At 65.1% G+C, this 56,579-nt stretch carries 53 protein-coding genes, 2 tRNA genes, 1 other RNA gene and 2 riboswitches (2 of these 58 running past the window's edge); of the genes, 15 read left to right on the top strand and 41 right to left on the bottom strand.

The features are described 5' to 3' along the window. The 4 genes in view from AC3QLZ_RS16760 to mltB are tightly spaced (at most 11 nt apart) and all read left to right on the top strand, a layout consistent with a single transcriptional unit that may run on beyond the window. A protein-coding gene (locus AC3QLZ_RS16760) for an AAA family ATPase (protein WP_014237045.1) crosses the window boundary here: on the top strand, positions 1-82 show its end. It extends 860 nt beyond the left edge of the window; only the last 82 of its 942 coding nucleotides appear in the window; the start codon falls outside the window, past its left edge; the stop codon is at positions 80-82. A gap of 11 nt (positions 83-93) precedes the next feature. Continuing rightward, the gene (locus AC3QLZ_RS16755; RefSeq protein WP_014237044.1) at positions 94-1,068 is read left to right on the top strand and encodes a DUF58 domain-containing protein; all 975 of its coding nucleotides are present in this window, start codon (positions 94-96) and stop codon (positions 1,066-1,068) included. Next, on the top strand, positions 1,065-3,071 hold the full coding sequence (locus tag AC3QLZ_RS16750; RefSeq protein WP_014237043.1) for a transglutaminase TgpA family protein: 2,007 nt from the start codon (positions 1,065-1,067) through the stop codon (positions 3,069-3,071). The genes AC3QLZ_RS16755 and AC3QLZ_RS16750 overlap by 4 nt, the downstream gene beginning before the upstream one ends. Next, positions 3,068-4,099: a lytic murein transglycosylase B gene (mltB, locus tag AC3QLZ_RS16745; RefSeq protein ID WP_014237042.1), complete on the top strand. Its 1,032-nt coding sequence runs from the start codon at positions 3,068-3,070 to the stop codon at positions 4,097-4,099. The genes AC3QLZ_RS16750 and mltB overlap by 4 nt, the downstream gene beginning before the upstream one ends. 52 nt (positions 4,100-4,151) lie before the next feature. Here the strand turns inward: mltB and rpoS are convergent, their stop codons facing one another. The 34 genes from rpoS to gyrA form a co-directional block, all read right to left on the bottom strand. Then, on the bottom strand, positions 4,152-5,054 hold the full coding sequence (gene rpoS / locus AC3QLZ_RS16740) for an RNA polymerase sigma factor RpoS (protein ID WP_492783640.1): 903 nt from the start codon (positions 5,052-5,054) through the stop codon (positions 4,152-4,154). Positions 5,055-5,148: 94 nt separating this feature from the next. Next, complete coding sequence (locus AC3QLZ_RS16735; RefSeq protein WP_014237040.1) at positions 5,149-6,057, bottom strand: peptidoglycan DD-metalloendopeptidase family protein; 909 nt, start codon at positions 6,055-6,057, stop codon at positions 5,149-5,151. Then, on the bottom strand, positions 6,054-6,728 hold the full coding sequence (locus tag AC3QLZ_RS16730; protein WP_014237039.1) for a protein-L-isoaspartate(D-aspartate) O-methyltransferase: 675 nt from the start codon (positions 6,726-6,728) through the stop codon (positions 6,054-6,056). Before AC3QLZ_RS16730 ends, AC3QLZ_RS16735 begins: the two co-directional genes overlap by 4 nt. After that, complete coding sequence (gene surE / locus AC3QLZ_RS16725; RefSeq protein ID WP_014237038.1) at positions 6,728-7,468, bottom strand: 5'/3'-nucleotidase SurE; 741 nt, start codon at positions 7,466-7,468, stop codon at positions 6,728-6,730. Before surE ends, AC3QLZ_RS16730 begins: the two co-directional genes overlap by 1 nt. A gap of 56 nt (positions 7,469-7,524) precedes the next feature. Further along, the gene (locus tag AC3QLZ_RS16720) at positions 7,525-7,842 is read right to left on the bottom strand and encodes an H-NS histone family protein (protein ID WP_014237037.1); all 318 of its coding nucleotides are present in this window, start codon (positions 7,840-7,842) and stop codon (positions 7,525-7,527) included. 211 nt (positions 7,843-8,053) lie between these two features. Further along, positions 8,054-8,130 (bottom strand) — tRNA-Pro (locus AC3QLZ_RS16715). A gap of 49 nt (positions 8,131-8,179) precedes the next feature. Then, positions 8,180-8,548 carry a MerR family transcriptional regulator gene (locus AC3QLZ_RS16710; protein WP_014237036.1) on the bottom strand — a complete coding sequence of 123 codons (369 nt, stop codon included), beginning with the start codon at positions 8,546-8,548 and terminating at the stop codon, positions 8,180-8,182. Next, a complete protein-coding gene (locus AC3QLZ_RS16705; RefSeq protein ID WP_014237035.1) occupies positions 8,532-8,834 on the bottom strand; it encodes an integration host factor subunit alpha in 303 nt (100 codons plus the stop codon). The genes AC3QLZ_RS16710 and AC3QLZ_RS16705 overlap by 17 nt, the downstream gene beginning before the upstream one ends. 12 nt (positions 8,835-8,846) lie before the next feature. Further along, positions 8,847-11,219: a phenylalanine--tRNA ligase subunit beta gene (pheT, locus tag AC3QLZ_RS16700; protein WP_014237034.1), complete on the bottom strand. Its 2,373-nt coding sequence runs from the start codon at positions 11,217-11,219 to the stop codon at positions 8,847-8,849. A 9-nt stretch (positions 11,220-11,228) separates the two neighbouring features. Continuing rightward, a complete protein-coding gene (gene pheS / locus AC3QLZ_RS16695) occupies positions 11,229-12,275 on the bottom strand; it encodes a phenylalanine--tRNA ligase subunit alpha (RefSeq protein ID WP_014237033.1) in 1,047 nt (348 codons plus the stop codon). A 135-nt stretch (positions 12,276-12,410) separates the two neighbouring features. After that, on the bottom strand, positions 12,411-12,770 hold the full coding sequence (gene rplT / locus AC3QLZ_RS16690; RefSeq protein WP_014237032.1) for a 50S ribosomal protein L20: 360 nt from the start codon (positions 12,768-12,770) through the stop codon (positions 12,411-12,413). 15 nt (positions 12,771-12,785) lie between these two features. Next, positions 12,786-12,983 (bottom strand): 50S ribosomal protein L35, encoded by a 198-nt coding sequence (gene rpmI, locus AC3QLZ_RS16685; RefSeq protein ID WP_014237031.1) that lies wholly within the window; start codon positions 12,981-12,983, stop codon positions 12,786-12,788. A gap of 109 nt (positions 12,984-13,092) precedes the next feature. Further along, on the bottom strand, positions 13,093-13,572 hold the full coding sequence (gene infC, locus AC3QLZ_RS16680; protein WP_014237030.1) for a translation initiation factor IF-3: 480 nt from the start codon (positions 13,570-13,572) through the stop codon (positions 13,093-13,095). 94 nt (positions 13,573-13,666) lie between these two features. Continuing rightward, positions 13,667-15,583, bottom strand: coding sequence for a threonine--tRNA ligase (thrS, locus tag AC3QLZ_RS16675; RefSeq protein ID WP_014237029.1), 1,917 nt, complete (start codon positions 15,581-15,583; stop codon positions 13,667-13,669). A 152-nt stretch (positions 15,584-15,735) separates the two neighbouring features. Further along, positions 15,736-15,812, bottom strand: a tRNA-Val gene (locus AC3QLZ_RS16670). 83 nt (positions 15,813-15,895) lie between these two features. Beyond that, the gene (locus tag AC3QLZ_RS16665; RefSeq protein WP_014237028.1) at positions 15,896-16,339 is read right to left on the bottom strand and encodes a rhodanese-like domain-containing protein; all 444 of its coding nucleotides are present in this window, start codon (positions 16,337-16,339) and stop codon (positions 15,896-15,898) included. Next, the gene (locus AC3QLZ_RS16660; protein WP_014237027.1) at positions 16,336-17,133 is read right to left on the bottom strand and encodes a 3'-5' exonuclease; all 798 of its coding nucleotides are present in this window, start codon (positions 17,131-17,133) and stop codon (positions 16,336-16,338) included. The genes AC3QLZ_RS16665 and AC3QLZ_RS16660 overlap by 4 nt, the downstream gene beginning before the upstream one ends. A gap of 5 nt (positions 17,134-17,138) precedes the next feature. Next, positions 17,139-18,038, bottom strand: a complete 900-nt coding sequence (gene cysM / locus AC3QLZ_RS16655) for a cysteine synthase CysM (RefSeq protein WP_014237026.1) — start codon at positions 18,036-18,038, stop codon at positions 17,139-17,141. A 3-nt stretch (positions 18,039-18,041) separates the two neighbouring features. Then, positions 18,042-19,034 (bottom strand): ADP-glyceromanno-heptose 6-epimerase, encoded by a 993-nt coding sequence (gene rfaD / locus AC3QLZ_RS16650; protein WP_014237025.1) that lies wholly within the window; start codon positions 19,032-19,034, stop codon positions 18,042-18,044. Positions 19,035-19,043: 9 nt separating this feature from the next. After that, positions 19,044-19,991 (bottom strand): D-glycero-beta-D-manno-heptose-7-phosphate kinase, encoded by a 948-nt coding sequence (gene rfaE1, locus AC3QLZ_RS16645; protein WP_014237024.1) that lies wholly within the window; start codon positions 19,989-19,991, stop codon positions 19,044-19,046. 13 nt (positions 19,992-20,004) lie between these two features. Continuing rightward, positions 20,005-20,553 carry a dTDP-4-dehydrorhamnose 3,5-epimerase gene (gene rfbC / locus AC3QLZ_RS16640; RefSeq protein ID WP_014237023.1) on the bottom strand — a complete coding sequence of 183 codons (549 nt, stop codon included), beginning with the start codon at positions 20,551-20,553 and terminating at the stop codon, positions 20,005-20,007. Next, positions 20,550-21,440, bottom strand: a complete 891-nt coding sequence (gene rfbA / locus AC3QLZ_RS16635) for a glucose-1-phosphate thymidylyltransferase RfbA (RefSeq protein ID WP_014237022.1) — start codon at positions 21,438-21,440, stop codon at positions 20,550-20,552. Before rfbA ends, rfbC begins: the two co-directional genes overlap by 4 nt. Then, positions 21,430-22,359, bottom strand: a complete 930-nt coding sequence (rfbD, locus tag AC3QLZ_RS16630) for a dTDP-4-dehydrorhamnose reductase (RefSeq protein WP_014237021.1) — start codon at positions 22,357-22,359, stop codon at positions 21,430-21,432. Before rfbD ends, rfbA begins: the two co-directional genes overlap by 11 nt. Beyond that, on the bottom strand, positions 22,346-23,407 hold the full coding sequence (gene rfbB / locus AC3QLZ_RS16625; RefSeq protein ID WP_014237020.1) for a dTDP-glucose 4,6-dehydratase: 1,062 nt from the start codon (positions 23,405-23,407) through the stop codon (positions 22,346-22,348). The genes rfbD and rfbB overlap by 14 nt, the downstream gene beginning before the upstream one ends. A gap of 10 nt (positions 23,408-23,417) precedes the next feature. After that, positions 23,418-24,743, bottom strand: coding sequence for a UDP-glucose dehydrogenase family protein (locus AC3QLZ_RS16620; protein WP_014237019.1), 1,326 nt, complete (start codon positions 24,741-24,743; stop codon positions 23,418-23,420). A gap of 52 nt (positions 24,744-24,795) precedes the next feature. Continuing rightward, the gene (gene lapB / locus AC3QLZ_RS16615) at positions 24,796-25,962 is read right to left on the bottom strand and encodes a lipopolysaccharide assembly protein LapB (RefSeq protein ID WP_043799116.1); all 1,167 of its coding nucleotides are present in this window, start codon (positions 25,960-25,962) and stop codon (positions 24,796-24,798) included. Beyond that, entirely contained in the window at positions 25,962-26,288 is a 327-nt protein-coding gene (locus tag AC3QLZ_RS16610; protein ID WP_014237017.1) for a LapA family protein, read from the bottom strand. Before AC3QLZ_RS16610 ends, lapB begins: the two co-directional genes overlap by 1 nt. Before the next feature lie 84 nt (positions 26,289-26,372). Next, complete coding sequence (locus AC3QLZ_RS16605) at positions 26,373-26,675, bottom strand: integration host factor subunit beta (RefSeq protein ID WP_014237016.1); 303 nt, start codon at positions 26,673-26,675, stop codon at positions 26,373-26,375. Positions 26,676-26,789: 114 nt separating this feature from the next. After that, on the bottom strand, positions 26,790-28,496 hold the full coding sequence (gene rpsA / locus AC3QLZ_RS16600; protein ID WP_014237015.1) for a 30S ribosomal protein S1: 1,707 nt from the start codon (positions 28,494-28,496) through the stop codon (positions 26,790-26,792). Between the two features lie 199 nt (positions 28,497-28,695). Continuing rightward, complete coding sequence (locus AC3QLZ_RS16595) at positions 28,696-30,630, bottom strand: bifunctional 3-phosphoshikimate 1-carboxyvinyltransferase/cytidylate kinase (protein ID WP_014237014.1); 1,935 nt, start codon at positions 30,628-30,630, stop codon at positions 28,696-28,698. Between the two features lie 48 nt (positions 30,631-30,678). Further along, a complete protein-coding gene (locus AC3QLZ_RS16590; protein ID WP_014237013.1) occupies positions 30,679-31,551 on the bottom strand; it encodes a prephenate dehydrogenase in 873 nt (290 codons plus the stop codon). A gap of 57 nt (positions 31,552-31,608) precedes the next feature. Further along, a complete protein-coding gene (pheA, locus tag AC3QLZ_RS16585) occupies positions 31,609-32,733 on the bottom strand; it encodes a prephenate dehydratase (RefSeq protein WP_014237012.1) in 1,125 nt (374 codons plus the stop codon). A 3-nt stretch (positions 32,734-32,736) separates the two neighbouring features. Next, entirely contained in the window at positions 32,737-33,867 is a 1,131-nt protein-coding gene (gene serC, locus AC3QLZ_RS16580; protein WP_014237011.1) for a 3-phosphoserine/phosphohydroxythreonine transaminase, read from the bottom strand. After that, positions 33,867-36,488 carry a DNA gyrase subunit A gene (gyrA, locus tag AC3QLZ_RS16575; protein WP_014237010.1) on the bottom strand — a complete coding sequence of 874 codons (2,622 nt, stop codon included), beginning with the start codon at positions 36,486-36,488 and terminating at the stop codon, positions 33,867-33,869. Before gyrA ends, serC begins: the two co-directional genes overlap by 1 nt. Positions 36,489-36,754: 266 nt before the next feature. Between gyrA and AC3QLZ_RS16570 the strand changes: the two genes are divergently transcribed. The 6 genes from AC3QLZ_RS16570 to ssrA all read left to right on the top strand — a co-directional run bounded on the left by AC3QLZ_RS16570 (position 36,755) and on the right by ssrA (position 41,314). Continuing rightward, positions 36,755-37,396, top strand: a complete 642-nt coding sequence (locus AC3QLZ_RS16570) for an OmpA family protein (protein WP_014237009.1) — start codon at positions 36,755-36,757, stop codon at positions 37,394-37,396. A 69-nt stretch (positions 37,397-37,465) separates the two neighbouring features. Beyond that, positions 37,466-38,800 carry a TRZ/ATZ family hydrolase gene (locus AC3QLZ_RS16565; RefSeq protein ID WP_014237008.1) on the top strand — a complete coding sequence of 445 codons (1,335 nt, stop codon included), beginning with the start codon at positions 37,466-37,468 and terminating at the stop codon, positions 38,798-38,800. A gap of 82 nt (positions 38,801-38,882) precedes the next feature. Then, positions 38,883-39,521, top strand: a complete 639-nt coding sequence (ompA, locus tag AC3QLZ_RS16560; protein ID WP_014237007.1) for an outer membrane protein OmpA — start codon at positions 38,883-38,885, stop codon at positions 39,519-39,521. Between the two features lie 79 nt (positions 39,522-39,600). Further along, a complete protein-coding gene (ubiG, locus tag AC3QLZ_RS16555) occupies positions 39,601-40,299 on the top strand; it encodes a bifunctional 2-polyprenyl-6-hydroxyphenol methylase/3-demethylubiquinol 3-O-methyltransferase UbiG (protein WP_014237006.1) in 699 nt (232 codons plus the stop codon). Next, positions 40,292-40,951: an HAD family hydrolase gene (locus AC3QLZ_RS16550; protein WP_014237005.1), complete on the top strand. Its 660-nt coding sequence runs from the start codon at positions 40,292-40,294 to the stop codon at positions 40,949-40,951. Before ubiG ends, AC3QLZ_RS16550 begins: the two co-directional genes overlap by 8 nt. A 39-nt stretch (positions 40,952-40,990) precedes the next feature. Beyond that, positions 40,991-41,314, top strand: a transfer-messenger RNA (tmRNA) gene (gene ssrA, locus AC3QLZ_RS16545). Positions 41,315-41,438: 124 nt separating this feature from the next. Here ssrA and ahbB (AC3QLZ_RS16540) read toward each other — a convergent pair. From ahbB (AC3QLZ_RS16540) to AC3QLZ_RS16520, 5 genes are all read right to left on the bottom strand, one after another. After that, complete coding sequence (gene ahbB / locus AC3QLZ_RS16540; RefSeq protein WP_014237004.1) at positions 41,439-41,942, bottom strand: siroheme decarboxylase subunit beta; 504 nt, start codon at positions 41,940-41,942, stop codon at positions 41,439-41,441. A gap of 166 nt (positions 41,943-42,108) precedes the next feature. Further along, the gene (locus AC3QLZ_RS16535) at positions 42,109-42,615 is read right to left on the bottom strand and encodes an Lrp/AsnC family transcriptional regulator (RefSeq protein ID WP_014237003.1); all 507 of its coding nucleotides are present in this window, start codon (positions 42,613-42,615) and stop codon (positions 42,109-42,111) included. After that, on the bottom strand, positions 42,608-43,636 hold the full coding sequence (gene ahbB / locus AC3QLZ_RS16530) for a siroheme decarboxylase subunit beta (RefSeq protein WP_014237002.1): 1,029 nt from the start codon (positions 43,634-43,636) through the stop codon (positions 42,608-42,610). The genes AC3QLZ_RS16535 and ahbB (AC3QLZ_RS16530) overlap by 8 nt, the downstream gene beginning before the upstream one ends. Positions 43,637-43,650: 14 nt before the next feature. Next, the gene (locus AC3QLZ_RS16525) at positions 43,651-44,844 is read right to left on the bottom strand and encodes a cytochrome D1 domain-containing protein (RefSeq protein ID WP_014237001.1); all 1,194 of its coding nucleotides are present in this window, start codon (positions 44,842-44,844) and stop codon (positions 43,651-43,653) included. Positions 44,845-44,869: 25 nt separating this feature from the next. Continuing rightward, the gene (locus AC3QLZ_RS16520) at positions 44,870-45,223 is read right to left on the bottom strand and encodes a c-type cytochrome (protein ID WP_014237000.1); all 354 of its coding nucleotides are present in this window, start codon (positions 45,221-45,223) and stop codon (positions 44,870-44,872) included. Between the two features lie 970 nt (positions 45,224-46,193). Between AC3QLZ_RS16520 and AC3QLZ_RS16515 the strand changes: the two genes are divergently transcribed. Further along, on the top strand, positions 46,194-46,664 hold the full coding sequence (locus AC3QLZ_RS16515; RefSeq protein ID WP_157870611.1) for a hypothetical protein: 471 nt from the start codon (positions 46,194-46,196) through the stop codon (positions 46,662-46,664). A 200-nt stretch (positions 46,665-46,864) separates the two neighbouring features. Here AC3QLZ_RS16515 and ilvN read toward each other — a convergent pair whose 3' ends face one another. Together ilvN and ilvB are read right to left on the bottom strand one after the other, a co-directional pair. Beyond that, positions 46,865-47,182 carry an acetolactate synthase small subunit gene (gene ilvN / locus AC3QLZ_RS16510; protein WP_014236998.1) on the bottom strand — a complete coding sequence of 106 codons (318 nt, stop codon included), beginning with the start codon at positions 47,180-47,182 and terminating at the stop codon, positions 46,865-46,867. Position 47,183: 1 nt separating this feature from the next. Further along, the gene (gene ilvB / locus AC3QLZ_RS16505; RefSeq protein WP_492783279.1) at positions 47,184-48,902 is read right to left on the bottom strand and encodes an acetolactate synthase large subunit; all 1,719 of its coding nucleotides are present in this window, start codon (positions 48,900-48,902) and stop codon (positions 47,184-47,186) included. Between the two features lie 105 nt (positions 48,903-49,007). Here ilvB and AC3QLZ_RS16500 point away from each other — a divergent pair, with 105 nt between their 5' ends. The 4 genes from AC3QLZ_RS16500 to AC3QLZ_RS16485 form a co-directional block, all read left to right on the top strand. Further along, positions 49,008-49,310: a hypothetical protein gene (locus AC3QLZ_RS16500; RefSeq protein ID WP_157870610.1), complete on the top strand. Its 303-nt coding sequence runs from the start codon at positions 49,008-49,010 to the stop codon at positions 49,308-49,310. Between the two features lie 196 nt (positions 49,311-49,506). Further along, a riboswitch (cobalamin riboswitch) is annotated at positions 49,507-49,757 on the top strand. 129 nt (positions 49,758-49,886) lie between these two features. Further along, a complete protein-coding gene (locus tag AC3QLZ_RS16495; RefSeq protein ID WP_014236996.1) occupies positions 49,887-52,733 on the top strand; it encodes a ribonucleoside-diphosphate reductase subunit alpha in 2,847 nt (948 codons plus the stop codon). Then, complete coding sequence (locus tag AC3QLZ_RS16490; protein WP_014236995.1) at positions 52,730-53,914, top strand: ribonucleotide-diphosphate reductase subunit beta; 1,185 nt, start codon at positions 52,730-52,732, stop codon at positions 53,912-53,914. The genes AC3QLZ_RS16495 and AC3QLZ_RS16490 overlap by 4 nt, the downstream gene beginning before the upstream one ends. Before the next feature lie 151 nt (positions 53,915-54,065). Further along, positions 54,066-54,319, top strand: a riboswitch (cobalamin riboswitch). Positions 54,320-54,523: 204 nt separating this feature from the next. After that, a protein-coding gene (locus AC3QLZ_RS16485) for a TonB-dependent receptor plug domain-containing protein (RefSeq protein ID WP_492783278.1) crosses the window boundary here: on the top strand, positions 54,524-56,579 show its 5' portion. Its footprint extends 224 nt past the window's final position; the window shows 2,056 of its 2,280 coding nt (coding positions 1-2,056); its start codon is at positions 54,524-54,526; its stop codon lies off the right edge, out of view.

Raw genomic sequence — 56,579 nt, 5'->3', positions numbered from 1 at the left:
CCGCCTGCCCCTGGCCCAGGGCAGCGGCCATGCCAGTCCCGAGGAAGCCCTGGCCCTGCTGCGGGGCGTGGCCCTGCCCTGAACCGGCAGACCATGGACCTGCGCGCCCAGGCCCAGCGCTGGCAACGCTGGCTATTCCGTCTCCAGCCCGAGGGCGGCGCAGTCCGCCTGGAGCGGCGGCGCATCTACATCCTGCCCACCCGCAGCGGCCTCCTCTACGCCCTGGCCCTGGTGGTGATGCTCCTGGGGGCCATTAATTACGACCTGGCCCTGGGCCACGCCCTGGTGTTCCTGCTGGCGGGACTGGGACTGGTGGCCATGGTGCATACCTTCCGCAACCTGCTCGGCCTGGGGCTCCAGGCCGGCGCCGTGGCTCCGGTCTTCGCCGGCGAGCAGGCCCGCCTGACCCTGCACCTGGACCGCCCCGACACCCGGCCGCGACGGGCCCTGGCCCTGGACGCCGGTGCCGGCCCCATCCTGGCGGAACTGGAGCTCCCGGACAGCAGCAGCGTCAGCCTGCCCCTGCCGCCCCAGCCCCGGGGCTACCGCCCCCTGCCGCGGCTGACCGTCGCCAGCGTCTATCCCCTGGGCCTCTTCCGCGCCTGGGCCTACTTTCTGCCCGCGGCCCGGCACCTGGTCTATCCCGCCCCCCTGTCCAGCCCCCTGCCCCGGGCCCGCAGCGTACCCCAGGCCGGCGACAGCCGGGGCGGCAACGGCCAGGAGGACTTCGCCGGACTGCGTCCGCGCCAGCCGGCCGACCCCCTGCGCCACATCGCCTGGAAGGCGGCAGCCCGGGAGCCGGCAGAACGGCCCCTGCCGGTGAAGCACTTTGCCGGCGGCGGCGCCGAGGAAATCCGCCTTGACTGGCAGGACCTGCCCCCGGGCTGCGACGTGGAACGGGGCCTCTCCCTCCTCACCGGCTGGGTCCTGGCGGCGGAAGCCGAGGGCCTGAGCTACGGCCTGCAGCTGCCCGGAGTGGACGTCCCCCGGGGCAGCGGCCCGGCCCACCGCCAGCGCTGCCTGGAAACCCTGGCCCTGTGGTCGCCTGCGGGAACCCGTCAGCCATGAACTGGCGCCTGCCCTGGCGCCGGCAGCGCCGTCCGCTGCCGGCGCCCCTGTCCCACAGCGTGCTGCCCTGGCTGCTGCTGTGCGCCCTCGCCACGGCCGGGCCCCACACCCTGCACCAGCCCCTCTGGCTCACTGCCATTGCCGGTCTGGTCCTGGCCTGGCGCGCCTGGCTGTGGCTGCGCCAGCTGCCCCTGCCGCCCCGCTGGCTGCTGTCCCTGGTGTCCCTCGGCAGCCTGGCCGCCATCGTCGTCGAATACCGCACCCTCCTCGGCCGGGATGCGGGTGTCAGCCTGCTGGTGCTGTTCCTGGCCCTCAAGCTGATGGAACTGAGGCAGCGCCGGGACGGGGTGGTGGTGCTGATGCTGGGCTACTTCCTCCTGCTCACCCACTACTTTCACTCCCAGAGCATTCCCACCGGCCTGTGGATGCTCCTGGCCCTGGTGCTGCTCACGGCGACCCTGCTGCGCCTGCACGGCGACGACCGGGCCCGGCCCCTGGCCAGCCTGCGCTACGCCGGTGTGCTGACCCTGCAGGCCCTGCCCTTCATGCTGGTGCTGTACCTGCTCTTTCCGCGCATATCCGGCCCCCTCTGGGGCCTGCCCCGGGACGCCCATGCCGGGCTCAGCGGCCTCTCGGAGACCATGGCCCCGGGCAGCCTGGCCAATCTCATCCAGAACGGCAGCATCGCCTTCCGCGTCCAGTTCCAGGGCGAGACGCCGCCCCGCTCCCAGCTCTACTGGCGCGGCCCGGTGCTGGACTATTTCGCCGACGGCGTCTGGCGCCCCCGCTTCCTGCCCCAGCGCAAGCCCCAGGTGGAAGCCCGGGGCCCGGAAGTGGCCTACGTCACCACCCTGGAACCCCACAACCAGCGCTGGCTGCTGGCCCTGGACAGCCCCACCGCCGTCCCCGCCGAAGCCGGCATCGGCTACGACCTGCAGGTGCTGGCGCCGGCGCCCCTGACCAGCCGCAGCCGGCAGGCCTTCCGCTCGGTGCTGGACTACCGCCACAACCGCCAGGAGCAGCCCCTGGTGTTGCAGCGGGCCCTGCAGTTGCCGGCAGAACGCAATCCGCGCACCCGGGAACTGGCGGAACAGTGGCGTCGCGCCGATCCCCGCCCGGCCAGCCTGGTGCAGCGGGCCCTGGCCCACTTCCGCCAGGAACCCTTCTTCTACACCCTGCGCGCGCCCCTGCTGGGACGGGACGGGGTGGACGAGTTCCTGTTCGCCACCCGCCGCGGCTTCTGCGAACACTACGCCTCGGCCTTCGTCGTCCTGATGCGGGCCGCCGGCGTGCCGGCCCGGGTGGTGACCGGCTACCAGGGCGGCGACATCAACCCGGTGGACGGCTACCTGACGGTGCGCCAGTCCGACGCCCACGCCTGGGCCGAAGTCTGGCTGGAAGACCAGGGCTGGCGGCGGGTGGACCCCACCGCGGCCATTTCCCCGGCGCGCATCGAGGCCGGCATCGCCGCCGCCCTGCCCGACGACGAAGCCCTGCCCCTGCTGGCCCGGGTGGACCTGGACTGGCTGGTGCGCCTGCGCCACCGCTGGGAAGCGGCCAACAACGCCTGGAACCAGTGGGTCCTCGGCTACACCCCGGAACGCCAGCGCCAGCTGCTCTCCCGCCTCGGCCTGCAGCAGCCGGACTGGCGCAATATGAGCGCCGCCCTGGCCGCCGCCTGCGGCCTGCTCTTGCTTCTGCTGACCCTGTGGAGCCTGGGCCGGCGCCCCCGCCTGGCCCCGGAAGAGCGCCTGTGGCAGCGCTTCTGCCGCCGCAGCGCCCGCCTCGCCCCGGACCTGGCGCGGGCCCCGTGGGAAGGCCCTCTGGCCTACGGCCGCCGGCTGGGAGAGCGCCTGCCCACCCTGGCGCCCCAGGCCGAAGCCATTGCGGGGCTTTACGCCACCCTGCGCTATGGGCCACCATTGGCGCCCCGTGACCGACAACAACTGCTAGAACGGCTAGCCGCCTGCATCCGCGAGCTACCATCCCGGAGACCCTCTTGAAACATGCCTTGCGGCGCAGTGCCGCCCGAATCGCCCTATTCATCCCGCTCCTGGCCGCCCCCGCTTTCGCCGCCGGCGCCCGCCCCCAGGAAACCTTCGCCAACGACGAGCAGGCCGCCGCCTTCGCCGCCGACATGGCCCAGCGCCACGGCTTCAGCGAGGCGGAACTGAAATCCCTGTTCGCCGCCACCGGCCCCAACGCCTCCGTGCTCAGCGCCATCCAGCCGGCCGCCAGCGTCGAGCGCCGCTCCTGGCAGCGCTACCGGGAACGTTTCGTGAACGACCGCCGCAGCCAGCAGGGCCTGCTTTTCTGGCAGCGCCACGCCGCCACCATCGCCAAGGCCAGCGCCGTCTATGGCGTGCCGGAGGAAATCATCGTCGCCATCATCGGCGTCGAAACCGAATACGGCCGCAACACCGGCCGCTATTCCGTGCTGCAGGCCCTGGCCACCCTGGCCTTCCGCTATCCGCCCCGGGCCGAGTTCTTCCGCGGCGAGCTGGAAAACTTCCTGCTGCTGGCCCGGGAGAATCGCCAGTCGCCCCTGGAGATCAAGGGTTCCTACGCCGGCGCCATCGGCATTCCCCAGTTCATGCCCAGCAGCCAGCGCCGCTTCGCCGTGGATTTCGACGGCGACGGCCTGATAGACCTGCGCAACAGCCCGGAGGACGCCATCGGCAGCGTCGCCAGCTTCCTTGCCCAACACGGCTGGCAGACCGGCGCCCCGGTGGCCCATCCCCTGCCCCTGGGCACGGAGCCGCCAACGGAACTGACCCAGACCGACCTCACCCTGCGGCAAAGCGCCGGCGCCCTGCGCCGGGCCGGCCTGGCCGCCCCGGGCCCGGACGGGGCCCGTTATGCCATGGTGGACCTGGTGACGCCGGATGCGCCGACGGAATACTGGCTGGGGGAACAGAATTTCTGGGTGATCAGCCGCTACAACCGCTCCAGCTTCTACGCCATGGCGGTGTTCCAGCTGGGAGAGAAACTGCGGGAAGAAAAACAGGCCCTGCTTGCGGCCGGCCAGTAGGCCGGCCCGGGGCCACTGAGCGTCGGGCCGGGAGGCCGGAGGGGACGGCCTGCTAGAGGATGCTGTCCCGGTCCACGCCGCCGCGCTTGATGATGCGCCGCAGCTGGCTCAGGGCCTCGCCCTGGATCTGCCGCACCCGCTCCCGGGTCAGCCCCAGGTCGGCGGCGATGGCTTCCAGGGTGGCGATCTCCGCCCCCTTCAGGCCGTAACGGCGCTCCACCACCTGGCGCTGCTTTTCCGGCAGCTGTTCCACCCACTGCAGCACCAGGTCGTTGAGTTCGTTTTCCTGCAGCACCCCCACCGGGTCGGCCCCGGCGGAATCGTCGGCCACCGAGTCCCCCACCGTGTGGTTGGGGTCGATGTCCAGGGGCGTATCGAGGGAGGCCACGTGCTCGTTGAGATGGAGGATGTGGCGGATGTCATCCACTGGCTTGCCCAGCAGATGGGCCACTTCCTCCACCCGGGTCTCCCGGGACGGCGTCAGGCCGCGGGCCCCGTCCAGATGGCGCATGGCCCGCAGCACCACGTTGATTTCCTTGACCACGTGCACCGGCAGACGGATGGTGCGTGACTGGTTCATGATGGCCCGCTCGATGCTCTGGCGGATCCACCAGGTGGCGTAGGTGGAAAAGCGGAAGCCCCGCTCCGGATCGAATTTCTCCAGGGCATGGATGAGCCCCAGGTTGCCCTCTTCCACCAGATCGAGCAGCGGAATGCCCCGGTTCAGGTAGTGCTTGGCGATATTCACCACCAGGCGCAGGTTGTGCTCGATCATCTTCTGCCGGGCGGCGAATTCCCCGGCCTTGGCCCGGCGGGACCATTCCAGCTCCTCCGCCGGCGTCAGCAGGGGCTTGGCACCGATCTCGTTGAGATAGAGCTGGGTGACGTCGTTGAGCAGTTCATAGGCCGGCGGCGCCCCGTCGTCGCCTTCTGCCGCCGTCGCAGCGGCAGCCAGGGACTCGTCCTGGGCCTCGTCCGCGGCGAACGCCTCCTCCGCATCCCCGTCGGGAAAATCAGCGGCGTCGGCGTCGTCGCGCACGGCAGACCTGTCAGCGCTTGGGCAGGTACTGGGTGGGATCCACCGGCTTGCCCTGCCGACGGATTTCGAAGTGCAGCTTCACCTGGTCCGTGTCCGAATTGCCCATCTCGGCGATCTTCTGCCCCCGGGTGACGGACTGGCCTTCCTTGACCAGGATGTTGTTGTTGTGGGCGTAGGCGGAGAGGAAGGTGGCGTCATGCTTGATGATCACCAGCTTGCCGTAGCCCCGCAGGCCGCTGCCGCTGTACACCACCTTGCCATCGGCCGCCGCCAGCACCGGTTCGCCCAGCTTGCCGGCGATGTCCACGCCCTTGTTGGTGGCCTCGTTGAAGCCGGCAATGGACTTGCCGCCGGCGGGCCAGGCCCAGGTCACATCGGCAGCAGCGGGGGCCGCAGCAGCAGCCGGCGCCTCGCTGCGGACGGGTTCTGCCGGCTTGGCGGCAGCGCCCTGGGCATTGTTCTGGTTCTGGGCCTTGGCCCAGGCCTGGTCGGAATAGGCTTCCTTGCCGGCCTTGGGCTCCCGCTTGAGCGTGTCGCTGGCCGCAGCCGGCACCGGGCCGCCATCCAGGGAACGGCTTTCCACCACCCCGCCACCGATGGGCTTGGCCACCGCCGTGCCGGCAGCACCACCGTCGGGCGGCGTCACGCGCAGCTGCTGCCCCACCAGGATGCGGTTGGGATTTTCCAGGTTGTTCCAGGCGGCCACGTCCTTGTAGTCCTGGCCGTTATCCAGGGCGATGCTGTAGAGGGTGTCGCCCTTCTTGACCGTGTAGAAGTCCTTGGAGGCGGCAGCCGGCTTGCTCGGCACCCCGCGCTCGACCACCGGCGCCGGCGCATGGCTGGCACAACCGGCCAGGAACAGCAGGGCCGCAATGCCGCTTAGGGTGGCGGCACGGAAGATAAAACCTGGCGTTTTCATTCGACTCCTGACAGCAGCGGCACGAAACGCACCGCGTCAAGCTTGGTCTCAAGGAACCCCTGGGGCGTGCGTTCGATCAGGTGCAGAGCTTGCTCGCCGGCCCCCACGGGCAGGACCATTCTGCCACCAACCGCCAGCTGCTGCAAAAGCGCGGGCGGCACCCGGTTGGCCGCGGCGGCGACGATGATGGTGTGATAGGGGGCCGCTTCCGGCAGCCCCAGTTGGCCGTCGGCATACTTGAGGCGCACGTTGAACTGCTGCATCTGCCGCAGGTTCTGCTTGGCCCGTTCGATCAGGGGCTCGATCCGTTCCACGGCATAGACGTCTGGCGCCAGCTGGGCCAGCACCGCTGCCTGGTAGCCGCAACCGGCGCCGATCTCCAGAGTCTTGCCGAGACCGCCGGGCAGGCTCTGTTCACGCCCGGCCCGCAACAGTTCGATCATGCGGGCCACGATATAGGGCTGGGAAATGGTCTGGGAATGCCCCAGAGGCAGGGCCGTGTCCTCATAGGCCCGGTGGGCCATGGCCTCTTCGACGAAGATGTGGCGGGGCACGGCAGCCATGGCGGCAAGCACCGTCTCGTCCACGATGCCCTTGTCCCGCAGACGCTCCACCATGCGCATGCGGGTGCGCAGGGAGGTCATGCCGATACCGGAAACGCCCGTTGCCATCAGCGCAACCAGTTCCGCAGCTCGGGCAGCTGCTGATTGTGGGTCAGGTCGATCTGCAACGGCGTGACAGAGGCCCAGCCCTGAGCCACGGCATGGAAATCGGTGCCTTCGCCGGCATCCTGGGCGGCACCCGCAGCACCAACCCAGTAAACCGTTTCATTGCGCGGCGTGCGCGCCTTGACCACCGGCTCGGCCTTGTGGCGCTTGCCCAACCGGGTCACGGCCACGCCCTTCAGTTCGGAGTAGGGCACATCCGGCACATTGACGTTGAGTAGGGCCGGCTGGCCAAGGGGCGCCTGCTGGAAGCGCAGCACCAGATCCCGGGCCACCCGGGCTGCCGTCTCGAACTGGCTCGCTTCCTTGCCCACCAGGGAAACGGCAATGGCCGGCACGCCCAGCAGATGGCCCTCCGTCGCCGCCGCCACGGTGCCGGAATAGACGGTGTCGTCCCCCATGTTGGCCCCATGGTTGATGCCCGAGACCACCATGTCCGGCAGTTCGTCCAGCATGCCGGTGACGGCGAGATGGACGCAATCCGTCGGCGTGCCATTGACGAAATAAAAGCCGTTGGGGGCTCGCCGCAGGGACAGGGGCCGGTCCAGGGTCAGGGAATTGCTCGCCCCGCTCCGGTCCCTTTCGGGGGCGACCACGGTGATGTCGGCGATATCGGCCAGGGTACGGGCCAGCACTTCAATGCCGGTGGCGAAATAACCGTCGTCGTTACTGAGGAGAATGCGCATGGAACGGAACAGGGCTTTTTATTGTTGGCAGAAAGAAACTACCGGGCCGGAGCTGATCAGACAGCCAGTTCCTCGATCTTGCGCCCGCCGTTCAGCCATTCCTGCACCCACTGGGGTTTGCGGCCGCGACCGGTCCAGGCCAGGTCGGCATTCTGGGGATGGCGGTATTTCACCTGAACGCTGCGGCCGGACTTGGCCTTGCCCTTTTCGCCGCCCTTGAGCAGCTGATCCAGGGAAAAGCCCCGGGATTCGGCAATCAGTTTCAATTCATTCAGGACTTTTTCCTTTTCCTGAACCTCGCGCTTTTTGATTTCCAGGGGAATTTGCTGTTGCAGAAGCTTCAGTTCGGCCAGGGACAGGGAAGAAATATCCATGTTTATTTCCTTTACGGAATAAGGGAATCGATTCGATGGCGACAATGCGGACAGCTCATTGTCGGGCAACCGATTTTATATGGATTATTTTCCCTGCCGCAATCGACAACAGGAATAATTCTCCGCTGAAATCGGAAAAATGGAGAAACAAGGAGAAAAAGGAAAGCTGGAAATGAAAAAACCGGCCTGGGGCCGGTTTTTTCGGAACTACTGGTCGGGGCGGCGGGATTCGAACTCGCGACCCCTTGCACCCCATGCAAGTGCGCTACCAGGCTGCGCTACGCCCCGACTCGAGAAACGAAACTATACAGAAACGAATTAAATTTGTAAATAGCTTTCAAACACGAAGTAATTCAATAATCCCCAAAAGCTCCTGGCGCAAGGCCTGGGCAGCGGGAACGGTGCTCTCCCCGGATTCCGTGGCGCCATGCCCCTCTTCCAGGCGATTACGCGCACCGCTAATGGTAAACCCCTGATTATAAAGAAGTTCGCGGATGCGACGCACCAGCAGCACTTCGTGATGCTGGTAATAGCGGCGGTTGCCCCGGCGTTTCACCGGCCGCAGCTGGGTGAACTCCTGCTCCCAGTAACGCAGCACGTGGGGTTTGACGCCGCAAAGCTCGCTCACTTCACCGATGGTGAAGTAACGCTTGGCGGGGATGGGCGGCAACTCTTCCTTGCCGCTTTCCTTAGGACTGCTTTCCATCGTAGGACTGCTCCACCTCGGCCTTCAGCTTCTGGCTGGCATGGAAGGTAACGACGCGGCGGGCGGTGATCGGAATCTCCTCGCCGGTCTTGGGGTTGCGCCCAGGACGCTGGGGCTTGTCGCGCAACTGGAAATTACCGAAGCCGGAAAGCTTGACGCCTTCGCCCCGTTCCAGCGCATTGCGGATTTCCTCAAAAAAGGCTTCCACCATGTCCTTGGCTTCGCGCTTGTTGAGTCCGACCTTTTCGAAAAGCAGGTCGGCAAGTTCTGCTTTGGTGAGAGTCATTGTTTTCCCTGATCAGACACGGAGTTTGGCGGCAAATTGATGCTCCAGGAGGGCCACCAGCTGCTGCAGGGCAACATCCACTTCCGCATCTTGCAAAGTTTTTTGAGTATCTTGCATAACTATGCGGAATGCAAGGCTTTTCTTCCCTTCATCGACCCCCTTGCCGGTGTAGACATCGAACAGCTGGATGTCCTGAACCAGGGGCGGCCGCTGGGCTTTCAGTCCGTCCAGCAGGGACTGCAGGGCCATGCCCTTATCCACCACCACCGCCAGGTCCCGCACCACGGCGGGGAAGCGGGAAAGCTCGGCATACTGGGGCAGACGTCCGGCCAGCAGGGGCTCCAGATCCAGTTCGAAGACCACCGGCGGCGACGGCAGGTCGTACTTCTGCACCCACTCGGGATGGAGTTCGCCAACCACCCCGATTTCCTTGCCATCCAGGAGCAGACGGGCAGCACGGCCGGGATGCAGGGCCGGATGGGCAGCCTTCTCGAAACGTGCGGCAAAGGGCTGCAGCAGCGCCTCCAGGTCACCCTTGACGTCGAAGAAGTCCACCTTGCGGGCGGCGCTGCCCCATTGTTCGGGCAGGGCATCGCCGGCGGCCAGGCCGGCCAGCTTCCAGGGCTGACGGTAGCCGGCTACGGGCTGGGCGGCGGCATCCTTGTGGAAGCTGCGACCGGTTTCGAAGATCCGTACCCGGCTCTGCTTGCGCTTCAGGTTGTTGGCCAGGGTGGCCACCAGACCACCGATCAGGGTGGAACGCATGACCCCCATCTGGCTGGCAATGGGATTGGCCAGGCGGATGGGATCGGCGTTGCCGCCGAAATCCTTTTCCCAACCTTCTTCGACGAAAGCGAAATTGACCACTTCCTGGTAACCGGCATCAGCCAGGATCTGGCGCAGGCGCTGGATCTGCCGCTTGCCTTCCGGCATGGGCAGCATGGCGGCCCGGGCCACCGGCGGCGGTGCCGGAATCTCGTCGTAGCCGTGAACCCGCACCACTTCCTCGATCAGATCTTCCTCGATCTCGATGTCGAAACGGAAGCTGGGAGGCGTCACCACGAAGTCGCCACCTTCCTGGACGAAGGGCAGACCCAGACGACCCAGCAGGGAGGCAATGGCCTCGGCACTGAAAGGCACACCCAGCACCTTGTTCACCCGGGCCGTGCGCAGACGCACCGGCTGACGCTGGGGCAGTGCGGCCACCGCTTCCGTCACGGGACCAGCCTGGCCGCCGCAGATATCGAGAATCAGGCGGGTAGCCCGCTCCAGGGCACGGACGGCACCGGCGAAATCGACGCCCCGCTCGAAGCGGTGGGAGGCATCGCTGGAGAAGCCGTAACGGCGGGCCTTCCCGGCAATGGCAAAGGGCGTGAAAAAGGCCGACTCCAGGAACAGGTCGGTGGTTTCCATGGTGACGCCGCTCTCTTCGCCACCCATGATGCCGGCCAGAGCCAGGGGCTTGGCATCGTCGGCAATCACCAGCACGTCGGCGTCGATATCGATGGTCTGCTCGTTGAGCAGCAGCAGCTTTTCCCCGGCCTTGGGCAGGCGGGCGTGGATGGCCCCCTGGAGCTTGGCGTCGTCGAAGGCATGGAGGGGCTGCCCCAGTTCCAGCATGACGTAGTTGGTGACATCCACCACGGCGGAGATGGAACGGATGCCGCTGCGCTCCAGGCGCTTCTGCATCCACTCAGGGGTGGGCGCCTTGGCATTGATGCCGCGCACCACCCGGCCGGCGTAACGGGGGCAAGCCTCCGGAGCGTCCAGCACCACTTCCCGGCGGGCATCGCAAGCAGGCGCCACGGGTTCCACTACCGGATAGACAGCGGCCACGCCGGTCAGGGCCGACACTTCGCGGGCCACACCGGTGAGGGAGAGGCAATCGGCCCGGTTGGGCGTGAGCTTCAGGGTGAACAGGGTGTCGTCCAGGTCCAGGTAGCGGCGGATGCTTTCCCCAACGGGGGCATCGGCCGGCAGCACCAGGAGACCGGAAGCATCTTCGGCGATGCCCAGTTCCCGGGCGGAACACAACATGCCGGAAGACTCGACGCCGCGCACCTTGGCCACCTTGATCTTGAAGTCGCCGGGCAGCACGGCACCGGGCAGGGCACAGGGCACCTTGAGCCCGGCGGCCACATTGGGGGCGCCGCAGACGATCTGCACCGGACCGTTACCGGCATCCACCTGGCAGACGTTGAGGCGATCGGCATCAGGGTGCTTCACCACTTCCAGGACATGGGCCACCACCACCTGGGTGAAGGCGGGCGCAACGGGGTCCTGCTCTTCCACTTCCAGGCCCGCCATGGTCAGCAGATGGGCCAGAGCGTCGGTGGACAGATCAGGATTGACGAAGGTACGGAGCCAGGATTCGGAGAATTTCACGATCAATCCTTAGACAAATTGCTTCAGGAAGCGCAGGTCGCCGTCGAAGAACAGGCGCAGGTCATTGACCCCGTAGCGCAGCATGGTGAGACGGTCCGGACCGAAGCCGAAGGCAAAGCCGGTGTACTTTTCCGGATCGATGCCGGCATGGCGCAGCACATTGGGGTGCACCATGCCGCAGCCGGCGATCTCCAGCCAGCGCCCTTCCAGGGCGCCGCTCATGAAGGCCACGTCGATCTCGGCAGAAGGCTCGGTAAAGGGGAAAAAGGAAGGACGGAACCGCACCTTCAGGTCGTCGCTCTCGAAGAAGCGGCGCAGAAAATCGGCGACCACGCCCTTGAGGTCGGCGAAGGAAACGTTCTCGCCGATCCACAGGCCTTCGACCTGGTGGAACATGGGGGAGTGGGTAGCATCGGAGTCGACGCGATAGACCCGACCCGGCGCAATGATGCGAATCTCGGGCATGGTCTCGAGGTGACCGTACTTGGCCACGTGGGCCTGCATGTAGCGGGCCTGGATGGGGCTGGTGTGGGTGCGCAGCAGCACCCCCTCGGCAACGCCTCCCTGCTCGTCCTGCAGATAAAAGGTATCGTGCATGGAGCGGGCCGGATGGTTTTCCGGCGTGTTGAGGGCGGTGAAATTGTGGAAGTCGGTTTCGATCTCGGGACCGTCGGCCACTTCAAAGCCGATGGAGCGGAACAGGGCCTCGATGCGCTCCAGGGTACGGGTGACGGGATGCAGGCCACCCCGGGTTTCACCCCGGCCGGGCAGGGTCACATCCAGGGATTCCTCGGCCAGACGGGCCTCCAGGGCCGCGCGGCGGATGGCTTCGCGGCGGGCGTTGAGGGCACCCTCAACCTGTTCCTTGGCCTGGTTGATGGTGGCACCAGCCGCCTTGCGCTCTTCCGGAGCCAGTTTGCCCAGCCCCTTCAGCAATTCGGTGATCTGACCACTCTTGCCCAGATAACGGGCCTTGATCTGTTCCAGGGCATCCGGGTCCTGGGTGGCAGCAAAAGCCGCAAGGGCTTCGCTGACGATCTGTTCGAGATTCTGCATGGGCTCGCGTCGTTCGAATTCTGTTATCGCCCCGGATTTAGGGTGCCCGGGCGAAAAAGACACCAGAGATGCCGATACTGCCGGCACCAAGAAAAAAAGGAGGCAGAAGCCTCCTTTTTTCCGCTTGCTTAACGCTTAGGCGCCGAGGCTCGCCTTGGCCTGGTTTGCCAGAGCGGCAAACGCAGCCTTGTCGAACACGGCCAGGTCGGCGAGAACCTTGCGGTCCACTTCGATCTGGGCCTTCTTCAGGCCATTCATGAAGGTGCTATACTTCAGGCCGACTTCACGGGCTGCCGCGTTGATACGGGCAATCCACAGGGCACGGAACTGACGCTTGCGCTGACGACGGTCGCGGTAGGCGTACTGACCAGCCTTCATCACCGCCTGCTTGGCGATGCGATATACGTTCTTGCGACGGCCGCGGTAACCCTTGGCCTGAACCAGAATCTTCTTGTGACGGGCGCGAGCCGTTACACCACGCTTAACTCGGGGCATCTTTAATCTCCTTGATTAGGCGTAGGGCAACATGGCACGGATGGAGGCCTTGTCACTGTCGTGAATGGCTTCGGTACCGCGCAGTTGGCGCTTGTTCTTGGTGGTCTTGGAGGTCAGGATGTGACGCTTGAACGCCTGACCGCGCTTGATGCTGCCGCCAGCGCGGATTTTGAACCGCTTGGCGGCACCGCTCTTGCTCTTCATCTTGGGCATTGAATGCTCCTTGGTTTTAACATGATCCCAGGTGGCTTCCGACGGAAACGCTTGACTACCCGGCACCACTTATATCGCCCCCGAACGAGTCCGGAGGCGGGTACTGCAATTACACCTTCTTCTTCGGCGCCAGCATCATCACCATCTGGCGGCCTTCCATCTTCGGCATCTGCTCGACCTGTGCCAGCTCGAGCAAATCGGCCTTGATGCGTTCCAGCTGACGCATACCGATTTCCTGGTGGGCCATTTCACGGCCGCGGAAGCGCAGGGTCACCTTGACCTTGTCTTCGTCTTCCAGGAAGCGGGTCATGTTCCGCAGCTTGATCTGGTAGTCGTTTTCGTCGGTACCGGGACGGAGCTTGATCTCCTTCACCTGTACCTGCTTCTGTTTCAGCTTGGCCTCGTGCTGCTTCTTGGCCTCGTGGTACTTGAACTTGCCGTAATCCATCACCCGGCATACCGGCGGCTTGGCCAGGGGAGCGATCTCCACCAGATCCACACCGGCCTCTTCGGCCATTTGCAGCGCCGCACGGATGGTTACGACACCAATCTGCTCGCCTTCTTCCCCGATAAGCCGGACTTCCGGCACCGTGATTTCTTCGTTGACGCGATGCGCCTTTTGCAGTGCGGCGATGGTTCAATCTCCACGAAAACAGGCCGCCCCATTCGGGGACGGACAAAAACTAAGCCGTGCTCTTACGCGCGGCGACTTCTTCCAGAAGCCGCTCGATCAGGCTTGCCACGGGCATTTGCCCCAGGTCCTGACCACCGCGGGTACGCACGGCCACCAAGCCGGCTTCCTTTTCCTTGTCGCCGATGACGAGCTGATAAGGCAACCGGTTCAAGCTATGTTCGCGTATTTTATAGGTAATTTTTTCATTGCGCAAATCCGCTTCGGCACGCAAACCTGCCTGACGCAGGGTTTTCACCACTTCGGCGGAAAAATCGGCCTGTTTTTCCGAAATATTCAGCACCACGGCCTGTACCGGCGCCAGCCACAGAGGCAAGGCACCCGCATAGTTTTCCACCAGGATGCCGATGAAACGCTCCAGGGAACCGAGGATGGCCCGATGCAGCATCACCGGTACATGGCGGGCATTGTCCTCGCCCACATACTCGGCACCCAGGCGACCCGGCATGGAGAAATCCACCTGCATGGTGCCGCACTGCCAGGAACGCCCGATGGCATCCTTGATGTGGAACTCGATCTTGGGGCCATAAAAGGCACCCTCGCCGGGCAACTCATCCCATTCCAGGCCGGAAGCCTTGAGGCCGGCCCGCAGGGCATTCTCCGCCTTGTCCCAGATGTCGTCGGAACCGACACGGCTTTCAGGGCGCAGGGCCAGCTTCACCGCCACCTGATCGAAACCGAAGTCGGCATAGACCTTCTTCACCAGGGCGTTGAAAGCCGTCACTTCCGCTTCGATCTGGTCTTCGGTACAGAAGATGTGGCCGTCGTCCTGGACGAAGCCGCGCACGCGCATCAGGCCGTGCAGGGCGCCGGAGGCCTCGTTGCGGTGACAGGAGCCGAACTCGCCGTAGCGCAGGGGCAGGTCGCGGTAGGAGCGCAGATCGGAATTGAACACCTGCACGTGCCCCGGGCAATTCATCGGCTTGATGGCGTAATCCCGCTTCTCCGACTCCGTGGTGAACATGTTGTTCTTGTAGTGCTCCCAGTGGCCGGACTTCTCCCACATGCTGCGGTCGAGAATCTGGGGGCAGCGGATTTCCTGGTAGCCGTTGTCGCGATAGACCTGGCGCATGTACTGCTCGATTTCCTGCCAGATGGCCCAGCCCTTGGGGTGCCAGAAAACCATGCCCGGCGCTTCATCCTGCATGTGGAACAGGTCCAGATGCTTGCCGATGCGGCGGTGATCCCGCTTCTCGGCCTCTTCCAGCATGTGCAGGTAGGCTTCCTGGTCTTCCTTCTTGGCCCAGGCGGTGCCGTAGATGCGCTGCAGCATCTCGTTCTTGGAATCGCCGCGCCAGTAGGCACCGGCCACCTTCATCAGCTTGAAAACCTTGAGCTTGCCGGTGGAGGGGACGTGGGGGCCGCGACAGAGGTCCACAAATTCGCCTTCCCGGTACAGGGAAACATCCTGGTCGGCCGGGATGGCGGCAATCAGCTCGGCCTTGTACTTCTCACCCTGCTCCAGGAAGAACTTGACCGCATCGTCCCGGGCCCAGACTTCGCGGCTTACCGGAATGTCGCGCTTGGCCAGCTCGGCCATTTTCTTCTCGATGGCCAGCAGGTCTTCAGGGGTAAAGGGGCGCTTGTAGGCGAAGTCGTAGTAGAAGCCGTTGTCGATGACCGGACCAATGGTCACCTGGGCTTCGGGAAACAGCTCCTTCACCGCATAGGCCAGCAGGTGGGCCGTGGAGTGGCGGATGATTTCCAGACCGTCCGCATCCTTGTCGGTGACGATGGCCAGCTGGGTATCACGCTCCATCAGGTGGGAAGTATCCACCAGCTTGCCGTCCACCTTGCCGGCCAGGGCGGCGCGGGCGAGGCCGGCACCGATGGAGGCGGCAACCTCGGCAACGGTCACCGGAGCATCGAAGGAGCGGATGGAACCGTCGGGCAGCGTGATATTGGGCATGATTTCTCCAGCCACATTAAATTCTGGACAAAAAAAAAGTGCGGACGGATCCGCACTTTTTTTCGACATAGGAACGAAGGCGAACCGCTTAGGCTTTCTGAACCAGGATAGTGCAAGTTCGGAAATTCACGGTACAGCTCCGTTCAAGGTGTTGGTAGGCGCGATTGGATTCGAACCAACGACCCCCACCATGTCAAGGTGGTGCTCTAACCAACTGAGCTACGCGCCTGCAAAGAAGGCCGAATTATAACGATCCCAGAGAATCGCGCAAGGGGCTGAGGAGACTTTTTTCGCTTCGCCCCACAAAAAAAATCAGCACAACCGTCCGGGCGAACATTTGGCCAGGGCGGGCGCCACTGCGGTGACGGGGCGCGACTCCTGGATCCAGGCGCGGATGCCCTGGCGCACGTTGTAGATCTTGCTGTAGCCGGCCTGCTGTTCGAGAAAGTCACTGACGACCCGGGTGCGGTTGCCGCTGCGGCAGATGAGGATCACCGGCTGTTCCGGACCTGCCACCGTCTTCAGCTGCTCCAGCCAGGCCGCCGGATTGGCGCGGCCGTTGGCATCGAAGAAGGTGAGCAGACGGCTGCCGGGAATGACGCCGGTTTCCCGCCATTCGGGCTCAGTACGGATATCCACCAGGACCACGCCACTGGCCACCAGCCGGGCCACTTCGGCGCTGTCCACATTCACTACCTCGGCCCTGGCCGCGAACGCCGCCAGCAGCCCCAGGAGGAGGAAGAAGGCGTGCTTCACGCCGCTACCTCCGGCCAGGCGGCCAGGAATTCCTGCCAGTGGGGCTTGTCCAGCTTGGCCAGTTCGGCCTTGATGAAGGCCAGTTCGGCCAGATGCTCCTCCCGGCTGACCTCGCCCCGCATCAGGCGGAAACGGGTGGACACCAGGTAGGTATTGACCACATCGGTCTCGCAGTAATCGCGGATCTCATCGGCCTTGCCCTCCTGCCAGGCCTGCCACACCTTGCCGCCGTCCATGCCCAGCTTGCCGGGGAAGCCCATGAGCTTGGCCAGGTCATCCAGGGGAGCGCTGGCCCGGGGCTGGTACATGGCCAGCAGGTCCATCAGGTCCAGGTGGCGGGTGTGGTAACGGCTGATGTAGTTGTTCCACTTGAAGTCCCGGGAATCGGCATAGTCGCCGTCGCCCAGGTCCCAGTAGCGGGGAGCCACGACGCCGTGGATCAGGCCCCGGTAGTGCAGCACCGGCAGGTCGAAGCCGCCGCCGTTCCAGGAAACGATCTGGGGCGTGAATTTCTCGATGCCGTCGAAGAAGCGCTGGATGATCTCCCCTTCGCCAATCTCGGGAGCCGCCAGGGACCACACCTTGAAGGCATCCCGGGCCCGCAGGGCGCAGGAGATGGTCACCACCCGCTGCAGGTGCAGGGGCAGGAAGTCGCTGCCGTTCTGGGCCCGGCGCTGCTGGAAGGCCAGTTCAGCCACCTCGTCGTCGGAGAGGTCGGCGGGAAGATCGTGCAGGCGGCGCAGCCCGGGCACATCCGGGATGGTTTCAATATCGAAGACGAGGACGGGAACCATGGGACTCAGGCGGGGAAAACGCCGGTGGACAGGTAACGGTCGCCCCGGTCGCAAACGATGGTGACGATGGTGGCGTTCTCCAGCTCCCGGGCCAGGCGCAGGGCCACGGCCAGGGCGCCGCCGGAGGAGATGCCGGCGAACAGGCCCTCTTCCCGGGCCAGGCGCCGGGTCATGTCCTCGGCCTCGGCCTGGGACACGTATTCAAGGCGGTCCACCCGGCTACGCTCGTAGATTTTCGGCAGATAGGCTTCGGGCCATTTGCGGATGCCGGGAATCTGGCTGCCCTCTTCCGGCTGGCAGCCGACGATCTGGATGCGCGGATTCTTTTTCTTGAGAAACTGGGAAGTACCGATGATGGTGCCGGTGGTGCCCATGCTGGAAACGAAATGGGTCACCTGGCCCTTGGTGTCGCGCCAGATTTCCGGCCCGGTGCCTTCGAAGTGGGCCAGGGGATTATCCGGATTGGCGAACTGGTCGAGGATGATGCCCTTGCCTTCGTCGCACATTTTTTCGGCCACGTCCCGGGCCAGTTCCATGCCACCGTCCCGGGGCGTCAGGATCAGTTCGGCGCCGTAGGCACGCATGGTCTGGCGCCGCTCCAGGCTCTGGTTTTCCGGCATCACCAGGATCATGCGGTAGCCACGCATGGCGGCGGCCATGGCCAGGGCGATGCCGGTGTTGCCGGAGGTGGCTTCGATCAGGGTGTCGCCGGGCCGGATCTCGCCCCGCTGCTCGGCGTGGGAAATCATGGAGAGGGCCGGGCGATCCTTCACTGAACCGGCCGGATTGTTGCCTTCCAGTTTGGCCAGGATGACGTTGCCGCGCTGGGCAATGGCCTCGCCGGGCAGGCGCTTCAGCTGCACCAGGGGCGTATTGCCGACGAAATCTTCCAGGGTCTTGTACATGGCTCAGCGTCCGTTGAGGAATTGCACGTAGTCGGCGACGCCTTCGGCCACGGTGGCGAACTCGTCGCCATAGCCGGCGCTGCGCAGCTTGCTGAGGTCGGCCTGGGTGAAGCTCTGGTACTTGCCTTTGAGGGCTTCGGGGAAGGCCACGTACTCCACCAGCCCCTGCTGCACCATCGCCTCCAGGGACAGGGCCGGCTTGCCCTCGGCGGCGCGGCAGCTGTTCACCGTGGCCACGGCCACGTCGTTGAAGCTCTGGGCCCGGCCGGTGCCCAGGTTGAAGATGCCCGACTTTTCCGGATGGTCGAGGAAGTACAGATTGACCTTGGCCACGTCCTTCACATAAACGAAGTCGCGCTGCTGCTCCCCGTTGGCGTAGCCGTCACAGCCCTCGAACAGCTTGACCTTGCCTTCGGCCCGGTACTGGTTGAAATGGTGGAAGGCGACGGAGGCCATGCGCCCCTTGTGGCTCTCCCGGGGGCCGTAGACATTGAAGTAACGGAAGCCCACCACCTGGGAACCGGCTTCGGGCAGGCGCTGGCGCACGATCTGGTCGAACAGGAACTTGGAGTAGCCGTACACGTTGAGGGGCGCCTCGTACTGCCGCTCTTCCTTGAAGACGCTGCTGCCGCCATAGGTGGCGGCGGAGGAGGCGTAGAGCAGCTGCACTTCCTGCTCCAGGCACCAGTCCAGCAGGGACAGGGAGTAGCGGTAGTTGTTCTCCATCATGTAGCGGCCGTCGGTCTCCATGGTGTCGGAGCAGGCGCCTTCGTGGAAGATGGCCTCCACGTCGCCGTCGAAGTGGCCGCAGAGCAGGCGCTCGAGGAACTCGCCCTTGTCCAGGTAGTCGGCGATTTCGCAGTCCACCAGATTCTTGAACTTGTCCGCCTTGGTCAGGTTGTCCACGGCGATGATGCGGGTGATGCCCCGCTCATTGAGGGCCTTGACCAGGTTGGCGCCGACGAAGCCGGCGGCGCCGGTGACGATGTAGTACATGTGAATTCCTTAATTGGCGTCGGCCGCCAGGGCGGCCGACAGTTCCTCGCGACTGACGGTAGCGGTACCGAGCTTGCCCACCACCACGCCGCCGGCCAGGTTGGCCAGGTGGATGGCGTCGCCCCAGGGGGCGCCCAGGGCCATCATGGCGGCCAGGGTGGCAATGACCGTGTCGCCAGCACCGGAGACGTCGAACACTTCCTGGGCCCGGGCCGGCTGGTGCAGCGCCTCGCCGTCGCGATAGAGGCTCATGCCCTCTTCGCTACGAGTCACCAGCAGGGCTTCCAGTTCCAGTTCGCTGCGCAATTGCTGGGCCTTGGCTGCCAGCTGGGCCTCGTCGCTCCAGCGCCCCACCACCTGGCGCAGCTCGGAGCGGTTGGGGGTGATGACGGTGGCGCCGCGGTACTTGGAATAATCCTCGCCCTTGGGATCCACCAGCACCTTTTTCCCGGCCGCCCGGGCCAGACGGATCATGTCGCCGATATGGGCCAGGCCGCCCTTGCCGTAGTCGGAAAGAATCACCACATCCACTCCGGCCAGGCGCTGCTCGAACTCGGCCAGCTTGGCCTGCAGCACCTCGTGGGACGGGGTGGTCTCGAAATCGATGCGCAGCAGCTGCTGCTGGCGGCCGATGACCCGCAGTTTGACCGTGGTGTCGATGGCTCCGTCGGGCAGCAGGGAGGCGGCAATGCCGCCCTCTTCCATCTGCCGCTGCAGGATGCGGCCGGCCTCGTCGTTGCCGACCACGGACAGCAGGCCGACCCGCGCCCCCAGGGAAGCGCAGTTGCGGGCCACGTTGGCGGCGCCGCCGGGACGCTCTTCGGAGCGCTCCACCTTGACCACCGGCACCGGTGCTTCGGGGGAAATGCGGGAGACATCGCCGAACCAGTAGCGGTCCAGCATGACATCGCCGACCACGAGAATGCGGGCGGCGGAAAAATCGGGAAGTTGGTGCATGTCGCTTGGCATATCAATCAAAAAGTTCGGCATCCGCCATGCTGGCGCCCTGGGCATCCTTGGCCGACAGGCGGGGCTCCAGCCCGTCCAGGGGCCAGTCCACGGCCAGCCCGGGGTCGTTCCAGGCAATGCAGCGCTCGAATTCTGGCGCGTAGTAATCGGTGGTCTTGTAGAGGAATTCGGCGGTCTCGCTGAGCACCAGGAAACCATGGGCAAAGCCGGCCGGCACCCACATCTGGCGCTGGTTTTCCGCCGACAGCACTTCGCCCACCCACTGGCCGCAGGTGGGGGAACTGCGGCGGATGTCCACCGCCACGTCGAACACGGCACCGCTCACCACCCGCACCAGTTTTCCCTGGGGCTGGCGGATCTGGTAATGCAGGCCGCGCAGCACGCCCCGGGCGGAGCGGGAATGGTTGTCCTGGACGAAATCCGGATCACAGCCGGTAAGCTCGGCGAAGGTGCGCCGGTTATAGCTTTCCATGAAGAAGCCCCGGGCATCGCCGAAAATCCTGGGTTCCAGGACTATCACCTCGGGAATGGCCGTCCTGATTGCCTTCACAGCCCCTGCTCCTTGAGCAGGGCCAGCAGGTATTGGCCGTAGCCGTTCTTGGCCAGGACCCGGGCCTGGGCATCCAGGGTGGCGTCGTCGATCCAGCGCTGGCGCCAGGCCACCTCTTCGGGGCAGGCCACCTTGAGGCCCTGGCGCTTCTCGATGGTCTCGATGAACTGGCCCGCCTCCAGCAGGGATTCGTGGGTGCCGGTATCGAGCCAGGCATAGCCCCGGCCCATGATTTCCACGTTGAGCTTGCCCGCTTCTAGGTAGTGCCGGTTCACGTCGGTGATTTCCAGTTCTCCCCGGGGCGACGGCTTGATGCCCTTGGCCACGGCGACGATATCGGTGTCGTAGAAGTAGAGGCCGGTGACGGCGTAGTGGGACTTGGGCTGCAGCGGCTTTTCCTCGATGGAGAGGGCCCGCTGCTGGGCATCGAACTCGACCACGCCATAGCGCTCCGGATCGTTCACCCGGTAGGCGAAGACCGAGGCACCGCTGTCCCGGCCGTTGGCCCGCTGCACCAGGGTGGCCAGGTCGTGGCCGTGGAAGATGTTGTCCCCCAGCACCAGGGCTGCCGGGGCGCCGTCGAGGAAGTCCTCGCCGATGAGAAAGGCCTGGGCCAGGCCGTCCGGCGAGGGCTGCACCGCGTATTGCAGGTTGATGCCCCACTGGGAGCCGTCTCCCAGCAACTGCTCGAAGCGGGGCGTGTCCTGGGGCGTGGAGATGATAAGGATGTCCCGCAGACCGGCCAGCATCAGGGTGGTCAGGGGGTAGTAGATCATCGGCTTGTCGTAGATCGGCAGCAGCTGCTTGGACACCGCCAGGGTGGCCGGATAGAGCCGGGTGCCGGAACCGCCGGCGAGAATGATGCCTTTACGGGGTTTAGTAGCCATTCTGGGCCTTCAGGGCGAGAAGCTGCATCATGCGGGAAAGATAGGGCTGCCAGTCGGGCATGGTCAGACCGAAACGGTCCTCCAGCTTGCGGCAGTCGAGACGGGAATTGAGGGGGCGCGGCGCCGGCAGCGGATATTCGCTGCTGGGAATGGGTGCGATGGCCGCCGGCCCCAGCTTGAGGGCGAAGCCGGGCGTCTGTTCGGCGGTGGCGACGATGGCCCGGGCAAAACCGTTCCAGCTCACCGGATTGGCCGCCGCCAGGTGGTACAGCTCGCAGCCCTGCTGGGCGCGCCCGCCGTCGAGCTGGGCCAGGACCATGCCGGTGACGGTGGCGATCATGGCCGCCGGCGTCGGGCTGCCGACCTGGTCGGCCACCACCTTGAGGCTGCCCCGCTCGCTCGCCAGGCGCAGGATGGTCTTGACGAAATTCTTGCCCCGGGCGCCGAAGACCCAGCTGGTGCGGAAGATGAGGCCGCGGCCGCCCACGGCCAGCATGGCTTCCTCCCCTTCCCGCTTGGTCCGGCCATAGACGCCGAGGGGCGCCGTGGCATCGGACTCCACATAGGGTGCCGCCTTGCTGCCGTCGAAGACATAGTCGGTGGAGTAATGCACCAGCAGGGCATCCAGGGCCTTGGCCTCCTCGGCCAGCAGGCCCACGGCCTCGGCATTGATGCGCCGGGCCAGTTCAGGCTCCTTTTCCGCCTGATCCACCGCCGTATAGGCGGCGGCATTGACGATCAGGCGGGGGCGCTGTTCCCGCACCACGGTCCGCAGCCGGTCCAGGTCGGCCAGGTCGCAAGTACGCCGGTCCAGGGCCAGCACCGGCCCCAGGGGCGCCAGGTCCCGCTGCAGTTGCCAGCCCAGCTGGCCCTGGCTGCCCAGGAGCAGGATGGGAGCCGACACCTCAGGCTTCCCCATACTGGCGGCCTACCCACTCCCGGTAGGCGCCGGAGGTGACGTTGTGCACCCACTGGGGATTGTCCAGGTACCAGCGTACGGTCTTGCGGATGCCGGTTTCGAAGGTCTCCGCCGGCTTCCAGCCCAGCTCCCGTTCCAGCTTGCTGGCGTCGATGGCATAGCGCCGGTCGTGGCCGGGCCGGTCGGCAACGAAAGTGATCTGGCTGGCGTAGGAGGCGCCGTCGGCCCGGGGCGACAGTTCGTCGAGCATGGCGCACAGGGTATGCACCACCTCCAGGTTGGGCTTTTCGTTCCAGCCGCCCACGTTGTAGGTCTCACCCAGACGGCCGGCTTCCAGGACGCGGCGGATGGCGCTGCAATGGTCCTTCACATAGAGCCAGTCGCGGATCTGCTGGCCGTCGCCGTAGATGGGCAGGGGCTTGCCGGCCAGGGCGTTGTGGATGATGAGGGGAATGAGCTTTTCCGGGAAATGGTAGGGCCCGTAATTGTTGGAGCAGTTGGTGGTCAGCACCGGCAGGCCGTAGGTATGGTGGTAGGCCCGCACCAGATGGTCGGAGGCCGCCTTGCTGGCCGAATAGGGACTGTTGGGCTCGTAGCGGTGCTGCTCGGTGAAGGCCGGGGCCTCCTTTTCCAGGGAACCGTAAACCTCGTCCGTGGACACGTGGAGAAAGCGGAAGGCCGCCTTGTCGTCGGCAGGCAGGCCGTTCCAGTAGGCCCGCACGGCCTCCAGCAGGCGGAAGGTGCCGACGATGTTGGTCTGAATGAAGTCCTCCGGCCCGTGGATGGAACGGTCCACATGGCTCTCGGCGGCGAAGTTCACCACCGCCCGCACCCGGTTCTGCTGCAGCAGTTCCAGAATCAGGTCGTAGTCGGCGATGTCGCCGCGCACGAAACGGTGCCGCGGGTCGCCGGCCAGTCCCTGGAGGTTCTCCAGATTGCCGGCGTAGGTCAGCTTGTCCAGGTTGATGACGGGTTCGTCCCCCGCCGCCAGCCAGTCGATGACGAAATTGCTGCCGATGAAGCCTGCACCGCCGGTCACCAGGATCATGGCGAACTCCTTATTGACGGCCGATGGCCTGGTAGTCGATGCCGAACTGGCGCACCTGCTTGGGTTCGTACAGGTTGCGGCCGTCGAAGATCACCGGCTGCTTCAGCTTGGCCTTGATGGCCTCGAAATCGGGACTGCGGAATTCCTTCCACTCGGTGACGATGAGCAGGGCATCCGCCCCGTCCAGGGCAGCCATGGGGCTCTCCGCATAGCTCAGGCGCGGCTCGTCGCCGAAAATGCGCCGGGCTTCATGCATGGCCACCGGATCGTAGGCCACCACGGTGGCGCCGGCGGCGAAGAGATCGGCCAGCAGGTAACGGCTGGGGGCCTCACGCATGTCGTCCGTATTTGGCTTGAATGCCAGGCCCCAGACGGCGAATTTGCGGCCGCTGAGGTCGTTGCCGAAACGCTTCACGGTCTTGGCGGTGAGCACGTGCTTCTGGGCATCGTTGGCGTCTTCCACCGCATTGAGGACCTTCATCTCCATGCCGGCATCGAGGCGGGCGGTGCGCTGCAGGGCCTGCACATCCTTGGGGAAGCAGGAACCGCCGTAGCCGCAGCCCGGATAGAGGAAGTGGTAGCCGATGCGCGGGTCGGAACCGATGCCCTGGCGCACCTGCTCGATGTCGGCACCCAGCTTCTCGGCCAGATTGGCCAGTTCGTTCATGAAGCTGATGCGGGTGGCCAGCATGGCGTTGGCGGCGTACTTGGTCAGTTCGGCGGAACGCACATCCATGACGATGAGACGCTCATGGTTGCGCTGGAAGGGCGCATAGAGGGCGCGCATCAACTCGATGGCGCGCTCGTCCTCGGCGCCGACGACGATGCGGTCCGGCCGCATGAAATCCTCCACGGCGGCGCCTTCCTTGAGGAATTCCGGATTGGAGACGACGCTGTAGGCGATATCCGCTCCCCGGGCCTTGAGCTCGTCGGCGATGGCGGCGCGCACCTTGTCGCCGGTGCCCACGGGCACGGTGGACTTGTCCACCACCACCTTGTAGTCGCCCATGTGGCGGCCGATGTTGCGGGCGGCGGCGAGCACGTACTGCAGATCGGCGGAACCGTCCTCGTCCGGCGGCGTGCCGACGGCAATGAACTGGATGGTGCCGTGGGCCACGGCCTGTTCCACATCGGTGGTAAAACGCAGGCGGCCGGCGGCCACGTTGCGCTTCACCATGTCCAGCAGGCCCGGTTCGAAAATGGGAATGCCGCCTTCGTTGAGAATCCGGATCTTTTCCGGATCCACATCCAGGCACAGCACATCGTTGCCCACCTCGGCCAGGCAGGTACCGCTCACCAGGCCCACATAGCCCGTACCGACAACCGTAACTTTCAAATTATTCTCCCTGAAGGGTCATTGATCCGCCCAAACCGACGCATTCATGGGCTCAGGGGATCAGATCGAATTCTTCCGTGCGCCGGGGCGGATAGGTTTCCCAGCCGCCGCAGGCAGGACAGCGCCAGTAGAAGTGGCGCGCCTTGAAGCCGCAATTATCGCACCGATAGCGGGCCAGCCGGCGGGTGTGGTTGTGCACCAGATTGCGCACCAGCTCCAGGTCCGCCCGCTTTTCCGGCGGCACGCCGAGCAGCTGGGCTTCCAGCAGGCGGTCCAGGCCCAGCAGGGTCGGATTGCGCCGCAGTTCATCCCGCACCAGGCGATAGGCTGCCTCCGGCCCCTCCGCATCCATCACCAGCTGGAATACGGTTTCCAGGAGATCGAGGGAGGGGTAGCTGGCCAGATAGCCGCGCAGCAGTTGCAGCCCCTCTTCCCGCTGGCCCTGGGCCAGGTAGGCATCCTGCAGCTTGCGGGCGACGATGGCCAGGTAGGCCGGATTCTGGCTCTCGATGCGTTTCCAGGCCTCGATGGCTGCTGCCAGATCGCCCCCCTGTTGCAACAGGTCGCCCTGCAGGACGCTGGCGCGCACGCAGTTGCGATGCAGGGAAAGGGCCGAGTCCAGGTACTGGCGGGCGGAATCGGGCCGGGAATTGATCATCTCCCCGGCCGCCAGCTCGCAGTAATAGTTGGCGATTTCCTTCTGGGTGGCGTAGTCAGGCATTTCCTTGGCGATGGCGATGGCCTTCTGCCAGTCCTTCTCCTGCTGGTAGATTTCCAGCAGGTTGCGCTTGGCCTCCTCGTCCCGGGAGGTGCCGCGCAAGCGGGAAAACACCTCTTCGGCCCGGTCCAGCAGGCCGGCCTTGAGGAAGTCCTGGCCAAGCTCGGAAAGGGCCTGCAGCTTCAGCTCCGGCGACAGGTCCACCCGCTCGATGAGGTTCTGGTGCATGCGGATGGCCCGCTCGGTCTCGCCGCGGCGGCGGAACAGGTTGCCCAGGGCGAAGTGCAGTTCCACCGTCTGGGGATCCACCTTCACCACTTCGATGAAGGCTTCGATGGCCTTGTCCGGCTGCTCGTTGAGCAGGAAATTCAAGCCCTGGAAGTAGGACCGGGGCAGGGCCCGGGATTCCCGCACCAGATGCTTGATGTCGATGCGGGCGGCGGCCCAGCCAAGGACGAAAAACAGGGGAAAGAGCAGTAACTGCCAGTACTCGAATTCGATCATTGGGCCACGGCCTCGCCGGCAGGAGGCGGTTGCACGGCAGCGTCGCTGGCAGCCGGCTTGAGCACGGCCTGGCGCTCCCGCTCCCGCGCCAGTTCACGGCGGGTGCGCGACAGTTCGCGGCGCAGCTGGAACAGGGTGCCGAACAGGGACAGAGCACCAAGGGCCGTCCCGGCGGCGAAGAAACCGAGCAGGATGATCACCAGGGGCGCCTGCCACTGAGTATCGAAGAAGAAGCGCAGACTCACCGGATCGCTGTTCATTGCCGCAAAACCCAGCAAGAAGAAGAAGATGATGAGCCGGATGATCAAGATCAGGGCGCGCATAGCCTTATCCGCAAGCAATAAAAAAGGCGGCAACCCTAGGGTTGCCGCCCGCAATCTACCACAGGACAGGGGGTAAGGTCAGCGTCAGGCGGAGAGAGAGGCCAGCAGCCCCAGGTCCACCCGTTCGCGCAGTTCCTTGCCTGCCTTGAAATGGGGTACGTATTTTTCCGGAACGCTGACTTTATCCCCGGACTTGGGGTTACGCCCCATTCGCGGCGGCCGGTAGTTCAGCGCGAAGCTGCCGAACCCCCGAATCTCGATACGGTCACCGTGGGCCAGAGCCTCGGTCATGGCATCGAGAATTTCCTTGACCGCGAAATCAGCGTCTTTCGCCACCAGTTGCGGAAACCGCATGGCCAGGCGGGCGATCAGCTCGGATTTGGTCATGCTTGAGCCTTAAAAAGCCATTGAGGGAAAGAAGCCCTCCAGCCCCACCCATCCCCGGTACCGATCCTGTCGGCGCAGCACCGGGAAGCCGGGAGGGGCATGGAAGGGGATTTCTTAGCCCTGGTTGGAGCCGTTCAGCTTGGCCTTCAGCAGCGCACCCAGGTTGGTGGTGCCGGAAGCGGCGGAGCTTTCGGAAGCGAACTTCTGCATGGCTTCGTGTTGCTCGGCCTGATCCTTGGCCTTGATGGACAGGTTCACGTTGCGGGACTTGCGATCCACGTTGATGATCATGGCTTCGAGTTCGTCGCCGACCTTGACCAGCTGGGACAGATCTTCCACGCGGTCACGGGAGTACTCGGAAGCACGCAGGTAGCCTTCAACGTCACCTTCCAGCTGCAGCACGGCACCCTTGGCATCAACGCTCTTCACCACGGCGCGCACGATGGTGTTCTTCTCGTGGGTGGCGATGTAGTTGGTGTAGGGGTCGCCTTCGAGCTGCTTGATACCCAGGGAGATGCGCTCCTTGTCGGTATCGATGGCCAGCACCACGGCCTGCACTTCGTCGCCCTTCTTGAAGTTGCGGATGGCTTCTTCGCCGGTGGTGCTCCAGGACAGGTCGGAAAGGTGCACCAGGCCGTCGATGTTGCCGGGCAGGCCGATGAACACGCCGAAGTCGGTGATGGACTTGATCTGGCCGGAGACCTTGTCGCCCTTCTTGTGGTTCTGGGCGAACTCTTCCCACGGATTGGCCAGGCACTGCTTCATGCCCAGGGAGATACGACGACGGTCTTCGTCGATTTCCAGAATCATGACTTCCACTTCGTCGCCCAGCTGGACAACCTTGGTGGGGTGCACGTTCTTGTTGGTCCAGTCCATTTCGGAGACGTGGACCAGACCTTCGATACCCTGTTCGATTTCAACGAAGGCGCCGTAGTCGGTCAGGTTGGTGACCTTGCCGAACAGGCGGGTACCGGAGGGGTAACGACGGGAGATGCCCACCCACGGATCTTCGCCCAGCTGCTTCAGGCCCAGGGACACGCGGTTCTTTTCGGTGTCGAACTTCAGCACCTTGGCGGTGACTTCGTCGCCCACGGCCAGCACTTCGCTGGGGTGACGCACACGACGCCAGGCCAGGTCGGTGATGTGCAGCAGGCCGTCGATGCCGCCCAGGTCCACGAAGGCGCCGTAGTCGGTGATGTTCTTGACGATACCCTTGACGGTAGCGCCTTCCTGCAGGGTGGACAGCAGCTTCTCGCGCTCTTCGCCCATGGTTTCTTCCAGGACGGCACGGCGGGAAACGACCACGTTGTTACGCTTGCGATCCAGCTTGATGACCTTGAATTCCATGGTCTTGCCTTCGTAAGGAGTGGTGTCCTTGACGGGGCGGATGTCGACCAGGGAGCCGGGCAGGAAGGAGCGGACGCTGTTGGTCATGACGGTCAGACCGCCCTTGACCTTGCCGGTGATGACGCCGGTCACCAGGGTACCTTCGTTCAGGGCCTTTTCCAGATCGTTCCAGGCGGCGATGCGCTTGGCCTTGTCGCGGGAGAGGCGGGTTTCACCGAAGCCGTCTTCCAGCTGTTCGATGGCGACCTGCACGAAGTCGCCGATCTTGGCTTCGACTTCGCCGGCGTCGCTCAGGAATTCTTCGACCGGGATATAGGATTCGGACTTCAGGCCGGCGTTGACGACGACAAAGTTCTGGTCGACGCGAACGACTTCGGCGGTAATCACTTCACCGGAGCGCATCTCCTGGCGGGCCAGGCTCTCTTCGAATAGCGCAGCGAAGGATTCTTGGGAAATGGGGGAAGCAGTAGTCATGGAAAAGGTACCCTAACCGCCTGTACAAGCTGGCGGGAAAAGGTTGAACACCGCCACCGTTCCCCCTTCCTTCCGGCACCCTGCCCGACAGCGGGCGAAAAAATGCGGGGAAAAGGTTCCCGCTTCTTCCAGGAAGTCCGAACGCGAAAGGAATTTCCGATCAGGCTGACGAGGCAGAGGCGTGGAACGGTGACACCAGTCAGGATGCCGAACCGTACCAGTCGAGGACCTGGTCGACCGCCTGGTCGATGGTAAGCCCCGAGGTGTCCAGCAGGACGGCATCCTCATTCTGCTGCAAGGGCGCCACGCTCCGCTCACTATCGCGGCGGTCGCGCTCACGCAAATCCAGCAAAATGGCCTGCATGTTAGCAGGGAACCCTTTGCCGATCAACTGCTTATAACGCCTTTCCGCCCGTACCTCGGCAGAGGCGGTGAGAAAGACCTTGAGCCGGGAGTCGGGGAAGACCACGGACCCGATATCCCGGCCATCCCCCACCAGGCCGGCGCCGCAGCGGAAGACCCGCTGGCGGAACAGCAGGGCGGCCCGCACTGCAGGCAGGGCGGCCACCTTGGAGGCACCCTGGGAAATTTCCTCGGTACGGATGGCCCCCTCCACCTCTTCGCCGGCCAGGCGGATGGAGCCTTCGCCGAAGACCACTTCCAGGCCGGCGGCCACTGCCGCCACCCCGGCTTCGTCATCCCAGTCCACCCCGGCCCGCTGGGCGGCCAGGGCCGTGAGGCGGTAGAGAGCGCCCGAATCCAGATAGCCGAAGCCCAGGGCCGCCGCCACCCGGGCCGCCACCGTACCCTTGCCGGAGGCGGAGGGACCGTCGATGGCGATCACCGGCACGCTGCGGGTGACCGTGGCCAGACGCTCGAAATAATCGGGGAAGGTCTTGGCCACACACTTGGGATCGTTGATGCGCAGGGGCGTGGCAAAGGCGGCCAGGGAGAAGCACATGGCCATGCGATGGTCGTCGTAGGTGTCGATGGCGGCCGGTTTCAGGGCCGGCACAGGCGTCACCTTGAGGTAGTCCGGCCCCTCTTCGACGACAGCCCCCAGCTTCTGCAGTTCGGTGGCCATGGCGGCGATGCGGTCGGTCTCCTTGACCCGCCAGCTGGCGATGTTGCGCAGCACGGTGGTGCCTTCGGCAAAGAGGGCGGCGGTGGCCAGGGTCATGGCCGCATCGGGAATATGGTTGCAGTCCAGGTCGATGGCCTGGAGCTTGCCGCTGGCAGGAGCCCGGGCTTCGATCCAGTTGGGCCCCATCTCGATGCGGGCGCCCATGAGGGCCAGGGCTTCGGCGAAGCGCACGTCGCCCTGGATGGAGTCCTTGCCCACGCCTTCGACCCGCAGGGGGCCGCCGCCGATGGCGCCGGCTGCCAGGAAATAGGAGGCGGAAGAGGCATCCCCTTCCACATAGACCGTGCCGGGAGAGACGTAGCGCACTCCGGCCGGCACGACAAAGGCCTGCCAGCCTTCACGTTGGACCTCCACACCGAAGCGGGCCATGGTGGCCAGGGTGATTTCGATATAGGGCTTGGAAATGAGCTCGCCCACCACCTCCACCCGGGTTTCGACGCCGGTCAGGGGCAGAGCCATGAGCAGGGCAGTCAAAAACTGGCTGGATACGTCGCCGCGGACCTGGAGCACACCGCCGGCGCGGATACTTGCCGGGAAAATTTCCAGGGGCGGGAAGCCGTCGTTGCCCAGGTAACGCACCTCGGCCCCCAGCTGGCGCAGGCCATCCACCAGGTCGCCGATGGGCCGCTCATGCATGCGGGCCACGCCCTTCAGCACATAGTGGCCGCCGGCCAGGGCCAGGGCGGCGGTGAGGGGACGGAAGGCGGTGCCCGCGTTGCCAAGGAACAGCTCGGCCTCCTTCACCGGGAAGGGACCGCCGACACCCGTGATCCGGTAGGCCTCGCCGCCCAGGGACTCCACACCCACGCCCAGCTGCTGCAGCGCCTCCAGCATGCGTTCCGTATCGTCGGAATGGAGCAGGTCCCGCACCTCGGTAACGCCTTCGGCCAGGGCGGCCAGCAGCAGCACCCGGTTGGAAATGCTCTTGGAGCCGGGCAGACGCACGGTGCCGCCGGCGGAAACGAAGGGAGCGAGGTCGAGGAATTCCATGGTCACAACAGCCTTGAGGGGCCGGCGGAGAAGCCCGCCAGCCGGGGGTTAGCGCTTGCCTTCGGCCCAGTCGCGACGGGCCGTGCGGGCGGTATCGAAAATTTCTTCCAGACGGCGACCGTCGCCGGCAGCCAGGGCTTGGTGCAACTCGTCGAGCTGAGCCCGGTAGCTGTCCAGTTCCAGCAGCAGGGCGTCCTTGTTGGCCAGGCAGATGTCCCGCCACATTTCCGGGTGGCTAGCGGCGATGCGGGTGAAATCGCGGAAGCCGCTGGCGGCAAAGGTGAAGAACAGCTCCTTGTTTTCCCGTACCGCCAGATCATGCACCAGGGCGAAGGACAGCAGATGGGGCAGATGGGAAACGGCGGCGAAGACCCGATCATGCTCGGCCGGCGTCAGTTCGTAGATCTGGGCGCCGCACCACTCCCAAGCGGAACGGACCTTGGCCACGTTGAGCACGGAATTCTCCGGCAGGGGCGTCAGCACCACCTTGCGTTCCCGGTAAAGATCGGCCCGGGCAGCCGCGGCACCGGAATTTTCGGCCCCGGCGATGGGATGGGCCGGCACGAACTGGCCGATGCGCTCGCCAAAGGCGGCCCGGGCCGCAGCCACCACGTCGCCCTTGGTGGAGCCGCCGTCGGTGACCACCGTCTCCGGCCCCAGATAGGGCACGATGCGGGCCATGATCTCGGGCATCTGGCCCACCGGCGTGGCCAACAGCACCAGGTCGGCGTCGGACAGTTCATGGGCCGGATTGATGCCGGCCCGGTCGATCACGCCCAGGTCCAGGGCCTGCTGCAGGGACTTGGGGCTGCGCCCGAAGCCCACCACCTCCTCCACCGCGCCGGCCGCCCGCAGGCCCAGGGCGAAAGAACCGCCGATGAGGCCCACACCGAAAATGACTACCTTGTTGAACTCGGCCATGACGCGCGCCTAGAGAGCTTGCACGAAAGAATCCACGGAACGCCGGGGAGGAAGGAATCAATAGACGGCGACCGGGTAGGACCCGAGCACCTTCAGGTAGGCCGCACGCCGGGCCAGTTCGTCCAGGGCCGCCTTGACCCGGGGTTCGTCCCGGTGGCCGTCCACATCGACGAAGAACACGTATTCCCACAGGGTGTGGCGCGCCGGCCGGGATTCCAGGCGGGTCAGGGAGACACCGGCGTCGGCGAAGGGCACCAGCAGGGTATGCAGAGCCCCCGTATTGTTGGGAATAGACATGATCAGGGAGGTCTTGTCCTTGCCCGCCGTGGAGGGGCCGGCGTCGTGGCGGCCCAGCACCACGAAGCGGGTGGTGTTGTTGGGCTCGTCCTCGATGCTCTCGGCCAGCCGGGGCAGGTCGTAGCGGTCCGCCGCCGCCTCGCCAGCGATGGCCGCGGCGCCCTCTTCCTGAGCCGCCATCTGGGCCGCCTGGGCATTGCTGCCGACGGAGATGCGGGGCACGTTGGGCAGGTGGCGGTTCAGCCACTCATGGCACTGGGCCAGGGACTGGGCGTGGGAGTAAACCTTGGTCACCCGGTCCAGGGACGGGGCCTTGGTCAGCAGGTGCTGGTGAATGCGCAGCACCACCTCGCCGCAGATTTTCAGGGAAGTGCCGAGCAGCAGGTCCAGGGTACGGCCGACGGCACCTTCGGTGGAATTTTCCACCGGCGCCACGCCGTAGTTGGCATGGCCGGCTTCCACTTCGCGGAAAACGTCGTCGATGGAGGCCTGGGGCAGGAGCCGGGCGGCATGGCCGAAATGCTTGGTGGATGCGCTTTCCGAGAAGGTGCCCAGGGGCCCGAGGAAGGCGATGCCGAGGGGCTGCTCCAGGGACAGGCAGGCCGACATGACCTCGCGGAAGAACCAGGTGACGCTTTCGCTGGAAAGGGGCCCCTGGTTCATGTCCTGGATGCGGCGCAGGACCTGGGCTTCCCGCTCCGGGCGGTAGATGAAGCCGGCGTCGCCGTGACGGGCCTTGATCTCGCCCACCTGCTGGGCGCAGCGGGCACGGCGGTTGAGCAGGTCGAGCAGCTGGGCGTCGATGGCGTCGATGTCCATGCGCACCACGGACAGTGCGGCCAGCAGGGAGTCCTTGCCGTTGTCGCTATTCTGGCGGTCGCTCATGGTTCAGGCCCGGGACTTGGCGAAAGCATCCATGTACGCCACCAGGGCGCGAACCCCGTCCAGCGGCATGGCGTTGTAGATGGAGGCGCGCATGCCGCCGACGGACTTGTGCCCCTTCAGGGCCAGCAGGCCGGCTTCCTTGGCGCCTGCCAGGAACTCCGCATCGAGGGCGGCATCCCGCAGGGTGAAGGGCACGTTCATCTGGGAACGGCAGGCCGGGTCCACCGGATTGCGGTAGAAACCGTCGCTGCCGTCGATGGCGGCGTAAAGCAGGCGGGCTTTCTCGGCGTTGATGCGGGCCATCTCGTTGATGCCGCCGATGCGCTTCAGCCACTGGAACACCAGCCCGGCCACGTAGATGGCGAAGGTGGGCGGGGTGTTGAGCATGGAGTCGTTCTCGGCCATGACCGCGTAGTCCAGGACCGTCGGCAGACTGGCCGGGGCCTTGCCCAGCAGGTCCTCGCGCACGATCACCAGGGTCAGGCCGGAAGGGCCGATATTCTTCTGGGCGCCGGCATAGATGAGGCCGTAGCGGGAAACGTCCATGGGCCGGGAGAGGATGTGAGAGGACATGTCCGCCACTACCGGCACCCCGGCGGGAACGCCGGCCAGGAAGGCCGCTTCGTCCAGCAGCTCGACGCCGTGGATGGTTTCGTTGGTGCACAGGTGCAGGTAGGCCGCATCAGCATTGACCTGCAATTCGGCCGCGGCCGGCAGACGGGTGAAACCGTCGGCCACGGCAGCCTTGTCTTCCGTGCTGGCGATGCAGCGGGCGGCGGTTTCACCGCAGACCCGCAAAGTTTCCTTGAAGGCCTTCTTGGACCAGGAGCCGGTGACGATGTAGTCGGCCGGCTGCTTGTCCTTAACGCCGGCCAGCAGGTTGAGGGGAACCTGGGCGAACTGCTGGGTGGCGCCGCCCTGCAGGAACAGCACCTTGTAGTTGGCGGGGATGCCCATCAGCTCCCGCAGATCGGCTTCGGCCCGCTGGGCGATGGACGTGAATTCCTTGCCCCGGTGACTCATTTCCATGACGCCGCAACCGGCGCCCTGCCAGTCCAGCATTTCGTCCTGAACCTGCTCCAGCACCTCGGCGGGCAGAGCCGCCGGGCCGGCACTGAAATTCCACAAACGCATTACGCTTCCTCGCTGGCAGCGCTGTCCTCGCCGCCTTCAAGCATTTCGCCGTCCGCCAGTTCGTCGCCGGCCTCGGCATCGGTATCGCCTTCGCTTTCCGCCACCTTTTCCAGGCCGGACAACTTCTCGCCCGCATCCAGGGAAATCAGGGTGACGCCCTGGGTGGCACGACCCAGTTCGCGGATCTCGGCCACCCGGGTGCGAATCAGCACGCCGCCGGTGGTGATGAGCATGACCTCGTCCGCATCGGTCACCAGCTTGGCAGCGACGATCTTGCCGTTACGCTCGCTGGCGGCAATGGCCATGACGCCCTGGGTGCCGCGGCTGGAACGACGGAAGTCGCCCAGGCGGGTGCGCTTGCCGTAGCCGTTCTCGGTGGCCACCAGCACGGTTTCCTCTTCGCTTTCGGCCACCAGCAGGGAAATGACGCTCTGACCTTCCTGCAGCATCATGCCGCGCACGCCGCGGGACTGGCGACCCATGGGGCGCACCTGATCCTCGCCGAACCAGACAGCCTTGCCGCCGTCGGAGACCAGCACGATGTCGCTCTGGCCGGTGGTCAGGTCGGCACCGATCAGGTAGTCGCCCTCGTCCAGATCGACGGCGATGATGCCGGCCTTGCGGGGATTAGAGAAGTTGGCCAGGGAAGTCTTCTTCACGGTGCCCTGGACGGTGCACATGAAGACGTACTTGTCGTCGGAGAATTCCTTCACCGGCAGGATGGCGTTGATCTGCTCGCCCTCTTCCATGGGGAACATGTTGATGATGGGCTTGCCCCGGCTGATGCGGCTGCCCTGGGGCACTTCATAGACCTTGAGCCAGTAGCAGCGGCCCCGGTTGGAGAAGCAGAGGATGTAGTCGTGGGTGTTGGCGACGAAGAGGTGATCGACGAAGTCGTCATCCTTCATGGCAGCCGCCTGCTTGCCGCGGCCGCCGCGGCGCTGGGCCCGGTAGTCGGCCAGGGGCTGGGACTTGATGTAGCCGGTGTGGGACAGGGTCACCACCATGTCCTGGGGCGTGATCAGGTCTTCGATGCCCAGGTCCTGGGCGTAGGCCACGATCTCGGAGCGCCGGTCGTCGCCGAACTGGTCGCGGATGGCGGTCAGTTCCTCGCCGATGATCTCGGTGACGCGCTCGGGGCGGGCCAGGATGTCCATCAGGTCGGCGATCTTTTCCAGCAGTTCCTTGTAATCGGCGACGATCTTGTCCCGCTCCAGGCCGGTCAGGCGCTGCAGACGCAGTTCCAGGATGGCCTGGGCCTGGGCTTCGGTGAGGCGGTAGCCCTGGGCGGAGAGGCCGTACTCGGGCGCAATGCCTTCGGGACGGGTGGCATCCAGGCTGGCCCGGGCCAGCATTTCGGTAACGGTGGCGGAAACCCACATGCGGGCCATCAGCTCGCGGCGGGCATCGGCCGGAGTGGGCGCGGCCTTGATCAGGGCGATGATTTCGTCCACGTTGTCCAGGGCTACGGCCAGACCTTCCTGGGTGTGGGCCTTTTCCCGGGCCTTGCGCAGTTCGAAGACGGTGCGGCGGTTAAGCACTTCGCGGCGGTGGGCCAGGAAGCATTCCAGCATCTGCTTCAGGTTGAGCAGGCGCGGCTGGCCATCCACCAGGGCCACCATGTTCATGCCGAAGGTGTCCTGCAGCTGGGTCATCTTGAACAGGTTGTTCAGGACCACTTCGGGCATCTCGCCCCGCTTCAGTTCGATCACCACCCGCATGCCGGACTTGTCGGACTCGTCCCGCAGGTCGGAGATGCCTTCGATGCGCTTTTCGTTGACCAGCTCGCCGATCTTTTCCAGCAGGGTGCGCTTGTTAACCTGGTAGGGCAGCTCGTCGATGATCAGGGCCTGGCGGTTGCCCTTGTCCAGGTCTTCCACGTGGGTCTTGGCCCGCATCACCACCCGGCCGCGGCCGGTGCGGTAGCCCTCGCGCACCCCGGCGACGCCGTAGATGATGCCGGCGGTGGGGAAGTCGGGGGCCGGAATGATGTCGATCAGCTCGTCGATGGTCAGGTTCGGGTTCTGCAGCAGTGCCAGACAGGCGGCCACCACCTCGCCCAGGTTGTGGGGCGGGATGTTGGTGGCCATACCCACGGCGATGCCGGAGGAGCCGTTGATCAGCAGGTTGGGGATGCGGGCCGGCAGGATCAGGGGTTCCTGCTCGGAGCCGTCGTAGTTGGGGCCGAAGTCGACGGTTTCCTTGTCGATGTCTTCCAGCAGCTGATGCCCGATGCGGGCCATGCGCACTTCCGTGTACCGCATGGCAGCAGCGTTGTCGCCGTCCACCGAACCGAAGTTGCCCTGGCCGTCCACCAGCATGTAGCGCAGGGAAAAGTCCTGGGCCATGCGCACGATGGTGTCGTACACCGCCGTATCGCCGTGGGGGTGGTACTTACCAATGACGTCGCCGACGATACGGGCGGACTTCTTGTAGGCCTTGTTCCAGTCGTTGCCCAGTTCATGCATGGCAAACAGGACCCGGCGATGCACGGGCTTGAGGCCGTCCCGCACATCCGGCAGCGCCCGGCCGACGATCACGCTCATGGCGTAATCCAGGTAGGAACGGCGCATTTCCTCTTCGAGGCTGATTGGCAGGGTTTCTTTGGCGAATTGATCCATAGGTCTCGGGCGGCCGCCGGAGCGGCTCTGGGAGGATTTCCGGTGGAAATGAAGGGGGAGATTCTAGCACGCCGGCCTCCCCGCCGTCAGAACGCCCCCACGGCCGGGGATATCCCGGCGGAATCCCTTCCCGCTCCGCCGGAATCGGTTGTATCCCCCGAAAATCTTTGGTTAAATCGCCCATACATTGCCGTATGTGCAATGGTAGGCAAAGAAAGGCCCCCTAAGGCCACACCTGAGACACCACCCACGAGGAGGGACAAATCTTGAAAAAGCAGAACCTGACCACCATCATCGCCGCCCTGGGCGCCATTGCCTGTGCCGCCCCGGCCCTGGCCCAGACACCAACCGCCGCCTATCTCACCGACACCCGCAATGTGGTGGCCAAGAGCGGCTTCGGCCTGTGCTGGCGCACCAGCGCCTGGACCCCGGCGGCCGCCCTGGCCGAATGCGATCCGGACCTGACCAAGGCAGCCCCCGCCGCCGCCGCACCGGCCGCCACCGCAGCCGCCAAGAAGTGCGACTTCACCGTCACCCTGCAGAGCGACGAGCTCTTCACCTTCAACAAGGCCGCCCTTACCGGCGCCGCCCAGAAACGCCTGGACAGCGACGTGGTGGGCAAGCTGAGCTCCTGTGCTTCCGTCTCCATGATCATGATCACCGGCCACACAGATCGCCTGGGCTCCCAGGCATACAACCAGAAGCTGTCCGAAAAGCGCGCCGATGCAGTCAAGGCCTATCTGCTGAAGAAGGGCGTGCCGGCCGACACGGTGGACACCATGGGTGCCGGCAAGACCCAGCCGGCCCAGGGCGTCAAATGTGATGACTCCCTGCCCCGGCAGAAGCTGATCGCCTGCCTAGCCCCCAGCCGCCGCGTGGTGGTCGAGGTCAAGGGCAGCGCCAAGTAACAGCAGTTGCAGACAGACGCCCCGCCCCATACGGCGGGGCTTTTTTGTTCACTCACCACCCCACACCCGATGACCTCCTCCCCCACTCCCGCCGACAACATCGACCTCCTGATCGAGGCGCGCTGGATCATCCCGGTCAGACCCTTCGGCGTCACCCTGGAAAACCATGCCGTCGCCGTCAGCGGAGGCAACATCGTCGCCGTGCTGCCCCAGGCGGAGGCCCGGGAACGCTTCACTCCGCGCAAGACGGTACATCTGGGCGAACAGCTACTGATTCCCGGCCTGGTCAATCTGCACACCCACGCTGCCATGAGCCTGCTGCGCGGCCTGGCCGACGACCTGCCCCTGATGACCTGGCTGCAGGAGCACATCTGGCCGGCAGAGGGACGTTTCGTCTCCCGAGAGTTCGTCCGCGACGGCACTCTGCTGGCGGCAGCCGAAATGCTGCAGGGCGGCATCACCTGTTTCAACGACATGTACTTCTTCCCCCGGGAAGCGGCCGCCGCCGCCCAGCAAATGGGGATGCGGGCTGCCCTGGGCCTGGTGGTGCTGGACTTTCCCAACGCCTACGCCAGCGGCGCCGAGGACTACCTGGAAAAAGGCCTGGCCGCCCGGGACGACCTGCGCAACGAACCCCTCCTCTCCTTCTGCCTGGCCCCCCATGCGCCGTATACGGTCTCCGACCAGACCTTCGAGCGCATCCTGCCCCTGGCAGAACAGCTGGACATTCCGATCCACCTGCACCTGCACGAAACCACGACTGAAATCGAGGAAAGCCTGAAGCAATACGGCGTACGTCCCCTGGAACGCCTGCGCCGCCTGGGACTGGTGGGCCCCGGCCTGATTGCCGTTCACGCCGTCCACCTGCAAGCGGCAGAAATTGCCCTGCTGGCCACCCACGGCTGCTCCGTTGCCCACTGCCCGGCCTCCAACCTCAAGCTGGCCAGCGGCATCACCCCTGTTGCCGAACTGCTGCAAGCCGGCGTCAATGTCGGCATCGGCACCGACGGCGCCGCCAGCAACAACCGCCTCGACCTCCTGGCCGAAATGCGCCTGGCCGCCCTGCTGGCCAAGGGCGCCAGCGGCAACGCACAGGCCCTGGGCGCCCACCAGGCCCTGCAGGCTGCCACCCTTGCCGGTGCCCGGGCGCTGGGCATGGAAGACAAAATAGGTACAATTGAGTCTGGCAAAGCTGCCGACCTCTGCGCCATCGACCTTTCATCCCCCGAACTTTCCCCCTGCTACGACCCCGCATCCCACGCCGTATATGCGGCCGGGAGGGAGCATGTCTCCCACGTCTGGGTTGCAGGGCAATTAAGGGTGGAGAACGGCTCCCTGTGCGGAATCGGGAAAAATGATTTGATCAGCCTTGCCAAAGTATGGCAGAATAAAATTCGAGATTAGTCTCGGGCCGAACCCACGCAAAAATAAGGGGTTGCGCCGTTGCTGATTCAGCTGCCTTTCACGAACACGAGGTAAAAGAGAGATGACCAACAAATTCGCCAAAAAGTCCCTGCTGGTTCTGCTTGCCGCCGGCCTGAGCCTGGGCGCCACCATGGCCCAAGCCCAAACCACCGACAAGGGTGCCTACCTGACCGATACCCGTAACGAAGTTGCCCGCAGCGGTTTCGGCCTCTGCTGGCGCACCGGCTACTGGACCCCCGCCGCCGCCATCGCCGAGTGTGATGGCGATCTGGTGAAGGCCGGTGCCGCTGCCAAGGACGCCGGTGGCGTCAAGCCCGTCGGCGCCAAGATCACCCTGTCCGCCGACGCCCTGTTCGACTTCGACAAGGCCGTGCTGCGCGCCGAAGGCAAGTCCAAGCTGGACGAGCTGGTGGTCAAGGCCAAGGAAATCAACCTGGAAGTGATCATCGCCGTGGGTCACGCTGACCGCATCGGCAAGGATGCTTACAACCAGAAGCTGTCCGAGCGTCGCGCTGCCGCCGTCAAGGAATACCTGGTGAGCAAGGGCATCGAAGCCAACCGCGTCTACACCGAAGGCAAGGGTGAAAAGCAGCCCGTGACCGCCGGCAAGTGCGGCAAGAGCGAAAAGAAGACCAAGGCCCTGATCGAGTGCCTGCAGCCTGACCGTCGCGTTGAAATCGAAGTGATCGGCACCAAGTAATCCTGCGCCGTTCCTGTAAAAAGCCCTGCATTCGCAGGGCTTTTTTCTTTCCTAGCCTCTCCCTTGCCATATTTCAGCCATGATTAACGCCGATCCCAACGAACTGCAGAAATTCAGTGACCTGGCCCACCGCTGGTGGGACCCCAAGAGCGAGTTCAAGCCGCTCCACGACATCAACCCCCTGCGTCTCGACTGGATCGACGCCAATGTGGGGCTGGCCGGCAAAAAAGTGCTGGATGTGGGATGCGGCGGCGGCCTGCTCAGCGAGGGCATGGCCGAACGGGGCGCCCAGGTGACCGGCATCGACCTCTCGGAAAAGGCCCTCGGCGTCGCCCGCCTGCACCTGCTGGAAAGCGGCCGCAGCGTGGACTACCGCCACATCTCCGCCGAGTCCCTAGCAGCCGAAATGCCGGGCAGTTTCGACGTGGTCACCTGCCTGGAAATGCTGGAGCACGTGCCGGACCCCGCCAGCACGGTGGCAGCCTGCGCCAGGCTGGTCAAGCCGGGCGGCCAGGTCTTCCTGTCCACCCTCAATCGCAATCCCAAGTCCTACCTGCTCGCAGTCATTGGCGCCGAATATCTCCTGCAGATGCTGCCCAAGGGCACCCACGACTACGCCAAATTCATCAAGCCATCCGAACTGGCACGTCATTGCAAGGCAGCCGACCTGGAAGTGGCCGAAATCATCGGCATGACCTACAACCCCTTCACCCAGCGCTACAGCCTGGGTCGGGACACTTCGGTGAACTACCTGCTGCGCACCGTGCGCAATGCCTGAAGCGGTACTGTTCGACCTGGACGGCACCCTGGCGGACACGGCTCCCGACCTGGGAGCCGCGCTCAACCGGGTACGCCAGGACTACAACCTACCGCCCCTTCCCCTGGACACCCTGCGCCCCCACACCTCCCAGGGAGGCAGGGGCCTGCTGCGGGTCGGCATGGGCGTTACCCCCCAGGATGACAGCTACGCCGAACTTTACCGCCGCTTCATCCAGCACTATGAAGAGCGGCTCTGCCACCATACGACACTGTTCCCGGGCATGGCCGAGCTGCTCGCACAGCTGGAACAACGCCGCATTCCCTGGGGCGTGGTCACCAACAAGAGTGAGCGCCTGACCCATCCGCTGCTGCAACAGATGGATCTGGCTCACCGCTGCGCCTGCATTGTCTGCGGCGACTCGACCCCCAACCCAAAGCCGGCACCTGATCCCTTGCTGCTGGCAGCCCAATTGCTGGGTCTGCCCACCCAGGACTGCTGCTACCTGGGCGACGACCTGCGGGACATTCAGGCCGGCAACGCCTGCGCCATGATGACCATCGGCGTCCGCTGGGGCTATCTGGGCACGGAACACCCGCCGGAGACCTGGGGCGCCGACCACCTGATCGACCACCCCGACGAAGTATCGCCCCTGCTCGGCCCGGCCCGCTGAAAGCCAGTCGCCTCGCCGCGCCAGGATTACGGCAGATATCAGACCACCGCCCCTTGAAGTTCCGGGGGGCAGCCCCCATAATGCTGGTCATGGTTGTAATTCCGGCAATCTGGAGGCGTTCTGGACGCGGGTTCGATTCCCGCCACCTCCACCTAAGAGTTTCGGAGAGTTCTTAGGTGGGGGTGTACTGGCTTCGACAGGGCGGGCAAAGGTGCGCAGGCAACTCGTCAGGCGATCGACGTTAATGAAGCAAATCTCCAAACGCCAACGATGAGCGTTTCGCAATCGCCGCTTAAGGCTTTTGCCGAGGCTGCTTGAGCCTTGTTACCAAAGAAAAGCCGGTGGGGACTTCGGTCCCCATCGTTATTTCCAATTCCCAAAATGTAGCTTCCTCGCCTCAGGCAACGCCTGTTGTCTCTTTCCGAGAGCGTTGGTACAGCAGCTACTGAAACTCCCCCATAAAGCAGCACCCGCAAGACCCAGGCAATCACTCGCCCAACCGCAAGCCGGTTTTTTTCAGGATGCGGGTGGAAAAGAGGATGTCCCGGGCGCCCAGGGCGCCGGGGAACTCGGCCTGGATCAGGGTGGCGATGCGCCCGACTTCGGCTTCGACTTCCGCCCGGCTCTTGCCGTGGACCATGGCGAAGAGGTTGTAGGGCCAGGCCGGCGGATGGTCCGGTCGGCGATAGCAGTGGGTGACCGATTGCAGCCCGCCGACCCGCTTGCCGACGGCGTCGATCACCGCCGGGTCGATCTGCCAAACGCTCATGCCGTTGGCGGTGTAGCCGATGGCGTAGTGGTTGGGCACGGCGCCGATGCGGCGGATGGCGCCCGCTGCCAGCAGGCGGGCCAGTCGCTGCCGTATCTCGGTTTCGGCCACGCCCAGCTGCTCCGCCAGGACCAGGTAGGGACGCGGCACCAGGGGCAGGCCGGCCTGGGTGGCAAGCACGATGCGGCGATCCAGGTCATCCATGGGGAAAGTGGCGTCCATCAACGGTTTCCTGGCAGACAGCTTGCAGACGCCATACCCGTCCCCGACGGAACGGCATACCGGCATTGCCCCCGGACAGCACGGGCCGCCCGGGCGGAATGGGCCTGCAGCGTGAGCCAAAGCGCCACGACGGGTTGGGAAATGCGGAGATCGACGGTTGCGGCGTTCATGCCTGCAGCTTCATTTCGACGAAGTATTCCTTCTCTTTCGGGAAGGGATAGACCGGGTAGCCGGTGGCGGCCTCGATGGCCTGCACGGCGGCGTCGATGCCCTCAGGCGTTTCCGTCGCCAGCACGAACCACATGTTGAAGGCGTGCTCCCGGGCGTAGTTGTGGGCCACCTGGGGCAAGGCATTGACCTGTTCCGCCACCCGCTCGAATTCGGCGTCGGGCACAGCCATGGCGGCCAGGCAGAAGGCGCCGCCCAGGCGCTCGATCTGGAACATGGGGCCGAAGCGGGTGAGGATGCGGTCGTCCAGCAGGGACTGCAGCCGGGCCAGCAGCTCGGCCTCGCTGATGCCCAGCTTGGTTGCAGCCTCGGCATAGGGCTCCGGGCTCAGGGGGAAGTCGCCCTGGAGGGCGTTGATGATGCGCCGATCCAGTTCATCCGGCTCCCGGGCCGGCGCCAGGGCGGCGCGGCGGGAGGGTTTCGTCTTCTCCGCTGTATCAGCCATGGGCGGCCTGCCTATGGGTATCGGCATCAGCCCGGGGTGCCTGGGGTGCATAGCGGGCGCCGGTCTGCTTGTAGCGCCGGGTGGAAAAGAGCAGCTCGTTGGGGAAGGCGTCCAGCCCCAGGCGTTCGCCCAGGCCGCGGCGCAGTTCCACCACTTCCTCCCGGGCCTTGCCGTGGATCATGCAGAACAGGTTGTAGGGCCAGTGGGGCGCCATGGGGCGGCGGCGGTAGCAGAGGGTGACGCCGGGCTCGGCGGCGAGGCTCTCGCCCAGGGCACTCACCTCCCCTTCCGGCACGGCCCAGACGCACATGGCGTTGGCGGTGTAGCCCAGCTCATGGTGCCGCACCACCACGCCGAAGCGCTTGAGGATGCCCCGCTCCAGCCACTGGCCGAGCAGTTCCAGCAGACGCCCTTCCTCCAGGCCGGCCCGGTAGGCCAGGGCGCGGAAAGGCTGGGGCTCCAGGGGCAGGCCCTCCTGCAGCACCGGCATCAGCCCCTGCTCTTCCCGGGTCAGTTCGATGGGCTGCTCCAGGGAGGGCACCGCCGCCACCGGCTGGCGCCGGGCGCCGCCGCCGGCCAGGTCGAAACCCAGGTCGATGTGGAACTCTTCCACCAGGGGCAGGGAAATGACGGGGCAGCCGGTCTCGGCCTCGATGGCCGCCAGCACCGCATGCAGACGCAGGGCGTCCGGCGCGGTGGCGACGAACCACAGGTTGTAGGCGTGCTCCCGGGCGTAGTTGTGATTAACCTCGGGATGGGCGCTGACCCGGCCGGCCACCCATTCCAGCCGCTCCGGCGGCGCCTGCAGGGCGGCCAGGGTGCTGGCGCCGACCCGGCGCGGGGCGAAGACGGCACCGATGCGGTTCACCATGCCCTGCTGCTGCCAGTGACGGTATTGCTCCAGCACCTCCGCCTCGCTCAGCCCTTGGGCCGCACCGATGGCGGCAAAGGGCCGGGAGACCAGGGGGAAGTCCCGCTGGTAGTCGTTGAGCAGGGGGAAGCGGGCGGCGTTCATGGGCATGGACGGGCGAGGCGTCAGAAGCCGGTGCGGGCAGCGCGGCTGGTGAAGAAGATGCCGCTCGGGCTCTCCGCCTTCAGCTCGGCCACTGGCGCCTTGGTGCGGGTGTCGAAAACGGTGACCTTGTTATCGTCCCGGGCCGAGAGCCAGACGGCCTCGCCGCGGGGCGCGAATTCCATGTGCAGGATGGCCTTGCCCGGTTGCAGGGTGTGGGTCACCTTGCCTTCCAGGGTGTCGATGACCTGGACCCAGCCGTTGTCGGGGAAGGCGAAATTGACCCAGATCTCCCGCCCGTCGGGCCGGGCCATGACGAACACCGGCTGGCTCTTCACCGGGATGCGGGCCGTCTCCTTCCAGGTCTTGGTATCCACCACCAGTACCTCGTGGCGGCCGATGGCGGGCAGGTAGGCCTTGCCGCCGGCCACGGACCAGCCCCGCAGGTGAGGCATCTTGTACACCGGCAGGGGCTGCTCGCCCTTGCCGTAGCCGGCGAGAATCTTCTGCACGCCCTGCTCCGGCTGCCAGGTGTCGAGCATGGCCAGGCCGTCCTCGCCGAAGAGGCCGGCGATGTAGTAGCGGCCGTCCGGCGTCACCAGGGCGTCGTAGGGCTGCTTGCCGGCGGAGTATTTCTGCACCTTGGGCGCCTTCACATTGGAGAGGTCGGCCACCCAGATTTCCCCGGCTTCGAAGAGGGAAAAGGCGAAGCGGTTGCCCGACAGGTCGGCCAGGCCCACCACCTTGGAGCGCACCCCGTTCATGTCCACGGACGGAATGTCCGCCACCAGTTCCAGGGTCTCGGCGTCGAAGGCCTTGATGCCGCCCGGCTCGTAATTCTGGGCCACCACCAGCTTGCCGTCCTGGGAAATGGCACCGCCGATGGCGTTGCCGGCCTGGACGATGCGCTTGGCGATGGAGGCGTTGAGGATATCCACCTTGGTCAAACCGCCGTCACGACCGAAGACGTAGGCGTAGCGCTGGTCCCGGCTGAAGACCACGGAAGCGTGGGACAGGTCACCCAGCCCGGGCACCTTGGCCAGGGCCGTTTTCGAGGTGGTATTGACCACCTGCACCTGGCCGATGGAACGCTCGATCACCACCCCCAGGTCGCCGCTGCCCCGGGGTGCCGGGGCGCTGGCGCAACCGGTCAGGAGGGAGAGCAGGAGAACAGGCAGAAGAAAGCGGCGGGAAACGACAGGCGTGGCAGGCGTCATGGCGGTCTTTCGCGGGGAATTCAAATTATTCGTTGGGGAAGCCGGCCTGGAGCTGCTGCACGATCCACTGGGCCTCGGCCTCGTTGATGATGCCCTTGAAGGGCGGCATGGGCGTGCCCGGCCGGCCATGCAGGATGGTGGCCACCATGCTCTCGGCAGGCCGCTGGCGGAAGGTCTCGGCAGTGAGGGCCGGCCCCAGGCCGCCCTTGAGGGTCAGGCCGTGGCAGGAACCGCAATCCTGACGAACCATATGCACCAATTCTTGGGCGCGGGGAGCGGGAACTGCCACTTCCGTGGCACTAACGGCAAGGGGCAGCAAGGCCGCGGTCAGGCCAAGGCCGCTCAGGCAAATGCAGGGGAAAGAAATGGCGGGCTTCATGGGCACCCATCTTGCCGCCCGGCCCACCAGGACACTTTGATAAGCATCAGCTTTCGATGCAGAAAGACCGTGGGGGTTGTAGGGGGAAATACAGACAGAGGCTGTTGTCGGCCACAAGCAGAGGTTGGGTTGCCCTAACACTGACGTTGCCCTGTGTGGTTGTCCACCATATGGATGTTGTTATACTGACGGGGAATATTCCAAATGACATAAATTGGCGTGCTTAGGGCGCGTGGCCATGATGCCTTCCTACGAAGACTGGATATCCCATTGCTTTGCCCGCCCAGTCTCTGACCCGGCTTGGTACTTCGACGTTGATTCTCCGTCGTGGGAGGCGCCGTCTTCAACCTCACTCCAGTTTATGACTCGCTTGTTCACATCGTCGGCGCATGTCTGTGAGCAGTTCACCGACGCACAACTGGACCAAGGCTTCTGGTACTTGGTGAGCCCATCGGGTAGTGATCACATGTTTGCCTTGCTTGATGAGTCACTTCCAGAGGCCAATCGCCTAACATGTCTTCGCGCAATGAATTCACTTTTCCAGGACCTCTTCGCAGCTCGCTGCACAGATGTGGCGTCAAGCAGAAGGCAATCCGGTGAAGGCCTCTCGCCCCTTAACTCCATTTGCCATATGTGGTGGGAGGTCATACCAATTCATGGCAAGCCAGCGGACTCAACTCGGCGAACCCTTGACGCCACTGTTCTTGAGGTACTTCAGTCGCAACTAGAGATTTCCTCAATCGCGTGTCAAGAGAGTGCTCTTCACGGTCTTGGGCACTGGGCGCACTACTACCCAGAGCGAGTTGAAGAGATCGTTGCCCAATTTCTTGAAAGCCAAAACGATAACGCAACGCTTCGCGCATATGCGACTGCGGCGGCAAAAGGAAACGTTCAATGAGCCGCCTCCCTAATCCCTTCGCTAAGGGGACCTGTCTGCGGCAGGCCCCTTACATCGAACGGTAGAGCGCTTATGTCGTCACGCCGCGTAATCGTCTTAGTGATTTTCTGTTCCATCGTTGCATTCTGCAGTGGCCTGGGGCTTGGTTTTTTTCAAGGCCTTTGGGCGTACAACGTTCTAGATTCCACTCCCCGTGCAGCTCTGGCCGTTGCAAACCTGCATGCGTTAGAAAAAGGCAATGAGAAACCAGTCAAGTTGCTTCTTGAAAGCCAGGTAGATTCTGCTCTTGGCTTCTATCCCTACATGCAAGAGCAATGGTGGTATGGGCTGTTTGAATCAGGCTGGTTGCTTGTCGATCCAAATGATTACCCAAACTATATCGAAAGAGCCGCGACCTATCGGAAGACGCATGTTTCACCACTTCGCGGGTGTGCAAGTACGCCGGCGGGAGAGCCGCTGACTGAAGCGCATAAGCAAATGTATGTCGAAATTAAAGAGCATCAAGACCGAGAGGATGCAACCGTGGCGAAGTATGCAAAGTAAGCGCCCTAACCCTTCCACCAAGAGGGACCGCCCACAAGCTGCGTTTTGGGTTCCCTTCGCGGCTTCGCCGCTACGGCGGCCTCTCAGGTCAAACGTTCCTGATCGTTCGCTTCTATAAGCCACCTACTTCCGCTTTTTGGGTCGATAGCCGACCTTCAGCACCGGCGCCCGCCTCTTCCTGAAGCGGGCGCTTAATTTTCTCAGCGGAAAAACTCCTCCAGCCGTTCAAACACCGCATGATCCGCCCCGTGGCGGCGGACCGTGCGCACGTCCTCCAGCTTCTCCACCTGCTTCACCATCTGCTCCAGGCGCCGGTCTTCCAGGACCAGTAGCCAGATGCGGCTGATGCTGCCGTCGCCTACGGGCAGGCAGAGGATGCCTTCCACGTTGTAAGCGCGGCGGGAGAAGAGGCCCACCACGTGGGACATGACTCCGGCGTGGTTATTCACTTCCAGTTCCAGCACGGTGCGCTGGGGGCGGGCCAGGGCGGCGTTTTCTTTTTTGCTGACGGCGTTCATCTCAGCCTCCAATCATGTCGGTGTTGGCGGCGCCGGGGGGCACCATGGGATAGACCTTCTCGTTCATGTCGATGAAGGCGTGGATGAGGCAGGGGCCGGGCCGTTGCAGGGCCTGGCGCAGGGCGGCCCGGGGATCGGCGGCGGTGTCCAGGTCCAGGGTGTCGATGCCGAAGCCTTCGGCGATCTTGAGGAAGTCGGGCTGGCCGGCGAATTTGGAGGCGAAATAGCGCTTGCCGTAGAACAGCTCCTGCTGCTGGTACACCAGGCCCAGGGCGTCGTTGTTCATGAGCACGATCTTCAGGTTGGCGCCGGCTTCGGCAATAGTGGCCAGTTCCTGGATGTTCATCAGGATGCTGCCGTCGCCGGTAAAGCAGACCACGGTGCGCTCGGGCTCGGCCAGGGCGGCACCGAGGGCGGCGGGAACGCCGAAGCCCATGGTCCCCAGGCCGCCGGAGGTGAGCCACTGGCGCGGCCGGCGCAGGGGGTAGGCCTGGGCCACCCACATCTGGTGCTGGCCCACGTCGGTGGCAATGGCGGCGGAATCGTCCAGACAGTCGGCCACGGCCTGGATCAGGCCGTAGTGGCTGCGCGGGTCTTCCAGGTTGGGCCGCTGCAGGCGGAAGCGGGAGCGCAGGTCGCCCATGTGGGTGAGCCAGCGCTTGCGCAGGTGGGCCTCCACCAGGGGCGAAAGTTTTTCCAGTACCTCGCCCACGTCGCCGGCGATGCCCACGTGGGCGTTCTTGATCTTGTCCAGTTCGGAGGGGTCGATGTCGATGTGGATGATCTGGGCCTTGGGGCAGAAGGCCGCCACCTTGCCGGTGGCCCGGTCGTCGAAGCGGGCGCCGACGGCGATGAGCAGGTCGCACTCTTCCAGCAGCAGGTTGGTGTAGCGGGCGCCGTGCATACCCAGCATGTGGATGGAGAGGGGATGGTCCACCGGCATGGCGCCCAGGGCCATGAGGGTCATGGTGGTGGGAAGCGACGCCTTCTCTGCCAGAGCCACGGCGGCCTCGGCGGCGCCGGAATGGACGACGCCGCCGCCCAGATAAAGGATGGGCCGCTCGGCGGCGTTGATCATGGCGGCGGCCTTTTCGATGGCCGCCATGTCCGGCGCCGGCAGGGCCTGGCGGCCGCCGGGGGCGGGCCACTGGCTGACCTCGATGGCCTGGGCCTGGACGTCCTTGGGGATATCCACCAGCACCGGGCCGGGGCGGCCGGAGGCGGCCAGGGTGAAGGCCCGGGGAATCACCTCCAGCAGCTCTTCTGCGGAGTTCACCAGGAAGTTGTGCTTGGTGATGGGGATGGAAAGGCCGTAGGTATCCACCTCCTGGAAGGCGTCGGTGCCGATCATGCTGCGGGGCACCTGGCCGGTGATGGCCACCAGGGGAATGGAATCCAGCTTGGCATCGGCGATGGCGGTCAGCAGATTGGTGGCACCGGGGCCGGAGGAAGCGAGGCAGACAGCGGGCTGGCCGCTGGCCCGGGCCATGCCCTGGGCGATGAAGCCGGCGCCCTGCTCATGGCGGGCCAGCACGTGGCGGATTTTTTCCGAGGCCGAGAGGGCGTCGTAGAAGGGCAGGATGGCGCCGCCGGGAATGCCGGAGACGGTGGTGACGCCCTGGCGTTCCAGCAGGCGGACGACGATCTGGGCGCCGGTAAGGGTTTCCGGCGCCGGGGCGGCATCCGTCTGGCGGGCGGCTTGGGGGGCTGGGGCATTCATGGCTGGGCTTCTCCTTGCGTGATCCGGTTTGGCTTGCCGGTCGGAGGGCCCAAAAACAAAACCCCCGCCGGGCTGTCGCGCCGGCGGGGGTTTTGTGGAATTCGGTTGGTTTCTTTACCGGACTTCGCTCATCCCAGCGGCGCACGCGCGTACTACTACGACTACGCGTACTACAGCGCCTACTACGCCAATGACGGACGCGCCCGCGCCGGCCCGGGAGGGCAGCGTGTTGCAGCGGTCGAAGTCGGCGAAGTTGTACATGGAGCTGATAAAGGATTCGCGGTTGAAGGCGGAAAAAAATTTGCCGGTAAAAAAAGTTTTTGCCACTGCTCCGGCAAAAACGATCCGACGATTATGCAGAAATTCCGGCGGGGCATGCAACAGGAAATTCACAGTTTCTGTGGATAAGTCTGTGGGCCGTTCCGGGACAGTCGGTGAAAAGCCACAGTATTACTGGGGATTAAACACTCTGCCCGTTTTCTGGGCAAAATGCTCCCGGCTGTGGAAAAGACCCTGTCGCCAAATACACTATATGTAGTTGTCTATTACTCTCGTACTACTACCTGTAGTGTCCAACCCCTTGCCCTCCGCTTGAGGGCTGGGGTAAAGTCTCCTCCGCGACGGTTCCCCGATTTCGGGACAAATGGGAATCCGGTGCGGCGATCAAGGAAGTCGGGATCAGACGGATTCCCCGCGAATCCGCAGCGAACTTTCCGCCCATGCCGGAGCTGCCCCCGCAACTGTAAACGGCGAGTTCGATGTCCACGCGTGCCACTGGGAGGCAGTTCCACCGGGAAGGCGGGCATCGGGCCAGGACCCGTGAGCCAGGAAACCTGCCGTCGCCAATTTTTCAGTCTGACCAGGGGCGGGGTGCCCCCCGGTGGATCGGGATTGTCCGCTGTCGGCCGCCATGGGCGTGCCCGCCGGCGCCTCGGCAGTCCCGCCGCCCTGGGCCCCCGTTCCGTTGATAACGGGAGTTCCACGATGCAAGCCGGCCTCTTCGCCACCCACCAAGCGTCATCCCACCTGCCCTCCGACAATCTGGACGACAGCCTGCCCAACGCCGCCGATCTGGCCGGCCGGGCCCAGTCCTTCGAGGTCATCCGCCGCAACGGTTCGGTAATGCCTTTCAATGCGGAAAAAATCTCCGTCGCCATGAACAAGGCCTTCCTGGCCGTGCACGGCAGCCAGGGCGCCGCCTCGGCCCGCCTGCGGGACCTGGTCTCCCGCCTCACCGCCATCGTCGTCCAAGCCCTCACCCGGCGCCTGCCCGGCGGCGGCACGGTGCATATCGAAGACATCCAGGACCAGGTGGAACTGGCCCTGATGCGTTCCGGCGAGCACGACGTGGCCCGGGCCTACGTGCTGTACCGGGAAAAGCGGGCCGCCGAACGGGCTGCCCAGGCGGCGGCCGCCCCCGCTGCCGCCGGCCCCCTGCTGCACGTGGTGGACGGCGACCGCCGCTTCCCCCTGGACCGGGCCGCCCTGCTGCAGCAATGCCGGGAAGCCTGCCAGGGCCTGGCCGACGTGGCTGCCGAAACGGTGCTGGAGCAGGCCCTGCACAACCTCTACGACGGCGTGCCCCTGGCCGCCGTGCGCCAGTCCCTGGTGCTGGCCGCCCGCACCCTGATCGAGCGGGAACCGGGCTACAGCAAGGTGGCTGCCCGCCTGCTGCTGAGCAGCGTGCGCGTCGAAGTGCTGGGGGAGGAAGCCAGCCAGGAGGCCATGGCCGCCCGCTACGCCGAAGCCTTCCCCGGCCTCATCCGCACCGGCGTGGACGCCGAGCTGCTGGATGCCCGCCTCAAGGACTACGACCTGGAACGCCTGGCCGCCGCCCTCAAGGCCGAGCGGGACCTGCAGTTCGACTACCTGGGCCTGCAGACCCTCTACGACCGCTACTTCCTGCACGTGGACGAGCGCCGCATCGAGCTGCCCCAGACCTTCTTCATGCGCGTGGCCATGGGCCTGGCCCTCAACGAGATCGACCGGGAAGCCCGGGCCATCGAGTTCTACAACCTGCTCTCCTCCTTCGACTTCATGAGCAGCACGCCGACCCTGTTCAACAGCGGCACCCGGCATTCCCAGCTCTCTTCCTGCTACCTCACCACCGTCTCCGACGACCTGGAAGGAATCTACCAGTCCATCAAGGAAAACGCCCTGCTGCAGAAATACGCCGGCGGCCTGGGCAACGACTGGACCCCGGTGCGCTCCCTGGGGGCCCGCATCAAGGGCACCAACGGCAAGAGCCAGGGCGTCATCCCCTTCCTCAAGGTGGTGAATGACACGGCCGTGGCCGTGAACCAGGGCGGCAAGCGCAAGGGCGCCGTCTGCGCCTATCTGGAATCCTGGCATCTGGACATCGAGGAATTCCTCGAGCTGCGCAAGAACACCGGCGACGAACGCCGCCGCACCCACGACATGAACACCGCCAACTGGATTCCCGACCTGTTCATGCAGCGGGTCATCAACGGCGGCGAGTGGACCCTCTTCTCCCCCAGCGACGTGCCCGACCTGCACGACAAGTTCGGCAAGGAATTTGAAGTCGCCTACAACGCCTACGAGGCCAAGGCCGACCGGGGCGAGATCCGTCTGTTCAAGCGCATTCCCGCCGTGCAGCTGTGGCGCAAGATGCTGACCATGCTGTTCGAGACCGGCCACCCCTGGATCACCTTCAAGGATGCCTGCAACCTGCGCTCGCCCCAGCAGCACGTGGGCGTGGTGCATAGCTCCAACCTGTGCACCGAGATCACCCTCAACACCTCCGATTCCGAGACCGCCGTGTGCAACCTGGGCTCGGTGAACCTGCCGGCCCACCTGATCCTGGTGGACGGCCAGCTGGTGCTGGACCAGGCCAAGCTGCAACGTACCATCCGCACCGCCATGCGCCTCCTGGACAACGTGGTGGACATCAACTTCTACGCCACCCCCAAGGCGCGCAACGCCAACGTGCGGCACCGCCCGGTGGGCCTGGGCATCATGGGCTTCTCCGATTGCCTGCACCGGCTGGGCCTGCCCTACGCCTCCGAAGCCGCCGTGGAATTCGCCGACCGCTCCATGGAAGCCGTCTGCTACCACGCCTACTGGGCCTCCACCGACCTGGCCGAGGAACGGGGCCGCTACTCCAGCTTCAAGGGCAGCCTGTGGGACAAGGGCATCCTGCCCATCGACTCCCTGCAGCTGCTGGAAGACGCCCGGGGCGGCTATGTGGAAGTGGACCGCAGCACCACCCTGGACTGGGACGCCCTGCGCGAGCGCATCGCCCAGGTCGGCATGCGCAACTCCAACTGCGTCGCCATTGCGCCCACGGCCACCATCTCCAACATCATCGGCGTCTCCGCCGCCATCGAGCCGGAGTACCAGAACCTCTACGTCAAATCCAACCTCTCCGGCGAATTCACGGTGGTGAACGAATCCCTGGTGCGGGACCTGAAGGCCCTCAACCTGTGGGACGAGGTGATGATCTCCGACCTCAAGTATTTCGACGGCTCCCTCGGCCCCATCGACCGCATCCCGGACGAGCTGAAGGCCCGCTACGCCACCGCCTTCGAGATCGACCCCACCTGGCTGATCCGGGCCGCCGCCCGCCGTCAGAAGTGGATCGACCAGGCCCAGTCCCTCAACCTCTACGTGGCTGCCCCCTCCGGCAAGAAGCTGGACGAGATCTACAAGCTGGCCTGGACCCAGGGCCTGAAGACCACCTACTACCTGCGCACCCTGGGCGCCACCGCCATGGAAAAGACCAGTTCCCCGGTGGACCGGGCCGCCGCCCCCGCCGCGCCCGAGCCCAAGTTCTGCTCCATCGACAACCCGGATTGCGAGGCCTGCCAATGAGCCAACTGCGTTTCGACGACTGGGACGACGCACCCGCCGCCACCCAGCCCGCCCCGGCTGCAACGCCCGCCCGGCAAGCATCTCCAGCCCCCCTGCCCGCCCAGGCAGGAACGGCGGCGCCCCTGGCCGGCACTACCCCGGCAGCCGCGCCCCGCCTGCCTGCCGGCGGCATCTCCCTGGCCCCCATCAACCCGGAAGACAAGCGGGTGGTGAACGGCAAGGCCGACATCAACCAGCTGGCGCCCTTCAAGTACCCCTGGGCCTGGGAGTTCTTCCTCAACGCCAACCGCAACCACTGGACGCCCCTGGAAATCTCCATGGCCCAGGACGTGCACGACTACAACCACAAGCTGACGCCGGCCGAGCGCCACGTCTTCGAGAACGTGCTGTCCTACCTCACCACCTCCGACATCCTGGCCATGCGCAACATCGGCCTGGCGGTGATGGAGAAGATGAGCGCGCCGGAGCTGCAGATCTACCAGGCCCGCCAGGTCTATGAAGAGGCCCTGCACACCTGGACCTACCAGCACTGCATCGAAAGCCTGGGGCTGGACCAGAAGGAAATCTACAACCGCTACCGGGTGGTGCCGGAAATCCACGGCAAGATCGCCCTGGCCAACCGCCGCCTAGAGCGGGTGATGCGTTCCGACTTCGACCTGACGGACCGGGATAACCTGCACGAATTCGCCCTCTCCTACCTCTTCTTCGCCGGCATCTTCGAAGGCTGCTGGTTCTACAACGGCTTCACCCCCATCTTCGCCCTGCAGCGCCGGGGCCTGATGAAGGGAACCGCCGAGCAGCTGCAGTACATCATGCGCGACGAGGTGCTGCACTGCGCCTTCGGCATCCGGGTGGTACGCCAGCTCCTGCAGGAAGAGAACCTGACCCTGGACCCGGTCCAGGTCAAGGCCCTGTGGGAAGAGGCGGAAGCCGCCGAATCGGCCTACGCCGGTTACATCCTGCGGGAGCCCATCCTGGGCTACAACGCCGACCTGCACCGGGACCAGTTCCGCTTCATCGCCAACCGCCGCGCCCGCCAGCTGGGCCTGGCCGAGCCCTTCCCCGGCGCCGAGAACGTGCTGCCCTGGCTCGACGAACAGGCCAATATGCGCAAGGAAAAGAACTTCTTCGAAACCCGCGTCACCGAGTACCAGACCGGCGGCGCCCTGGCCTGGGACTGAGCCGGGCGGCAGCCAGCGGCGTCGTGTCCTGGACACTGCCCCGACCCCTGGCGGAGATGGGGTAGCTCAGGACACAGACTTTTGTCATAGATGGGATTGGGGGTATGATCGCGCTCCTGATCGCCTGCAGTTGCGATCCCGGCTCCCCAGGGAGCCATTAGCAGTCAAAGGTGTCCGGCGGCAGCAGCCGCCGGGTGAAACGGGAACGAAGTAACGGCCATCACGGCCCCAAGCTTCGGCTGCCCCCGCAACGGTAAGCCAGTGCGGATGTTCCACGGCCCTCCTCCCCGGAGCGCCAGCCACTGAGCCAGCCCGTCGCCCCCTCACCGGGGTCGGCGACTGGCTTGGGAAGGCGGAACATCAAGACTGGCGAGCCCGGAGACCGGCCTTTGATTTTTGCGTGCCCGCCGTCCATGGAGGACGGTGCTGGCACGAACCTGCCACCGACCGCGGGGTTGCGGACGGAGCGGAGCATGAATCGAAGCGCCGGCCTTTCCCTCTGAGCCGAGTTTCTGCCGCCTGCCCTCGGGCCGGCGGTCGCGCCTCATCTTTTATGCCCCCGTTTCCCGAAGCCCGGTCGGTAGCCATCGACTGGAGTCAGACAGCAACATGGGGAGCATCAACAACCAACAACCGCGGCGCCTCCTGGCCGCCGCCATCGCCGCCCTCTTTTCCCAGGCCGCCCTGGCCGCCGGAGAGCAGGGCGAGACGGAACTGGGCAGCGTGGTGGTGACCGCCTCGCGCATCGAGCAGACCACCCTGGAGGCCCCGGCCGCCGTCACCGTCGTCACGGCCGACAAGCTGGACGCCTCGGGCGCCATGCGCATCGGCGACGCCCTTACCGCCAAGGTGCCCAGCTTCTACATACGTAACGGCCTGGGCACCAGCACCCGCATCAACACCGCCCCCATCGTCTCCTTCCGCGGCCTCTCCGACGGCCGGGTGAAGATGATGGTGGACGGCATGAGTCTCTCCGACGGCAACGCCGGCGGCCTGGCCAGCCTGATGGGCATTCCCATGGGCGAGGTGGAGCAGATCGAGGTGGTGCCCGGCTCCGCCTCGGCCCTCTACGGCAGCGACGCCATGGGCGGCGTGGTCAATGTCATCACCAAGGTGCCCACCAAGCAGGAAACCCGGGTCAAGGTCAGCCGGGGCTTCGGCGACGGCGAGCGCAACGCGGTGGAAGCCAGCTACCGCAACAAGTGGGACAACGGCCTGGCCGCCACCCTGGGCTTCGGCTACGAGGACATGGCCGGTTTCGCCGGCAGCGACCTGGTGGTGCTGCCGGTGGGCACCACCGGCACCGGCGCCAACGCGGTCCAGGGCGGCCGGGCCACCACCACGGTGGATGGCAAGAAGGCCTATGTGGTGGGGGACCAGGGCGCCATTTCCTCCCACGCCAACAACCTGCATGCCAAGGTCTATTACAGCCTGGATGCCCAGTCCCGCTTCTTCGCCGGCTTCAACCGCAGCGAAAGCAGCATCGGCTTCGAGCGCTTCAACAACTACCTGAGCAAGAACGGCGCCCCCCTCGCCCTGCCCGCCAGCAACGTCTCCATCAACGGCGACAAGCTGGGCAGCATCAAGGAATCGAGCTTCTGGAATTCCAGCAATCCCAACTACCGCCAGGAGACCCGCTATTTCGCCGGTTTCGACGGCAAGCTGGGCAATGGCTACGACCTCAAGGCCAATGTGGGCTACTTCGACCGGGAGGCCTTCTACGTCGGCTCCGGCACCGGCGCCACCTTCGACAGCGGCCCGGGCACCCGCACCAGCACTCCCAACACCACCCTGGATGCCTCGGCCCAGCTGGGTTTTGCCGCGGGCAGCAACCAGTACCTGATCGTCGGTCTCTCCTCCAGCCGCAGCCACCTGCGGCGCAAGGTGTACCAGCTCACCAGCTGGCGCGATCCCGACAGCACCACCGGCGCCCTCAACGAACAGTCCGACGGGGAAAGCACCACCAATTCCCTGTTCCTGCAGGACCAGATCTTCGTCGGCGACGACCTCACCCTCTACCTGGGCGGCCGCCACGACCGCTGGAGCAGCCGGGGCAACATGCAGAAATACGTCGGTACGCCCCGAAGCAATCTGGACATCCCGGAGCGCTCCGAATCCGCCTTCTCCCCCAAGGTGGCGGCGGTCTACCGCCTGACGCCGGGCACCAGCCTGCGCAGCTCCTTGGGCAAGGCTTTCCGCGCCCCCTCCAACTATGAGATGTATGCCACGCCCAGCATCAGCAGCCGCCGCCTACTGGTGGCCGATCCCGATCTAAAGCCGGAAACCTCCACCTCCTGGGACCTGGGCGTCGAGACGGCCCTGGCCGGCCAGGGCTCGGCCAAAGCCACCTATTACCGCACCCGGCTGCAGGACATGATCTACCGCAAGCTCAGCCCTTACAGCGGCAGCCTGGCCGACGTGGACTTCTTCGCCGTGGCCACAAATGCCGGCGAAGCCAAGGTAGAAGGGATAGAACTGGCGGCGGAAATGCCCCTCACCTCCTGGCTGCGGGCCTCCGCCAGCTACACCTGGACCGACAGCCAGATCACCCGGGACGAAAGCGGCACCGGCCTGCAGGGCAAGCGCCTGCGCTATGTGCCGAAGAACACCGCCTACTTCGCCCTGGACGCCCAGTGGCAACAGTGGCGCGCCTACCTCTCCGCCG

It is taken from the genome of Azospira sp. MPR-LB4 (genome assembly GCF_058809525.1).
This window is presented reverse-complemented; position numbering and strand designations above follow the sequence as displayed.

Coding starts and splice junctions, on each gene's coding strand:
- pheS (WP_014237033.1), bottom strand. CDS start 12,275: ATGCAGAATCTCGAACAGATCGTCAGCGAAGCCCTTGCGGCTTTTGCT.
- thrS (WP_014237029.1), bottom strand. CDS start 15,583: ATGCCCAATATCACGCTGCCCGACGGTTCCATCCGCTCCTTCGATGCT.
- AC3QLZ_RS16660 (WP_014237027.1), bottom strand. CDS start 17,133: ATGGTTCCCGTCCTCGTCTTCGATATTGAAACCATCCCGGATGTGCCC.
- AC3QLZ_RS16720 (WP_014237037.1), bottom strand. CDS start 7,842: ATGGATATTTCTTCCCTGTCCCTGGCCGAACTGAAGCTTCTGCAACAG.
- rfaD (WP_014237025.1), bottom strand. CDS start 19,034: ATGTACTACATCGTCACCGGCGCCGCCGGCTTCGTCGGCGCCAACCTG.
- AC3QLZ_RS16565 (WP_014237008.1), top strand. CDS start 37,466: ATGACCTCCTCCCCCACTCCCGCCGACAACATCGACCTCCTGATCGAG.
- AC3QLZ_RS16605 (WP_014237016.1), bottom strand. CDS start 26,675: ATGACCAAATCCGAGCTGATCGCCCGCCTGGCCATGCGGTTTCCGCAA.
- AC3QLZ_RS16750 (WP_014237043.1), top strand. CDS start 1,065: ATGAACTGGCGCCTGCCCTGGCGCCGGCAGCGCCGTCCGCTGCCGGCG.
- serC (WP_014237011.1), bottom strand. CDS start 33,867: ATGCGTTTGTGGAATTTCAGTGCCGGCCCGGCGGCTCTGCCCGCCGAG.
- rfbA (WP_014237022.1), bottom strand. CDS start 21,440: ATGGCTACTAAACCCCGTAAAGGCATCATTCTCGCCGGCGGTTCCGGC.
- pheA (WP_014237012.1), bottom strand. CDS start 32,733: ATGAGCGACCGCCAGAATAGCGACAACGGCAAGGACTCCCTGCTGGCC.
- AC3QLZ_RS16515 (WP_157870611.1), top strand. CDS start 46,194: ATGTCGTCACGCCGCGTAATCGTCTTAGTGATTTTCTGTTCCATCGTT.
- AC3QLZ_RS16710 (WP_014237036.1), bottom strand. CDS start 8,548: ATGGAAAGCAGTCCTAAGGAAAGCGGCAAGGAAGAGTTGCCGCCCATC.
- AC3QLZ_RS16595 (WP_014237014.1), bottom strand. CDS start 30,630: ATGGAATTCCTCGACCTCGCTCCCTTCGTTTCCGCCGGCGGCACCGTG.
- rpmI (WP_014237031.1), bottom strand. CDS start 12,983: ATGCCCAAGATGAAGAGCAAGAGCGGTGCCGCCAAGCGGTTCAAAATC.
- rfaE1 (WP_014237024.1), bottom strand. CDS start 19,991: ATGCACCAACTTCCCGATTTTTCCGCCGCCCGCATTCTCGTGGTCGGC.
- AC3QLZ_RS16755 (WP_014237044.1), top strand. CDS start 94: ATGGACCTGCGCGCCCAGGCCCAGCGCTGGCAACGCTGGCTATTCCGT.
- ahbB (WP_014237004.1), bottom strand. CDS start 41,942: ATGGACGCCACTTTCCCCATGGATGACCTGGATCGCCGCATCGTGCTT.
- AC3QLZ_RS16730 (WP_014237039.1), bottom strand. CDS start 6,728: ATGGCAACGGGCGTTTCCGGTATCGGCATGACCTCCCTGCGCACCCGC.
- AC3QLZ_RS16490 (WP_014236995.1), top strand. CDS start 52,730: ATGAGCCAACTGCGTTTCGACGACTGGGACGACGCACCCGCCGCCACC.
- AC3QLZ_RS16610 (WP_014237017.1), bottom strand. CDS start 26,288: ATGCGCGCCCTGATCTTGATCATCCGGCTCATCATCTTCTTCTTCTTG.
- AC3QLZ_RS16590 (WP_014237013.1), bottom strand. CDS start 31,551: ATGGCCGAGTTCAACAAGGTAGTCATTTTCGGTGTGGGCCTCATCGGC.
- ilvN (WP_014236998.1), bottom strand. CDS start 47,182: ATGAACGCCGTCAGCAAAAAAGAAAACGCCGCCCTGGCCCGCCCCCAG.
- AC3QLZ_RS16495 (WP_014236996.1), top strand. CDS start 49,887: ATGCAAGCCGGCCTCTTCGCCACCCACCAAGCGTCATCCCACCTGCCC.
- gyrA (WP_014237010.1), bottom strand. CDS start 36,488: ATGGATCAATTCGCCAAAGAAACCCTGCCAATCAGCCTCGAAGAGGAA.
- surE (WP_014237038.1), bottom strand. CDS start 7,468: ATGCGCATTCTCCTCAGTAACGACGACGGTTATTTCGCCACCGGCATT.
- rfbD (WP_014237021.1), bottom strand. CDS start 22,359: ATGGGGAAGCCTGAGGTGTCGGCTCCCATCCTGCTCCTGGGCAGCCAG.
- AC3QLZ_RS16735 (WP_014237040.1), bottom strand. CDS start 6,057: ATGAAAACGCCAGGTTTTATCTTCCGTGCCGCCACCCTAAGCGGCATT.
- AC3QLZ_RS16550 (WP_014237005.1), top strand. CDS start 40,292: ATGCCTGAAGCGGTACTGTTCGACCTGGACGGCACCCTGGCGGACACG.
- rfbB (WP_014237020.1), bottom strand. CDS start 23,407: ATGATCCTGGTGACCGGCGGTGCAGGCTTCATCGGCAGCAATTTCGTC.
- AC3QLZ_RS16520 (WP_014237000.1), bottom strand. CDS start 45,223: ATGAAGCCCGCCATTTCTTTCCCCTGCATTTGCCTGAGCGGCCTTGGC.
- AC3QLZ_RS16535 (WP_014237003.1), bottom strand. CDS start 42,615: ATGGCTGATACAGCGGAGAAGACGAAACCCTCCCGCCGCGCCGCCCTG.
- rplT (WP_014237032.1), bottom strand. CDS start 12,770: ATGCCCCGAGTTAAGCGTGGTGTAACGGCTCGCGCCCGTCACAAGAAG.
- AC3QLZ_RS16705 (WP_014237035.1), bottom strand. CDS start 8,834: ATGACTCTCACCAAAGCAGAACTTGCCGACCTGCTTTTCGAAAAGGTC.
- ompA (WP_014237007.1), top strand. CDS start 38,883: ATGACCAACAAATTCGCCAAAAAGTCCCTGCTGGTTCTGCTTGCCGCC.
- rpsA (WP_014237015.1), bottom strand. CDS start 28,496: ATGACTACTGCTTCCCCCATTTCCCAAGAATCCTTCGCTGCGCTATTC.
- cysM (WP_014237026.1), bottom strand. CDS start 18,038: ATGTACAAGACCCTGGAAGATTTCGTCGGCAATACGCCCCTGGTGCAG.
- ubiG (WP_014237006.1), top strand. CDS start 39,601: ATGATTAACGCCGATCCCAACGAACTGCAGAAATTCAGTGACCTGGCC.
- ahbB (WP_014237002.1), bottom strand. CDS start 43,636: ATGCCCATGAACGCCGCCCGCTTCCCCCTGCTCAACGACTACCAGCGG.
- ilvB (WP_492783279.1), bottom strand. CDS start 48,902: ATGAATGCCCCAGCCCCCCAAGCCGCCCGCCAGACGGATGCCGCCCCG.
- AC3QLZ_RS16525 (WP_014237001.1), bottom strand. CDS start 44,844: ATGACGCCTGCCACGCCTGTCGTTTCCCGCCGCTTTCTTCTGCCTGTT.